This is a genomic window from Curtobacterium sp. 458 (assembly GCF_030406605.1).
Taxonomy (GTDB): domain Bacteria; phylum Actinomycetota; class Actinomycetes; order Actinomycetales; family Microbacteriaceae; genus Curtobacterium.
This window is the reverse complement of record NZ_CP129104.1, coordinates 398,185-454,035: the sequence shown is the minus strand read 5'-3', so window position 1 is coordinate 454,035 and position 55,851 is coordinate 398,185. Positions and strand designations below refer to the sequence as shown.

Sequence of the window (55,851 nt, the reverse complement as noted above, 5' to 3'; positions counted from 1 at the left end):
GCCCGACCTGCTCGTCGGCTCCTACACCGCGACGGGCGGTGGCACCGCGACCGGGATCTCCCTCGTCCACGACGGCGTCGCCCAGACCGTGGCCGTGATGGACGACCCGTCCTTCCTGGCCGTCTCCGGCGACCGGGTCTACGCCGTCTCCGAGACCGCCGACGGCAGCGTCTCGGCCTTCCGCCGGACCGCCGGTGGTCTGGAACACCTGTGGGACGCCACCGCCGGCGGCGACGCGCCCTGCCACGTCCGGGTGGACCCGTCGGGCGCCCTCGTCGTGGCGAACTACACCTCCGGCACCGTCACGGCCGTGTCCCTCGAGCGCGCCGAGTCGTACGCCGCCTCGGTGCTCGCCAGCGACGGCATGGTGGGAGCACACGGCACGGCCGACCGCATCGTCGTGCCCGAGTCCGCCGTGGCCACCGCGGTGCTCCCGGACGTCACCGGCCCGGTCGAGGACCGACAGGAGGGACCGCACGCCCACCAGTCGATCGCGACGCCGGACGGCACGGTCCTCGTGGCCGACCTCGGTGGCGACGCCCTGCACGAGTTCCGCGTGACCGCCGGACCCGCCGTCGAGTCGGTACGGGTGCACCACGTCGCGCCCGGCGTCGGCCCGCGGCACATGGCCTGGCACGACGGCGACCTCATCGTCGCGGGCGAGCTCGACGGTCGGGTGCACCGTCTCCGCCGTGACGACTCCGGTTCGTTCACGGTCGTGGCCTCCGCGCCGACCTTCGACGGTGCGGTCGGGGAGTCGCTGCTCAGTCACATCGAGGTCGACGACGACGGGCGCGTGGTCGTCGCGGTCCGCGGGCGGGACGTGATCGTGGTGCTCGACGCCTCGGGCGAGGGACTCACCCTGATCGGCACGGCCCCGGCAGGTGGCACGTGGCCGCGGCACTTCGCCCGCGTGCCGGGGTACCTACTCGTTGCGAACCAGATGTCGGACGCGATCGCGGTGCTGCCCGTCGGCGCCGACGGAGTGCCGGGTGAGGCAGTTGCGCAGATCGCGGTGGGCACGCCGGCCTGCATCGTCCCGGTCTGATCGCTCGTGCCGGGTCGCGTGCGCTGCGCGGCCGGGAGGCGCGGGTCGTGTCGGCGGGGTCGGCCAGACTGAGCGCATGGATGCGTCCTACACGATCGTCGCCGGTCCGCCACCGCTCGCCGACTACCTGCGGCTGCGCCGCGACTCCGGGCTGACGCCCAAGACGCCCGAGCAGGGGGCCGGTGCCATCGCCGGGAGCTGGACAGCCTGTCACGTCGTCGGTCCCGCGGGGGACGTCGTCGCGATGGGCCGGGCGATCGGCGACGGCGGCTGGTACTTCCACATCGCGGACATCGCCACCGACCCGGCGCACCAGCGGCACGGGATCGGCCGGGCGGTGGTGGAGTGGCTCGTCGCCGACATCCGCTCACGCGCTCCCGAGGGCGTGTACGTCACCCTCGTCGGGGACCCACCCGGGCAGCGGCTCTACCGGTCGCTCGGCTTCGAGGACGTCGCCCCGAGTCTCGGGATGGCGCTGCCCGTCGACTGAGCGGCGGTGTGCCGACGGCCGACCCCGTCAGCGTTCGATGACGTTCTCGAACGGACGGTGTTCCACGAGCGCGGCCACCTGACGGCGCACCAGCTCGATCGAGCGCGGGACGCTGAGGTCGGTGTTGCCGCCGACGTGCGGCGTGAGGACGGTGTTCGGGGTCGTCCAGAGCGGGTGCCCAGCCGGGAGCGGCTCGGGATCGGTGACGTCGAGCGCGGCCGAGAGCCGGCCGGAGCGCACCTCGGCGACCAGGGCGTCGGTGTCGACGACCCTGCCGCGTGCGACGTTCACCACGAGGGCCCCGTCCGGCAGCGCCGCGAGGAGGGCGGCGTCCACCAGCCGTTCGGTCTCGTCGGTCAGCGGGGTGATCAGCACGAGCACGTCCGTCGCCGCCGCGAGCGCCGGGAGCTCGTCGAAGCCGTGCACCTGGCGGCCGTCCTGCTCGCGCGCGGTCCGGGCCACGACGGTGACCTCCGTGCGGAAGGCCTCGAACCGTGTCGCGATGGCGGAACCGATCGCCCCGTAGCCGACGACCGTCACCCGTAGATCGGCGAGGGACCGCGTGGTGCGGGCGTCCCACACGCCGTTCGCGCGGTCGGCCTGGAACGCCCCGAGCTCCCGGAGGCTCGTCAGTGCCAGGCCGACAGCGAGCTCAGCGGTCTCGTCGTCGTGGATCCCACGCCCGTTCGCGAGCAGGGCGTGCTCGGGGACGTGCGGGACGGCGTGCTCGTAGCCAGCGCTCGGGAGCTGCAGCAGCCGGAGGTTCGGCAGGTCGTGCACGAACTGCCAGCGGTGCCGACCGCCGAAGTAGAACGGCAGCAGGGCGATCGCGACCTCGTCCGGGCGGTCGAACGGCTGCTCGACGTCCCACACGGCGAGCTCGACGCCGTCGGGCACCGGGCCGAAGCGGTCGACGAGCTCCTGGAACGGCAGGGTGACGACGGGCATCAGGCGATGCCCGTCGTCACGCCGGCCGAGGCGGTCAGGAGTCGGCCCGCGGCGAGAACGACCCGTGGTCGTCGAGCGGACCCCGGCCGACGTAGCCCTCGGTGACGTCCTCGGTGATGACGTCACCGAACCGTGCCGGGAGCGTCGCGGCGTGCGTGCCGCGGAGCTCGTCGATCGTGGCCTCGAACGCGCCCTGGACCTCGAGCGAACCGCTCGTCGCGTCGGTCACGCCGATGCGGAGCACCGGGAACCCGCGACCCTCGCAGAGGCCCTGGAAGCGCACGTCGTCCTCGCGCCGGACGGTCACGATGACGCGGCCGGTCGACTCCGAGAACAGCGCGGTCGCCGTGTCGACGCCGTCACGGTCCTCGAGCTCGTCGAGGACGATCCGGGCGCCGATGCCGAAGCGCAGGACGGACTCGGCGAGGGACTGACCGAGGCCACCGTCCGCGAGGTCGTGTGCGCTCGTCAGGAGCTGCTCGCTCGCTGCCGCGTGCAGGAGGTCCGCCAGGGCCTTCTCCTGCTGCAGGTCGACCGCCGGCGGACGCCCGCCGAGGTGCCCGTGCACGGTGCCGGCCCACGCCGAGCCGTCGAGTTCGAGCGAGGTCGTGCCGAGCAGGTACACGTTGTGGCCGTCGTCCTGCCAGCCGGACGGCACGCGGAGGGCGACGTCGTCGATGATGCCGAGCACGCCGACCACCGGCGTCGGGTGGATCGGGGTCGTGCCGGTCTGGTTGTAGAACGACACGTTGCCGCCGGTGACCGGGATGCCGAGCTCCATGCAGCCGTCCGCGAGGCCCTCGACGGCCTCGGAGAACTGCCACATGACCTCGGGGTTCTCCGGCGAACCGAAGTTGAGGCAGTCGGTGACCGCGGCCGGGACCGCACCCGTGACGGCCACGTTCCGGTAGGCCTCGGCCAGGGCGAGACGTGCGCCCTGCTTCGGGTCGAGTTGGCAGTACCGACCGTTGGCGTCGGTGGCGATCGTGACGCCGAGCCCGGTCTCCTCGTCGACGCGGATCATGCCGCCGTCGTCCGGGAAGGACAGCGCGGTGTTGCCGAGGACGTAGGTGTCGTACTGGTTCGTCACCCAGTTCTTCGACGCGAGGTTCGGCGAGCCGAGGAGCTGCAGGAACTGTGCCTTCAGCGCAGGACCGTCGGCCGGCCGGTCGAGCGAGGCAGCCGAGTCGGCCTGCAGCGCGTCGATCCAGGTCGGGTACGCGACCGGGCGGTCGTACACGGGGCCGTCGACCGCGACGGTGCGCGGGTCGACGTTGACGATCTCCTGGCCCTGCCAGTCGATGACGAGGCGGCCGGTACCGGTGACCTCGCCGAGGACGCTCGTCTCGACCTCCCACTTGCGGACGACGGCGAGGAACTCGTCGAGCTTCTCGGGGCGGACGACCGCCATCATGCGTTCCTGGCTCTCCGACATGAGGATCTCCTCTGCCGTGAGCGTGGGGTCGCGCAGCAGGACGTCGTCGAGCGAGATGTGCATGCCACCGTCGCCGTTCGACGCGAGCTCGCTGGTCGCGCACGAGATGCCCGCGGCGCCGAGGTCCTGGATGCCCTCGACGAGCTCCTCCTGGAAGAGCTCGAGGCAGCACTCGATGAGGACCTTCTCGGCGAACGGGTCGCCGACCTGCACGGCCGGACGCTTGGTCGGGCCGCCCTCGGTGAAGGTGTCGGACGCGAGGATCGAGGCACCGCCGATGCCGTCGCCACCCGTGCGGGCACCGAAGAGCACGACCTTGTTGCCCGCGCCCGAGGCGTTCGCCAGGTGGAGGTCCTCGTGCCGCAGCACACCGACCGCGAGGGCGTTGACGAGCGGGTTGCCCTGGTACACCGGGTCGAAGTAGGTCTCGCCGCCGATGTTCGGCAGGCCCAGGCAGTTGCCGTAGAACGAGATGCCGCCGACGACGCCGTGCACGACGCGCTGCGTGTCCTCGTGCTCGATCGCACCGAAGCGGAGCTGGTCCATCACGGCGACCGGACGGGCGCCCATGGAGATGATGTCACGGACGATGCCGCCCACGCCCGTCGCGGCACCCTGGTACGGCTCGACGTAGGACGGGTGGTTGTGGGACTCCACCTTGAAGGTGACGGCCCAGCCGTTGCCGATGTCGACCACGCCGGCGTTCTCACCCATGCCGACCATGAGGTTCTTCGTCATCTCCGGCGTGACCTTCTTGCCGAACTGCCGGAGGTAGTTCTTGCTCGACTTGTACGAGCAGTGCTCCGACCACATGACGGAGTACATGGCGAGCTCACCCGAGGTGGGGCGGCGGCCGAGGATCTCCTTGATGCGGGCGTACTCGTCGGCCTTGAGCCCGAGCGCCTCGTACGGCTGCTCCTTGTCGGGCGTCGCGGCGGCGTCCTGCACGGTGTCGGGCTTCGGGCGAACGGTATTCGTCACGGTGGTGTCGTTCCCTGTCACTGAGGTCGTGGGCGCTGGGGTCGTGGGCGCTGGAGTCGTGGCCGTCACTTGACGAGCGTCGACTCGATCACGGAGGTGAAGAAGGTGAGGCCGTCCGTGCCGGAGGCCATCGCCGCGGGGGTGTCCGGGCCGAAGCCGGGCTCCGTCGCGTGCTCGGGGTGCGGCATGAGGCCGACGACGTTGCCGCGCTCGTTCGAGACGCCCGCGATGTCGTCGATCGACCCGTTCGGGTTCACGCCCACGTAGCGGAACACGACCTGGCCGTTGTCCTCGATGCGCTTGATCTCGTCGGCGTCCGCAACGAAGCGTCCGTCGGCGTTCTTCAGCGGGATGGTGATCTCCTGCTGGGCGGTGAACCCGGAGGTCCACGCCGTGGCGCTGGTCTCGACGCGGAGCTTCTGGTCGCGCCGGATGAACTGCTGGTGCGCGTTGCGGGTGTGTGCTCCGGGCACCAGGCGGGCCTCGGCGAGCATCTGGAACCCGTTGCAGATGCCGAGCACGGGCACGCCCTTGCCGGCCGCGTCGATGACCTCGGCCATGATCGGGGCCTTCGCGGCGATCGCTCCGGCACGGAGGTAGTCGCCGTAGGAGAACCCGCCGGGGAGCACGATCGCGTCGACACCCTGGAGGTCGTGGTCGCCGTGCCAGAGCGCGACGGGGTCGGCTCCTGCCAGGCGGACCGCGCGCTGGGCGTCGCGGTCGTCGAGCGAGCCCGGGAACGTGATGACGCCGATGCGCATCCGCGTCACGCGTCCTGCACGGTGACGGAGACGACGTCCTCGATCACGGCGTTCGAGAAGACGTCGGCCGCGATCTCGCGGACCTCGGCGAGCTTGGCGTCGTCGACGGGGCCGTCGACGGCCACCTCGAAGCGCTTGCCGATGCGGACGTTGGTCAGGTCGGCCTTGCCGAGACGGGCGAGCGCGTTGCCCACCGCCTTGCCCTGCGGGTCGAGGATCTCGGCCTTGGGCATGACCTCGACGACGATCGTTGGCACGTGTTCACTCCAGCACTTCGGGGATGGGTGGGACGAGAACAGTCTAGGCGGCGGGCGCGGCGCGCCCGACCGGTTGTGGAGAACTCGTCCAAGGCGTATATTCCAAGTCGAATAGTCGCACTCGAACATCGGACTGGAGGCACGGATGGCGTCGCTCACGCCGCTCGCGTTCGCCGCGCTCGGGCTCCTCGCCGAGGCCCCGATGCACCCGTACGAGATGTTCCAGACGATGCTGCAGCGTCGCGAGGACCAGAACGTCAAGGTCCGGCCGAGCACGCTCTACCACCAGATCGGCCGCCTCGTGGAGCTCGGGTACGCCGAGGCACTCGGGACCGCGCGCGAGGGCAACCGTCCGGAACGGACGACCTACGCGATCACCGACCACGGCCGTGCTGCGCTCGAGGACGGCCTCCGACGGATGATCGCCGAGCCGGCCGACGAGTACCCGGAGTTCCAGCTCGCGGTGTCCCACGTCGACAACCTGAGCGCCGAGGACGCGGCGACCGCCCTCCGCGCACGCGCCGAGGCACTCCGCGCGGAACGCGAGGGGTACGACGAAGCCGCCACGGGCCTCCAGGCCAAGCGCCTGGCCGATCGCTTCTGGCTGGACGTGTCGTACGTCCGTGCCATGCTCACCGCGCAGATCGAGTGGCTCTCGGCGACCGCCGACCGCATCGAGCGCGGCGACCTCCCCTGGGACGGCCCGGCCGTCCCCACCACAGCAGACGACGAGACGAAGGAACACACTCGATGACCACCACCGGCGCGACGCCGACCACCCGGAACACGGGCACCGAGAAGAAGCCGTGGCCCGCCCTCTGGGCACTGGTCGTCGGCTTCTTCATGATCCTCGTCGACTCGACCATCGTGTCGGTCGCGACCCCGACCATCGCCGCGAAGCTCGACGCCGACATCAACTCGGTGATCTGGGTGACGAGCGCCTACCTGCTCGCGTACGCGGTGCCGCTGCTCATCACGGGGCGGCTCGGTGACCGCTTCGGCCCGAAGGTGCTGTACCAGACCGGCCTCGTGGTGTTCACGCTGTCGAGCCTGTGGTGCGGCCTCGCCGGGTCGATCGAGGTGCTCATCCTCGCCCGCGTCGTCCAGGGCCTCGGTGCCGCGATGATGACCCCGCAGACGATGGCGGTCATCACGCGCATCTTCCCGCCGCAGAACCGCGGCGCGGCGATGGGCCTCTGGGGCGCCGTCGCCGGTGTCGCGTCGCTCGTCGGCCCGATCGTCGGCGGGCTGCTCGTCGACGGCTTCGGCTGGGAGTGGATCTTCTTCGTGAACGTCCCCGTCGGCGTCGTCGCGTTCGTGCTCGCGCAGCGCTTCGTCCCGTCGTTCGAGCGGCACGGGCACCGGTTCGACTACCTCGGCATCGTCCTGAGCGCGGCCGGCATGTTCCTGCTCGTCTTCGGCATCCAGGAGGGCGAGACCTACGACTGGGGCACCATCACCGGTCCGATCTCGGTCTGGTCGCTGATCGTCGCCGGCGTCGTCGTCCTCGCCGCGTTCGTCGTGTGGCAGGGCGTGCAGAAGGGCGAGCCGCTGCTGCCGCTCGGGCTCTTCAAGGACCGCAACTTCACGCTCGCGAACATCGCCATCACCTCGGTGGGCGTCGCGATCTCGTCGTTCGCGCTGCCGATCATGCTGTGGGCCCAGGACGTGCTGACGTTCAGCCCGACCCCGGCGGCGCTCCTGCTCGTCCCGCAGGCCGTCCTGTCCGCCGGCCTCGCGCCGCTCGTCGGCAAGAACCTCAACCGGTGGAGCCTCCGCTGGGTCGCGGCGTTCGGCCTCGCGTGCTTCTCGGGCGCCCTGTTCTGGTTCGGCTCGCTGCTCGCATCGGGCGCGGCCTGGGGTTGGGTGCTCCTGCCCTCGACGTTGCTCGGCCTCGCGAACGCTTGCATGTGGGGTCCGCTGTCCGTCTCGGCGACGCGCAACCTCCCGCCGAAGCTCGCGGGCGCCGGCTCGGGCGTCTACAACACCACGCGCCAGATCGGTGCCGTCCTCGGTTCGGCCGGCATCGCCGCGCTGATCGAGGCCCGGATCACGGCGAACTTCCCGTCCGGCTCGGGCGGCTCGACGGGTGGCGGGGCCGAGCAGCAGGTCGGCACGCTGCCGGACTTCCTGCAGCAGCCGTTCGCGACGGCGATGGGGCAGTCGCTCGCCCTGCCGGCGCTGGTGCTGCTCGTCGGCATCGTCGCGGCACTGTTCCTCGCGAAGCCGAAGCAGACCGTCGCGTGGCACCAGACGGGCTCGGTCGCGACGCAGGACGCCCAGGCGACCGCCGCCGCGCCGTCGTCCGCGACCGCCGCTGCGGGCACGGAGCGCCACGGTGTGCACGCGGCCGCTGCCGCCCCGGAGACCCCCGAGGCCGAGCTCGCCGCGACCGACCACCACGGGCGGCACGCCGAGGCGTAGCCCGGGCCGGACCGAGCCTGCGCGAGCGACCGATCCCGAACGACGTCGCCGTTGTCGAACGACAGCGGCGACGTCGTTCGTCGTTCGTCGTGGTGTCGCCGAGCGAGTCGGTGACCGTGGGCAGCCGCGTCCGTCGGTGGCCGCACGCCGCGGCGGGTCGGTGGCCGCTCGCCGCGGTGCGGGAGCGACGAAGCACGCGTCGATCGACACGCGCGGCGTCGAAAGATGCCCGTGCATCGGATGCGGGCGCATCGAGCGACGAAACACGTGTCGATCGACGCGCGCGATGTCGATCAGGTCGCACGACCGCGACCGCCGCCGTGACCGCGGATCCGCGGCCGTGCCCGTGCCCGTGCCCGCGGCCTTGCCCGTGCCCGCGGCCGTGCCCGTGCCCGTGCCCGTGGCCGTGCCCGTGCCCGCGGCCTTGCCCGTGCCCGCGGCCGCGGCCACGGCACCGGCCGCCGACTACCCGCGCCGCTCGAGGTGCGCCCGGGTGAGCGCCGCCATCTCCTCGTCGGTGAGGTCGTCGACGGCGCGGGCCTCGCGGCGGTCGGTCCGCTGCCACCGGACGAAGAGCGAGATGAGGACCGGGATGTCCGCGACCTCGGCGATGAACCACAGCAGGTCGCCGGCGAGGTGTTGGTCCTGCAACGGCGACGGGTACCAGGCCTTCCCGACGAGCACCGTGGTCGCTCCGTCCAGCACGTGGTTCGTGATCCGCAGGACGATGCCCGGGATCGCGTCGAGCATGAGCTCCACGAACGCCAGCAGGAACTCCACGGTCACGAACGTCGACGACCGCAGGATCCCGGGCTCGGACAGGGGAGCGAGCAACCCGAACCCGAGCACCGGAACGAGCACGGTGATCGCCACCGCCCACACCGGCGACGTCCGGATCGCCGCCGACAGTGGGGTCAGGAGCACGCAGAACATCGCGAGGGCGACCAGCGGCGACACGATCGCGTTGCCGAGGACCCGGACCGGACGCGACCGGAGGGCGGCCGTGGCTGCCCGCGCGAGGCGATCCGGGCCTCCCGTCCGGAGCAACGAGACGGGTGCGGCCAACGCGGCGAAGGTGGGGACCGCGAAGAAGAGCACCGCCAGCCGGAGCACGAAGGCCCACCGGAGGCGCTCGGCGTAGACGCCGACGATGCCGAACTGCGCGACCCCGAACAGTGCGAGTGCGACGACGAACGCGAGGGTCCGCCACCACGGCCACCGGACTCCGCGGCGGACGGCGCCGACCAGCCACCAGCCGTAGGCGACCGCGGCGACGCAGATCATCGCGGCCGCGAGCGGATCGAACCGCCACGTGGACCAGAACTCGGGTGTCGACGGCGTGGGGTGCCTCCTGCGGATCGTGCTGCCGCAGTCATCCTCCGCCCGGCGTGCGCGACCGAGGTCCCTCCGGTGCTCCCCGGGGGTGAGAACCGGTTCAGATCCGGGTGACGCCCGCCGCCGGGGTGGTCCGTGTCAGCAGCCAGACTCCGAGCGGTACGAGGAGTGCACCCGTCAGGGCGACCGGGAACGAGAGGTGCAGCTGCATGACCGCGAAGGCCGGGCCGACGGTGCAGAGCGCCGCGACGACGAGGACCGGCCAGGCTGGACGGTCGGTCCCGGGCACGAGGCGGGGGAGTGGGCGGTCGAACCACCGGAGCGCCCGGGCGACGGCGATGGCGACCCCGAGCAGCACGACGAGCGTGACGGGGCGGGTCGCCCACCAGACGGCGCCGCCCGGCTCGGGGAAGGGCAGACCGACGAGGAGCGCCCAACCGTTGAGCGCGATGAACAGCGGCAGGTGCCAGAGGTAGATCGCCATGCCGTCCCGGCCGACGAGGAACACCGAGGCCTGCGCCGCACGCGTCCGCATCAGACGTGTGAGCGGCCCGTGGACGAGGTGCACGAGGCACGCCTGGGCGACCGCGAGGAACGCGAGCGGCAGCATCGGCGGGTTGAGGTCCTGCAGCATGTCCGGTGCCCAGAGCCCCACCGAGGTCATCGGCACGAGGGCCAGGTACGCGGCGGCCGCGACGGCGACGAGCAGCGCGCGAGACCTCCGGGCGAACCAACCGTCCGCCCAGAGGAACCCGAGCTGCTGCGCGAACAACCACACCGGGCCGAGGTTGAGCAGGCCGACCTCCGCCACGCCGGTCGCGAGACGGACGGCGTCGACCGCGGCCGCGAGCACGAGGAGGGCGGCGAGGGTCCGCCACGGAGCACGTTCGTGCAGGCGGACCATGAGCGGCAGGCAGCACTGCGTGATGCCGTAGGCGGCGAGGAACCAGAGCGGGGAGCCGATGCCGAACGCGACCTCGGCCAGGAGGTCGGCGGGCGTGCCGGCGACGGTGGCGGCGCCGAGTCCCGCGGCGAGCACGACGAACAGCGGTACCGCGGGTCGGAAGAGCCGGACGAGCCGGGTGGCCCACCAGTCCCGGGCTCCGCCCCCGCGGGTCATGGTGCTGCGCCAGCCGACGATGCTCGCGAAGCCACCGACGACGAAGAACAGCGGCATGACCTGACCGATCCAGGTCGCGGCGACGTACCAGTCGAGCTCCTGGAGCGGGCTCGTGACCGCGATGCCGCCGTCCGACGTGCCGACCCCGACCATCGTGACGTGCACGAAGACGACGAGGACGACGCACGCGGTCCTGATGAGGTCGACAACCAGGTCCCGCTGCGCGATGATCCCCCGGACGTCCTGTGCGGTGTGTGCCCGTTCCGGCACGCTCTGCTGCGAGGACATGCTCGGACGCTACCGCCGCCGAGGGCGTCCACAGCTCCGCCCCAGCTGATCGCCGCCGTTTCGTGACCCGTTGCATGCCGCCACCGGCATGCAACGGGTCACGGCTCCCGACGGTCCGTGGTCGGCCGCTCGTCGCCCGGGGCCTACGCGCGCCTCAGTACCCGGGCACCGAGCCCGGCGAGGACCGCGCCGAGGACGGGGAACACCAGGAACACCCACCACTGCGTGAGCCACTCCGGACCCGCGAACACCGCGGTGGCGAACGAGCGTGCCGGGTTGAGGGAGGCGTTCGACACCGGGATGAGCGTGAGGAGCAGCACCGTGAGCGTCGCCCCGATGACCAGGGGTGCCGGTACCGCGCTGCCCGCGCTCCCGGTCACCCGCAGGATGACGGTGACGAACAGGGCCGTCGCCAGGGTCTCCCCGACGGCGACGCCGAGCAGCGAGAACCCCGCGGGGCTCTGCGACCCGAAGCCGTTCGAGGCGAAGCCCCCGTCGAGCGTCGCTGCGAGGAAGCCCCCGCTGCCCTGACCCGCGATGAGCAGCAGCGCGCCGGCTCCGATCGTCCCGCCGACGACCTGGGCGATCGCGTACGGCACGACCTCGGCCCAGCGGTGTCGCCCCGCGACCGCGAGACCGACCGTGACCGCGGGGTTGAAGTGCCCGCCGCTGATCGGGCCGAAGGCGCTCGCCCCGATCATCACGGTGAGCCCGAGCGTCAGGGCGACGCCGAGCAGGCCGACGCCGAGGGTGTTGTGCTCGTCGGGGAAGACGGCCGTGTAGTTCGCCGCGCCGATGAGCGCGAGGACGAGGAGGAACGTGCCCGCGGCCTCCGCGGCGAGGCGCACCGGAAGGCGCGGCGAGTGCGGGACGGCGGAGGTCGCGGTGTCTGTTGTTGCGTTCATGTCCGACCGTTCGGTCCCTGGTCGGTCGGGGACTGGTGCTACGCTGGACGAGTTGTCTTGACTGCTGCAAGAGAAGGAGCGCGTGTGGAGGATGCAGAGCTGCTGCGCTCCGCGGGCCTGCGCGTCACGACTCCGCGCCTCGCGGTGTTGCGCGCGACGGAGCGGATGCCGCACGCCACCGCGGACGCCATCGTCTCCGCGCTCTCGGCCGAGCTCCCGACGACGAGTCACCAGGCGGTGTACGGCGTGCTCGCCGCACTGACCGGGGTCGGGCTCGTCCGCCGCATCGAGCCCGCCGGCAGTCCCGCACGCTACGAACGGCGGACCGGCGACAACCACCACCACATCGTCTGCACCGTGTGCGGCGCCATCGAGGACGTCGACTGCGCCGTCGGGCACGCGCCGTGCTTGACGCCGTCGGAGACGCACGGCTTCGCGGTCGCCACGGCCGAGGTCACCTACTGGGGGATCTGCGAGCGCTGCGCTGCGGCCGAGCGGGACGACGCACCGGCCGAGGGCGGCCCGGCCGAGGGCGCACCGGGCGACGACGCCCCGGCCCCCGTCGACGCAGGCACCGCGACCAACCGGCCCTGACAGGCGATCCCACCTCCCGGCTCCGAACCGGGACCACGAGCAACCCGAGCACCCTGACCGAACCAACGTTCCGAGGAGGAACCGTGTCCGACCAGAACACGACGACCGGCCAGCCGGCCGGCACCCCCACCACCACGACCAACAGCGGGGCTCCGGTCTCCAGTGACCAGCACTCGATGGGTGTCGGCGCCGACGGCCCCCTCGCGCTGCACGACCACTACCTCGTCGAGAAGCTCGCCCAGTTCAACCGCGAGCGCGTCCCGGAGCGTGTCGTCCACGCCAAGGGCGGCGGCGCGTTCGGGACGTTCACCGTCACGCACGACGTGTCGCAGTACACCCGCGCCGCGTTCCTCCAGCCGGGCAAGCAGACCGAGACGCTCGTGCGCTTCTCGAGCGTCGCCGGCGAGCAGGGCTCCCCGGACACCTGGCGCGACCCCCGCGGCTTCGCGCTGAAGTTCTACACCGAAGAGGGCAACTACGACCTCGTCGGCAACAACACCCCCGTGTTCTTCATCCGCGACGGCATCAAGTTCCCGGACTTCATCCGCTCGCAGAAGCGCCTGCCGGGTTCGCACCTCCGCGACCACGACATGCAGTGGGACTTCTGGACGCTGTCGCCCGAGTCGGCGCACCAGGTGACGTGGCTGATGGGCGACCGCGGCCTCCCCGCCTCGTGGCGTGAGATGGACGGCTTCGGCTCGCACACCTACCAGTGGATCAACGCCGACGGCGAGCGCTTCTGGGTGAAGTACCACTTCATCACGCAGCAGGGCCACAAGACCCTCACGCAGAAGGACGCCGACCGCATCGCCGGTGAGGACGCCGACTTCCACATCCGCGACCTCCACGCCGCGATCGAGCGCGAGGACTTCCCGAAGTGGACCCTCAAGGTGCAGGTCATGCCGTACGCGGACGCCGAGTCCTACCGCTTCAACCCGTTCGACCTGACGAAGGTGTGGCCGCACGCGGACTACCCGCTCATCGAGGTCGGCGAGCTCGAGCTCAACCGCAACCCGGAGAACTACTTCGCGCAGATCGAGCAGGCGACCTTCGCCCCGTCGAACTTCGTGCCCGGCATCGCGGCGAGCCCGGACAAGATGCTCCTCGCGCGCATCTTCAGCTACGCGGACGCCCACCGCTACCGCGTCGGCACGAACCACGCGCAGCTGCCGGTGAACGCCCCGAAGAACGAGGTGCACTCGTACTCGAAGGACGGCGCCATGCGCTTCGACTTCCAGAAGTCGGAGGTGCCGGTGTACGCGCCGAACTCGCTCGGTGGCGCCCACGCCGACCCCGCCGCCACCGACGAGGTTCCGGGTTGGGAGTCGGACGGTGCGCTCCAGCGCTCCGCGGCGACCCTGCACCCGGAGGACGACGACTTCGGACAGGCCGGCACCCTCTACCGCGAGGTGCTCGACGACGCCGCGCGTGAGCGCCTCGTCGGGAACATCGCCGGTCACGTCTCGAAGGTGACCCGCGACGACCTGCGCGAGCGCGTGTTCGCCTACTGGACGAACGTCGACGCCGACCTCGGGGCGCGCGTGCGCGCCGCCGTCGCTCCGAGCGCGCCGGGATCGAACGAGGACCCGGAGAAGGTCGCGGTCGAGGCGTAGCCCAGTCAGTGCAGGGGCGTAAGCCCCGCCCCACCACCTGACGGACGGGAGGCACGGTGCCAGCTGGCACCGTGCCTCCCGTCCGTCGCGGGGCCGCGTGAGGCCACGAAACGCGCGCGTTCCGACCCCGCGTGCGTCGATCGACGCGCGTCGCGTCGAAACGCGCGCGTTTCGTCGAGCCGTGGGAGACCCTCGCTAGACCTGCTGGGCGTTCAGGTGGACCGGTCCGGCGGGCCAGTCCTCGAGGGGCGCGGCCACGGGGAGGACCATCCAGCCGCCCTGTTCGGTCATCGGCATCCCCGCGCCCTCCGCGGTGAACGCGGTGTAGTCGGTCACGACGTCGTCGAACACCTGCCAGCCGACCTTCGCGTAGAACGGGACGCGGTCCTCGCCGGTGCCGAGGAAGCCGAACGGGACCGCGAGTCCCTCGAGGACACCTCGCGCGCGTTCCATCAGGTCGCGGCCCATCCCGGTGCCCTGGAGGCGCGGACTCACGGCGACGAGACCGGTGTCGCCGACGAGGACGTCGCGGCCGCCGACGGTGACGAACATCCGTCGGATCCCGACGTGCGCGAGGACCACTCCGTCGTCGTCCCGGGCGATCACCCGGCGTTCGGGCTGCATGCCGCTCCAGCTTCGGCTGCCCACGAACCAGTGCGACCAGTCCGGGAACGCCTGCGCCAGCAGTGCCGTGATCGCCTCGTGGTCGGCGAGCGTCAGTGCGCTCTCCTCGACCACCTCCCACCGGGTGTCGTCAGTCACTTGGCCAGTCTGCCCGCAGCAGCTTGCGAACGGCTCACACGATCTGTACGTTGACGTTGATACATCACACGTCATGCGAAGGGGAGATCGATGTCGATCAAGAACGTGTTGCTCGGGGTGGCCGTGCTCGGGACCGTCGTCGCCGGAGGGGTCGCGGTGGACACTGCCACAGCGCCCGAGGCGAAGGCTGCCTGCTACGGCTCCGTGACGCTCATGCAGGGGAAGAACAACAGCTGTTCCAGCGCGCGGCACTGGAACGCGATCAAGAACGCACCGTCGAAGTACGGGGAGTGGGTGGGCAAGGGGAAGATCTCCCGACAGAAGCTGTGCTGGGCCAACGTGGTCTCCTACGGCATGACGGCACGGTAGGTGGACCGCGTTCGGAGCGGTCGCGGCGCACTCGGCGTCGCGGCTGCCTGCATCGCAGTCCTCGTCGCCTCGGGTTGCGCGAGTACGGCGACCGGCGGTCCGACGCCGGGGTCGACGGCCGCACTCGAGGAGGCCGGGCCGTGGGCAGACGACTTCGGGGCGGCACTTGCCGACGACGTCTCGCCCTTCGAAGCGCGGATCCTCGCCGACGGTGCGGTGTCCAGCGAGGAAGTCGAGGCGGCGCACGATCGTGTCGGCCGGTGTCTTGCCGACTCCGGCTTCGGGATCGACTACGACCCGGACGGCGGGTTCGAGTTGCAGTCCCTCGACGATCGATATCCGGACGACTTCTTCGAACGGTCCGATCCCGTCCTCCGATCCTGTGAGCGGAAGTCCGACGAGTACGTCACCTACCTCTTCTCCGAGACGCGTCGGAATCCTGATCGGCTGGACGAAGCGACGATTACGGTGCCCTGCCTGCGTGATACGGGCCTGGTGGGAAGTGAGTACACCGAGCAACGATGGCGAGCCGACTACGAGGCCGGTTCGTTCCCGTTCGACGAGACCGCCGACGCTGCCGTGCAGTGCCGCCTCGATCCGCTCGGGCTCTGGCGGACGCCGTGAGGGGGCTCCCCTCGGCGACGGTCGTCGGACTCGTGGCGATGGTGGTCGCAGCGGGGACCGCCACGACGGTGGTCGTGGCGTTCCCCGCCGAGCCTCCGTCGTCGCTCCGCACCGCCACCCCTGCGTCGACCGTCCGGGTCACCGACCGCGAGGACGCCGACGAGCGACAGGTCCAGGTCGCGCTCGACACCGGGGCGCCACGGGCCGTCGTGACCGCGAGAGCGGGCACGGTGACGTCGTCGACGTGCTCCACGGGAGCGGTGCTCCGCAGTGGTGACGTCCTGGCGACGATCGACGGTGAGGCGGTGATCGCGCTGGCCACGGACGTCCCGCTGTGGCGTGACCTGGAGCTGGACGACCGCGGCGACGACGTGCGCGGGCTGCAGCGGGCGCTCAACGTCGGTGGTGCCGGGCTCAGTGAGGACGGCATCCTGGGACGGGGCACGCTCCGGTCGGCGGTCCGGTTCCTCGCAGAGCGCGGAGTCCGACCGGGGGAGGGGGCAGACATCCTTCCCCGCGCCCTGTTCAGCTGGGTGCCCGCGGCCGAGCAGACGGTCCGATCCTGTACGGCGACCGTCGGCGCGGCCGTCGGCGCGGACGGTGTGCTCGCGGAGCTCCCGGCCGAGCTCCGCGGCGCGCGACTCGACTCACTACCGATCGACCCCGTGCCCGGGGCGCGCGACCTGCGCATCAGCGGGACCACCGTCGAGGTCGACGACGGCGGTGTGGTCACGTCGACTGTTTCCCTCGCCGCGATCGCCGCCCTCCCGGAGTACGCGGCCACCGTCGCCTCGGCCGACGGGGTGCCGACGATCTCAGCGACCTGGGCGCTCCGCCGGCCCAGGACCGTGCAGGTCCTCCCGCCGAGTGCGCTGTACGCGATCCAGGGGGCCACGGCGTGCGTGCAGCCGACCACCGGCGCGCCGGTGACCGTCGAGGTGCTCGGGTCCGAACTCGGACAGTCCTTCGTGCGCCCGCGGGACGGTGGGGCGCTGGACCGGGTGCGGGCAGTGCCGGATCGAGGGCGTCCGTGCCGGTGATGCTCGAGGGCGTCGGGCACGTGTGGTCGAACGGTGTCCGGCTGTTCAGTGGAGTGGACCGGACGTTCGCCGAGGGCACCGTCACCGCGTTGGTCGGGCCGAGCGGCTCGGGCAAGTCGACGCTGCTGGCGATCATCGCGGGCATGCTCCAACCCACCGACGGCACCGTGCACCGTCCGTCGACGTGTCGTCCGCTCTGGGTGTTCCAGAACCCGCACGGCGTCGCACGGCGCCGTGTCCTGGACCACGTGTCGCTGCCCTTCGTCGCCCGGGGCTTCGACCGCCGGACCGCGGACCTGGTGGCCTGCGACGTGCTCGACCGGTTCGCGCTGGGCGATCGGGTCGACGCGCGGTTCGCGGAGCTCTCCGGTGGTGAGGCGCAGCGGCTGATGCTCGCCCGCGGGATCGCGACCGCCCCGGACCTCATGCTCGTCGACGAGCCGACGGCGCAACTCGACCGCGCGACCTCTGCCGAGGTGAACAGGGCGATCGGGGCGCTCGCCGGTACCGGGACCGCGGTGGTCGTCGCGACGCACGACGACGACACGAGGGCCGCCTGTGACGACGTGCTCGACCTCGGGAGTCATCGGTGAGATCGTCGCCAGGGACGGGGCGCATGCGCATCGCGGAGGTCTGCCGGGAAGCCTGGCGCGACGTGGCGTCCGGGGCGTCGTGGGCCGGCACGTGGGCGATGGTCTTCGGTGTGCTCCTGACCGGCATCGTGGGGATCCGTACCGCAGATCTCGCGGGCGACGTCCGGTCGGCGGCGGCGTACGTCGCGAGCGGGGCTGCGACCACGGTGCAGCGCGCCGAGGGGCGCATCGACGGCCGTGCGTGCGACGCGCTCGCATCATCCGAGGGTGTCGTGGCCTCCGGTGCCCTTCGACGGGTCGAGCACGGGGCAGTGGCGGCGTCGCTGCCCGGGTCGGCGGTCCCGACCTACGAGGTCACGCCCGGGATGCTCCGTGTCCTCGGCGCTGGTGCGAGCGCCGAGCGGCCGGGCGTCGTGCTCTCCCCGTCGGTGCGCGAGTCGCTCGGGACGCGCCCGGGGGAGGAACTCGTCCTGGTCGACGGCACGACCGCGCCCGTGGCGGGGTCGTTCGCCTACCCGGACGACGGACGAGACCCAGACCTCGAACATGCGCTCCTGGCGCAGGCGGTGGACGACGGGCGCGCGTACGACGCGTGCTGGGTGACGGTCTGGCCCCAGCGCGACGCGACCGTGCAGATGCTCCGCCGCACGGTGCTCGCATCGACCGGCGCCGAGGACGAAGACCCTCCGACCCTCGGTCAGCTCAACCCGCGGCCCGGCGCGGTCTTCACGCCGTCCGGGGAGGTGTACGTCACCGTCCCGCTCGGTGCTGCGGCGCTCAGTGGTGTCGCGGTCGGCGGAGCCGCGGTGCTGCGTCGGCGTCTCTCGTTGGCCGCGGACCTGCACGTCGGGGTGCCACGGAGCGCGCAGGTGCTCGGGACCGTCCTGCAACACGCGGTCTGGGCCGGGGTGGCGGTTCTCGCTCCGGTCGCGGTCAGCGCTGTGGTGACGCGGGGGCTCCCGCCGGACGACGCGCTGCCGATCGTCCTCGGAGCGTGCGAGGTCGCGGCGGTCGGGTTCATCGCGACGCTCGCGGGCGGCGCGGCGGCGGCGAGCTGCGTCCGCGAGCGCGCGCTGCACCGCTACTTCCGAACGCGGTGAGGCGGCGGGTGGAGGCGAGCGATGAGACCGCTCGGCCCGCGCCTCCCGGTTCACTACGGAGCGGTCAGTCCCGACCGGGCGCGCTGACCTCGATGCGGTTCGCCCACGGGTCCTCGAACGCGACCGTCCGTCCGTCGTCGGCCAGCTGGACACCGTGGTGGCGCATGCGCTCGGTCAGGGAGCCGAGGTCGTCCGTGCCGGGGACCTCGATGCGCACCAGGCCGAGGCCGAGGGCCAGCTGCCGACGGCCGGCGCCGCGGGAGTTCCACGTGTTCATCGCCATGTGGTGGTGGTAGCCGCCGGCCGACACGAACAGCGCTTCGCCCCACCCGGCGGTCGTCGCGAAGCCGAGCTGCTCGACGTAGAAGGCCTTGGCCGTGGCGACGTCGCCGACGGAGAGGTGCACGTGGCCGACGCGTCCGGGCCGTGCGGCGGCGTCGTCGAGGGCGTCCTGGGTGAGGTGCTCGCGGAGGAAGGCGTTCGGGTCGAGGAAGATCGTGGCCATGTCGACGGTGCCGTGCGTCCACGACCACTCGGTGCGGTCCCGGTCCCAGTAGAGCTCGACGCCGTTCCCCTCGGGGTCGGTGAAGTAGAACGCGTTGCTGACGAGGTGGTCGGCGCTGCCGGTGAACGACTGCGGGTACCGCGTGGCGACGGAGTACAGCGCAGCGGCGAGGTCGGCGCGGGTGTCGAACAGCACCGCGGTGTGGAAGAGTCCGGCCTCGTGCGCGCCGGCGTGCTGCAGTTCGGGCGCGTGCTCGAGCACGAGGATCGGCACGACTCCGCGGCCGAGGACCGTCCGCCCGTGGTCCGACGTCAGGATGCTGAGCCGGACGCCCTCGGTGTAGAAGGCCGTCATGCGGTCGAGGTCGGCCACGCGGAGCGTGACCGCGCCCATGCCGGTGTCGCCGGCGAGGAGGTCCTGGGTCTGCATGGATCAAGTGTCGACCCATTTGGTTGACGCGTCAACCAAATGGGTCCGAGACGGCGACGGATCGCATCGCACTCGGCGTCCTGTCGGCGAGGACCGGTGCGGTGAGGCCATGATGGACGGATGCCACGACGTCCGGACCCGCGAGACCTGCCGGTCGAGCACGTCCGCGATCGGATGTCGTCGTACATCTACGGCAACATCACCGTGCTCAGCGCCGCCATCGCCGTCGGTCCGGCCGAGATCGAGCACGGCGCGGCGGTGCTGACGGTGCTCGCGACGGCGGTGCTGACCTACCTGGCACACGTCCTGGCGCACCTCGTCGCACACGGGATCGGCGCGGACCGCGACACCGACGACGACGTCCGACGCGAGAGCGCGGTGGTGATCGCTCGGAACGCCAACCCGATCGCGACCTCCGGCCTCATCCCGGCCGTGCTGTACGCCGCGGCCTGGGTGGGGTGGCTCCCGGCGGAGTGGGCGCAGATCGCCGCGGTCGTCATCCTCGTCGTGCGCATGGGGCTCGTCGGCGTGTTCATGCAGCGGTTCTCGGGGGCGCGTCCGACGTTCCTCGGGCTCTGGGGCGGCATCGTGCTCGCCGCGGTCGCGTTCGTGATCGGACTCGTGAAGGTGGTGCTGACGCATTGAGTGACGCGACGAGTGGTGCGACGACCGAGGGCAACGCGAAGCAGCGGAGCGGCTGGCGCTTCCTCCGCGACCTGGCGATCATCGTCGTCGCGGCGCTGATCGCCTCGTTCCTCGTCAAGACGTTCCTGGTCCGGTCGTTCTACATCCCGTCGGAGTCGATGGAGAACACCCTCCTCGTGGGCGACCGGGTGCTCGTCAACGAACTCGTCCCCGGGCTCGTGCCGTTGCAGCGCGGTGACGTCGTCGTCTTCACGGACCCGGGCGGCTGGCTCGGGACCGGCCAGGGCGACGACCTGATCAAACGGGTGATCGGGCTCCCGGGCGACCGGGTGTCCTGCTGCGGGGCCGACGGGCGGCTCTCGGTCAACGGGAAGGCCGTGGACGAGCCGTACGTCGTCCGCGAAGCCGGATCCGACCGGGTCTCCGGGACCGACTTCGACATCACGGTGCCGAAGAACCACATCTGGGTGATGGGCGACAACCGGTACGACTCCGCCGACAGCAGGGCGCACGGCTCGGTGCCCGTCGACGACGTGGTGGGACGCGCGTTCATCACGACGTGGCCCGTGTCCCGGTGGACGGTGCTGTCCCGCTACGGCGACGAGTGGGACCGGGTCCCCGACCGGGCGACGCGCTGACCGGTACGGGCGGGATGCGCTGAAGGTGCGAGCCGCGACCTCACTGCGGCGCGTTCGGGGGTGTCGTGGTCGGAGCGCCCACCCGGTAGCGTGCTCCCCATGCCGACGGACGATGCTGCGTTCGAGTACCAGACCGGCGGCGACGACGAACTCTCGGTGCGGCGAATCCGGACGAACGGCCCACAGGCCGGCACCATCGGACCGCGCCCCGACCACGTCGTGTTCTGGCTCGCGGACGGGCACGCCGTCGTCACCGCGGACGACGGCGAACGCTGGGAGGTCCGTCCCGGGCAGCCCGTGGTGCTCTCCGCGCCGGTGGCCTACGCCTTCGAGACGGACGCCACGGCCATGACGCTCCTGCACGTCGCACCGGCGTTGCTCGGCGACGCGGACGAGTCGTTCCGGTTCGTGCAGCCGGACCTCACCGACAACCGGACCGAGCCCCTGCGGACGCTGCTGCGCGACGCCGTCGACCGGGTGCTCGACGACGAGCTCCCGGACGCCGAGCGTCGAGCGCTCAAGCGCCGTGTGGCCAGGGTCGTCCTCTCCACCTACACCCGTGCGCGGTCGGACGTCGAGCAGCGCATGCACCGCGCGATCGCCTTCGTGCACGAGCACGCGAGCGACCCGATCACGGTCGCGGACATCGCGGACGCGTGCGGGTTGAGCGAGCGGGGCCTGCAGGACCTCTTCCGCCGGCGGCTCGCGATCACGCCGATGCACTACCTGCGCGAGGCCCGGCTGGACCGGGTGCACCTGGAGCTCGCGACGGGCGGCCGCCGGATCGTCACCGTGCGTGAGGTCGCACACAGGTGGCAGTTCGCGCACCTCGGGCGCTTCGCCGCGGCGTACCGAGCCCGCTTCGGGGAGAGCCCCCGCGAGACCCTCGCCCGGACGGCCGGTCGGCGCGGCTGACCGCTCCGCAGCGTGGCCGCGGGCGGGACGATCGGCTGACAGCCGCTCAGCAACCCGTCGTCGTCAGCGTGACGGTCGCCACCGATCCGTTCGACACCGTCGCGTGCTGCGTGCAGAGGTCCGCCGCACGGACGGTGACCTCGCCGAGGGGGACCCCGGCGAACGCCGCCGTGCCGCCCGGGAACACCCGCTGGTGCTCGGCGAGCTTGCCCGTCGCGGCGAACACCTTCACCTCGTAGGGGCGCTGCGCGGCGTTCCCCGACACCGTGACCGTGATCTGCCCGGTCGAGTCGTGGGCGCCGCAGCCCGCCAGGGTCAGCGCAGCGGCAGCACCGAGCACGAGCGACGTGGCGACACGGCGGAGCGGACGGCGGACGACGGGGCGGAGCACCGACCCAGGCTACGCCGTCCCGAGGAGCCACCCGTTGTCAGCGGCGACCCGGAGCGCCTCGGTGGCGTTCCGGGCGGTGGTCTTGCCGATGGCGGCGGACAGGTGGTTCCGCACGGTGCCCTCGGACAGGTGCAGTGACGCGGCGACCCCGGCGACCGTGGGGCTCGTGCGGAAGGCGATGAGGACGTCCGTCTCGCGCGGGGTGAGCGGCGAGGGGCCGGCGGCGAGCGACTCGGCGGCGAGGACGGGGTCGACCACGCGGAACCCGCCGGCGACCCGTCGGACGGCGTCGGCGAGCTGTTCGGCTGGTGTGTCCTTCACGACGAAGCCGGCCGCCCCCGACTCGAGGGCACGGCGGAGGTACCCGGGCCGTCCGAAGGTCGTGACGATGAGGGAGCGGCAGCTCGGGAGGTCCCGGGCGAGCGCGGCAGCGGCGGTGAGGCCGTCGGCGCCGGGCATCTCGACGTCGAGCAGGGCGACCGTGGCACCCGATGCCCGAGCCGCCTCGACGACCTCGTCACCGCGGGCCACCTGGGCGACGACGTCGATGTCGGGTTCGAGGGAGAGGAGCGAGGCGAGGGCGCCGCGCACGAGCGCCTGGTCGTCGGCGAGCAGCACCCGGATCGTGTCGGTCATCGTCGGCCCTTCCGTTCGACGCGCAGCAGGAAGCCCCCGAGGTCGCTCGTGCCGGTGGTGACGGTCGCGCCCACCGCGTCGGCCCGCTCCCGCAGCCCGCGGAGCCCGTTGCCGCCGACACCGGCCACGAGCGACGCCCGCCCGGCCCCGGCGCTGCCGGCCCCGGCGCCGCCGGTCTCGGCGCCGCCGGCTCCGGCGGCCCCGGCCCCGTCGTCCTCGATCGTCAGCGCCGTCCGGGTCAGGGTCACCCGCACCCGGGTGGCCGCCGCGTGCCGCAGGACGTTCGTCACACCCTCCCGGAGCACCCAGGCGAACAGGCTCCGGACGTCCCGAGCCGCCGCCGTGCCGTCGGCCGGCAGATCGGCCTCGAGCTCGGCGGCCGTCAGCGCGGCCCGGGCGGACACCAGCTCGGCCTCGAGGTCAGCCTCCCGGTACCCGCTGACCGCCTGGCGCAGCCCCTGCAGCGCCTCGCGGGAGAGCCGTTCGACGTCCTGCATCTCCGCCTTGGCCCGCGCGGGGTCGACGTCGACGAGCCGGCCTGCGAGCTCGGACTTCATCGCGACGACGGTGAGCGAGTGGCCGAGCACGTCGTGCAGGTCGCGCGAGAACCGGGTCCGTTCCTCGACGACGGCGAGCCGGGTGAGTTCGTCCTGTGCGACGTCGAGCTTGTCCTCCGCCTCGCGCTGCCGACCGAAGAACAGCATCGACGCCCCGACCGAGACCGTCACGACCGGCGCGAACAGGAGGCCGCTGGCCACCGCGCCGTCCCACCCGAGCGACGCGGCCACGACGACCTGGGCCACGATGACGGTGAGGATCCCCACCCCGGCGACCCAGAAGCGCTCCGCGACGAAGCCGGTCAGCGCGGCGACGAGGAGCCACGTCCAGACCGCGAGCGGCCCGACGACGAGCAGCAGCAGCCCGGCGAGGGCCGCGACCCCGGCGAGCACGAGGACCCGGGTGCGCATCCCGCTCCGCCACATCAGCTCGGGTGCGAAGAGGTACGTCGCGTACAGGACGAACAGTGCGAGCGTCGACCAGACGTGCGCCTCGAACGACCGGCCGTCGTTCCAGACGGCGACGAGTTCGAGCACCTGCCACAGCAGCGCGAACACGGCGCCGCCGTACCAGCGGCGCCGGCCGGCGCGGATGACGTCCTCGGTCGCGCCCGGCGGGACGGCCCACGGGAACGAACGGGGCGACGGCCTGGAGGCACGGCGCGCCTCCGCCCCGTCGCTCACGGCGACGGGGCGGGTGCGGGAGTCGGTCATGTCGGTCAGCGTAGGGCCACCGCTCACTGGCGCGCCGCGTCGCGGCGGTAGCGCCACACGATCACGGCGGCCAGGGCGACCGCCCAGCCCGTCAGGACGAGCGCCGGCTCGACCATGCCGGTGCTGCCGGTGGCACCGGCACCCATCTGGCCGATGCGGTTGAGCCAGAACGACGGCAGCAGGTGCGCGACCGAGCCCATCCAGCTCGGCATGATCGACAGCGGGACCCAGAGACCACCGAGGATGGCGAGCCCCATGAACACGACCATGAAGAGCGGCTGTGCGAACGACGGCTTCGCGAACTGTCCGATGAGGATCGCGATGAGGGCGAACGGGACGACGCCGCACCAGATGCCGAACGCCGCCGCGAGCCAGTGCCCGGGGTCGAGGGACGCGTGCAGGGCCACCACGGACACCGTGATCGTGATGCCGATGGACAGTGCCGCGAACGCCATCGCCGCGATGACCTTGGACACCATGAAGCCCCAGCCGGACAGCGGCGTGACGCGGAGTTGGCGGTTCCAGCCGATCGAGCGCTCGTTGACGATGGCGAAGGCCTGGCTGAGCGCGGCCATCATCGCGCCGTACGACGCCATCTGCAGCGTGGTGACGGTCAGGTAGCGCAGGCCGGTGGACTGGTCGGGCTGCGACCCGTAGGCGGCGCCGAACACCAGGAGCATCACCACCGGGATCGCGAAGGTGAACACCATCGCCTTGACGTTGCGGAGCTGACGGGCGGTCTCGAGGGCGACGTAGCGGATCGGGAGGCGACCCCGGACGGTGCGGGCGAGGGGACGGAGGGCGGGAGCGGCGACGGTGGTCGCGGTCGCGCTGGTCATGCGGAGACCTCCTGCGGGTCGGCGGTGAGGGCGAGGAAGGCGTCGTCCATGGTCGAGGCGACCACCTGGACGTCGTGCGCCTCCGGGAACGAGGTGAGGAGTGCCCGCAGCGTGTCGTCGCTGCGGTCGGTGCGGAGCGTGACGGAGTCGTGCCGTGCCTCCAGGCCGGTGACGCCCGGCAGGGCGCGCAGGGCGACGTGTGCGTCGGGGCCGACGCCGGCGAACCGGACCGACCGGCTGGACGCGATGGCCTTGATCTCGGTCGGGGTGCCGTCGGCGACGACGCGACCGGACCGCATGATGACGATGCGGTCGGCGAAGGTGTCGGCCTCGTCGAGGTAGTGGGTGGCGAAGACCACCGTACGACCCGCGTCGGTGAACTCGCGCATCGACGACCAGAAGGTGTGCCGGGCCTCGACGTCCATCGCCGCGGTCGGTTCGTCGAGCACGAGGAGCTCCGGGTCCGAGACGACCGCGACGGCGAACCGCGCCCGTTGCAGCTGCCCGCCGGAGAGCTTGTTCACCCGTCGTCCGGCGATCTCGGTGCACCGGGCCCGGCGGAGGGCCTCGTCGACGGGCATCGGGGTCAGGTGCGCGGCGCCGACGAGGGCGACCACGTCGCGGACGGTCATGTCGGGCAACAGCGCACCGCCCTGCAGCATCGCCCCGACCCGCCCGTCGACCACCGCCGCACGGGGGTCCTCACCGAAGAGACGGACCTCGCCGGCGGTGGGCGTGGAGAGCCCGAGTGCCAGGTCGACCGTCGTGGTCTTGCCGGCGCCGTTCGGCCCGAGGAGCGCGACGACCTCGCCGCGACGGATCGTGAGGTCCACGCCGTCGACGGCGTGCACGGCGCCGAAGCGCTTGTGGAGACCGCGCAGTGCGATGACCGCGTCGTCCGGGAGTCCTGTGCTGTTCATGGGCACCAATCTCGCGCCGATCGGGTCGCCGCACCGCTGCCGTCCGTCACGACGTCACCGTGACAATCGTCACGGCCGGACCCCCTCGCCCACGCTCTGGGGGTGCGCGTCCTCCGTTGTGGGGACACGCGGGCGCTCGCGGGCGGCGTTACCGTGGAGGGCATGAGCCTCACCACCTCGACGTCGAACGCCACCGCCCCGGACGCCGTGCGGCGGGCGGCGCTGCTCGCGGCGCTCGACGTGGTGGAGAGCGGTCCCGAGGAGCGGTTCGAGCGGATCACCCGCATCGCACGGGAGGCCTTCGGGGTCACCGGCTCCTTCCTCAACCTCGCGGGCGACTCCGTGCTGACGATCAAGTCGCAGCAGAGCGACACCCCGTTCGACCCGACGATCCCGCTGCAGGACACCTTCTGCGGCCGGACCCTGGGCGAGGTCGGCCCGGTCGTCGTCGAGGACGCCACGGCCGACGCCCGCTACGCCGACATGCCGATGGTGGTCGACGACCCGAACGTCCGGTTCTACGCCGGTGTGCCGCTGCGGCTCGGTGACGACGACGTCAAGGTCGGGACGCTCTGCCTCGTGGACCAGGCGCCGCGGACCCTCGGCGACGACGACCTGGCGCTGCTCGAGGAACTCGGGGTGTGGGCGGAGCGTGAGCTCGCCGCCGGTGCCGACGAGGACCGCCTCCGGGCCGTCCTGGCCGGGCTCGAGCCGACCGGGGTCACCGTCCCCGGGTACCGGGTCGCCGGCATGAGCGTGCCCCACGGCGTCGTCTCCGGTGACCTGCACGAGTGGCACCGCTCGGGCGACGACCTCGTGGTCACGCTCGCCGACGTGATGGGCAAGGGCATGTCGGCGGGACTCCTCGCGGCGAACATCCGCGGGGCACTCCTCGCCCGCGGCGACGAACGACCGGACACCGCGGTCGCCGGGCTCGAGGCGCAGGTCGCCCCCGAGCTCAGCCGCGCCGAGTCCTTCGCCACGCTCTTCCACGGCCGACTCGAACCGTCGACCGGACACCTCGAGTTCACGGACGCCGGACACGGGCTCGTGCTGCACCTCCGGGCGGACGGCTCCGAGACCGTGCTCCGCTCGTTCGACCTCCCGCTCGGCCTGCACCCCGCCGGCCTCACCCGGACGACGGGGTCGCTCGACCTCGGCGTCGGGGACGTGCTCGTCCTGGTGAGCGACGGCGCGCTCGAGCTGTGGGACTCGACGCTCGCGTCGCTGTCACGGCTCGGGGAGCTCTACCGCGGCGCGGCCGACCTCGACGACTTCCTCGGTCGGGTGCGCGCCCGGTCCGTCGAGCACGACCCGGGCGACGACCTGACGGTCGTGGTCGTGGCGCGCGACGCCTGACGCGGGCTGGTCGCGCCCTGCGACGCCGGCGCCGGTCCGGCTCGTCGTCCCGCTCCGAGACGCCGACGCCGATCTGGCTCGTCGTCCTGCGCGACGTCGTCGGTCAGGCGCCGAGTCGCTCGATGAGCTCGCGGTAGCGGGCGGCTGTCCGCTCGACGATCTCGTCGGGGAGCACGGGCGGCGTGCCCTGGCGATCCCAGTTCGCGCTCAGCCAGTCGCGGACGATCTGCTTGTCGAACGACTCGGTCCGGTTCGCACCGCGGGCGTCCCAGTACCGGCTGGAGTCGCTCGTGAGGACCTCGTCCGCGATCCGCACGACCACGTCGGCGTCACGACCGAACTCGAACTTCGTGTCGGCGATGACGACCCCGTGCTCGAGCGCGATCGCCGCGGCCTCGGAGTAGACGCGGAGTGACAGGTCGCGGAGCGTCTCGGCGTCCTGCTGCCCCACGAGCTCCACCGTCTGCTCGAACGAGATGTTCTCGTCGTGCTCACCCTGCGGCGCCTTGTACGCGGGCGTGTAGATCGGCTCGGGGAGGCGGTCACCGTTCGACAGCCCGGCCGGGAGCGCCACACCGCAGACACTGCCGGACTCCTGGTACTCGGCCCAGCCGCTGCCCACGAGGTAGCCGCGCACCACGCACTCGACGGGGAACATCGTCAGCGGCACCACGTGCATCGAGCGCGACGCGACCTCGGCCGGCACCGGGGTCCCGCCGGCGGACTCGGGCAGGAGGTGGTTCGGGACGTCGGACAGCCGGTCGAACCAGAAGCGGGACAGCCGCGTCAGCAGCTCGCCCTTGCCCGGGATGGGGGGCTCGAGCGCGAAGTCGTAGGCGCTGACGCGGTCGGACGCCACGAGGAGCAGTTCGGACGCGTCCGCGACCCCGGTGGTGCCGGTCGGGACGTAGAGCTCCCGGACCTTGCCCGAGGCGACGTGCTGCCAGCCGTCGACGACGGGGGCGCTCACCGGGCGACCTTCGCGGCGATGTCCGTGCGGTACTGCGCGCCCTCCAGCGTGATGTCGTGCAGGCCGGCGTACGCCCGTTCACGGGCCTCGGCGAAGTCGGCGCCGGTGGCGACGACGCTCAGCACGCGACCGCCGGTGGCGACGAGCTCGCCGTCGAGGAGCCCGGTCGCGGCGTGGGCGACCGAGACGCCCGGACGCGCGTTCGCGGCGTCGATGCCGGTGATGCGACGACCGGTGTGCGGGTTCTCCGGGTAGCCCTCGCTCGCGAGGACCACGGTCACCGCGGACTCGGCGCGGAACTCCGGCGCCGGCACGGAGCCGAGCCGTCCGGTCGCCGCGGCGAGCATGAGGCCGCTCAGCGGGGTCGCCAGGCGGGGGAGCACGACCTGGGTCTCCGGGTCGCCGAAGCGGGCGTTGAACTCGATGACGCGGACACCCTGCTCGGTGACGATCAGCCCGCAGTACAGCAGACCGACGAACGGCGTGCCCTCGTGCTCGAGACGCCGGACCGTCGGCAGGGCGACCAGGTCGGTGACCTCGGCGACGAAGGCGTCCTCGGAGGCCCATCGGTCGGTGAGCCAGGGGAGGGGCGAGTAGGCGCCCATGCCGCCGGTGTTCGGACCGGTGTCGCCGTCGCCGAGGCGCTTGTAGTCCTGCGCGGGGCTGAGCGGCCGCACGTCGTGCCCGTCGCTCAGGAAGAACAGGGAGACCTCTTCGCCGTCGAGGAACTCCTCGACCACGACGTGCCCGTGCTGGAGCCAGTAGGTGGCGTGGTCGACCGCTGCTTGCCGGTCCTCCGTCACGAGGACGCCCTTGCCGGCCGCGAGCCCGTCGGCCTTGACCACGTACGGTGCGCCGAGCTCGTCGAGCGCGGCCACGGCTTCGTCGACCGTGCCCGCGTACACGGGACGGCCGGTGGGGACGCCCGCCTCGGCCATGATCCGCTTCGCGAACGCCTTGGACCCCTCGAGCTGCGCCGCCGCCTTGCCCGGACCGAAGACCGGGATGCCGCGGGTGCGGACGGGGTCGGCGACACCCGCGATGAGCGGTGCCTCCGGACCGACGATGACCAGCTCGACGTCGTTCTCGATCGCGTACTCGGCCACGAGCGCTCCGTTCGTCGGGTCGAGCGACACGGTCTCGACGTCCGCGGCGATGCCGGCGTTGCCCGGCGCGACCGTGATGACGTGCCCTGCCTGCTCCGCGAGGAGGGCCGTGACGATGGCGTGCTCGCGGGCACCGGAACCGAGGACGAGGATTCGCACCCGGCCAGCCTACCGAGCGCTGGTGCCGCGTTGCGATCGGCGTCGTTAGCCTGTGGACATGCCCCGCAGGACGATCGACGACGAGGACGGACGGCGCGCGCTCGCCGCGGTGGTCGGGGGCGGCACACAGCGCACCGACGTCGCGACGGCGGTCCGGTGGACGCTGCAGCGGCTCGCCGAGGACGTCCCGGGCAACAGTGTCGAGGTCCGCGTCCCGCCGTTCGCGGCCGTGCAGGCGATCCCCGGTCCGCGGCACACCCGCGGCACCCCACCGAACGTGGTGGAGACGGACGCCGCGACCTGGATCGCCCTCGCCACCGGGACGCTGCGCTGGGACGAGGCGGTCGAAGCCGCGCGGGTCAGCGCGTCCGGTTCGCGGGCGGACCTGACCGACTTCCTGCCGGTACGACTGCCGGCCTGACCTGCGGCCCGCGCTGCGACGGGAGATCGCTCGCGAGGCGAAGCGAATTAGGTAGGTCCTACCGATGCGCCCCACGCAACCGGTTGCCTATCGTGGAAGTCGCCGGGATTCGGACCCGACCCGAACGGGTCCGAACCCGGCGACACGCCACACGTTACGCGATTTCCGACCAGCTGTGTCAACCATTCGGCGCGTCGTGCTGCATCCCGCAACGCAGATTGCGGTGCGGGACCGTACCCGCTGGTCGACCGGAGGGGCGTCGAGCACCTCCGACAGCGTTCAGAGCAGCTCGGCGAGCTCGGTCCGCGCGTGCAGTTCCCACTTCTGGAACACCCGCGACAGGTGGGCGTCGATGGTCCGGACGGACAGCCCGAGCGTCTCGGCGATCCGTCGGTTGCTCAGCCCCTCCGCCGCGAGCTTCGCGACCTCGTACTCGCGGTTCGTCAGTGGCGGCTTCGTGTGCCCTGCGGTGACGGACATCCCGTGCGAGGCGAGGACGCCCTGCGCGACGATGACCCGTGGTCGGTCCCGGGCGCGGACGGCGTCCAGGTACTCGACGATCGCCGCGGCGAGGGGCCCGTCCACCCGCTGGGCGGCGCCCCGCAGCCGGTCCGCGGAGGGTCCGTCGTCCCGACCGGCCTGCAGGTCGTTCGCGTAGTGGAGCGTCTGCCCGTACATGACGTGCGTCCACGAGCCCGCGGCGCTCGACCGCTCGATGACCTCGTCCATGTGACGCTGCCCCTCGGGGTTGCCGAGGAGCCACTCCGTCCACGCGATCGACACGGCCACCTGTTCGCCCGTGATCCGCATAGCGCGCAGGGGCGTCGTCCGGGCCCGGTCGAGCGCGACCGCGGCCTCCTCGAGCCGACCGGCGTAGGCGTAGGCCATGGCGAGCCGGGCCCACGGGTACGCCGCGAAGCCGCCGTGGTCCGCGACGTCGTAGCGCTCGCACGCCGCCGAGAACGCGGCGATCGCGTCGTCCCACCGCCGCTGCCCGATCGCGAGGTTGCCGTCACCGATGAGCTCCAGCGTGAAGTCGTACATGAGGTACGGGCTCGACCGTCGGACCGGCACCTCCGTGAGCAGGTCGGCGACGTCCCCGCGCCACACCTGCACCTGGTGGAGGACGGAGACGATCTCCCCGACGCTCCACGGCGCGTCCTCGAGGTTCACCACCGCGGTCTGCAGGGCCTTGCGTGCCAGGGTCACGGCGTCGTCGAGCCGCCCTGCGGTGGCCAGGCCCATCACGGCGCACGGCGCGACGCAGAGGAAGCCCAACGGCACGGTCGGGGCGTGCACGATGCCGGTCGCGTCCACCTCGGCGCGGACGCCGGCGAACCGACCGCCCCACCCCAGGTGCGCCAGGCGCAGGAGCCGGAGCCGCTCGGCGGCCTCCGGACCGACCAGCTCGGTCGCGGCGTCGGTGAGCGCCACCGCGGCGTCGACGTCGTCGTCGTGGAACTGGCGGATGTTCGCGAGCGTCTCGCACGCCTCGATGACCGCCGCGTCGTCCACGTCGTCCGACGTGCGCGCGATCGACCACGCGGCCTCGGCGTCCGCCCGACCGGCCTCGCGACCCGCGCTGTACGAGTGCGCCAGCGATCGCAGCACGAGGGCCGCGATCCGCCCCGTGCACGACAGCGACGTCCGGAGTGCGGCCGAGGTCAGGGCGATCGCGCTCTCCAGCTCCTGCAGTCGGACCGCGACCTGCGCGGCGTCGAGCAGGGCTTCGGTCGACGGCTGCACGCCGCACTCGAGCGACCACAGCGCCGCTCGGAGCCGGGCTGCCGGGGGAGCGCCCTCCGCGCGGTCGGCGCGGAACGCGTTCGCACGGGCGAAGAGGAGCGTGCGACGGGCGACGGGCACGAGGGCGCGGACGACCTCGCCGACGAGGGGGTGCGACGGCCGCACCACCACGGTCCCGTCCTCGGTCGAGTCCATCCGCACGAGGCCGAGCGCGACGACCCGGTCGATGTCCCCGCCGGCCACGAGCGCGAGCAGCCGGGGGAGCGGGATCGGGTCGGCGAGCGCGACGATGTCGACGACGTCACGGAGGTCCTCGGGCAGCGTGCCGAGCTCCGTGCGGTACATGTCGGCGAGGCTGTTCGACGCCGTGACCCGTCCGCGCCAGTACCACCCCGACGCGGTCTGCTCGAGCGCCCCGGAGGCGAGGGCGGCGCGGACGACCTCGCGGACGTACAGCGGGTTGCCCGCGGTCGCGCGGTGCACGCGTTCCGCCGATGCGTTCTCCAACGGGGCGCCGAGCGCGGTCGCGATGAGGTCGGTGGTCGCGTGGAGGTCGAGGGGCTGGAGGTCGATGCGTTCGAGCAGGTCGTCCTGCCACAGGGCGCGGAGGGGTTCGGGCAGCGCGGTGAAGTCCCGACAGGTGAGCACGAGCCGGGCGTCCTGGTGGCGGACGAGCCACGCCACGTACCGGGCGGAGATCGCGTCGAGGTGGTCGGCATCGTCGACACGGAGGAGCACGTCGCGGTCCGCACCACCGAGCGACCGGAGCCGCTCGGCCGCCTGGCGTTCGTCGGCGAGCTCCGCGAACGTGGTCGGCAGTTCGCCGAAGTGTCCGGAAACCGCGTCGAAGGGCATCGACCGGCCAGCCGCGACCGCCGTGATCGGCACGACGAGTGTCCTTCCCGCGGCGTCGCGACCGACGACGCGGTCGGTGATCCGTTCGGCGGCGGTGGTCTTCCCGAGGCCCGGAGCGCCGACGAGCGCGACGCTCCACCGGTGCTCGGCGACGACGGCGACCGCGCGGTCCTCCTCCTCGCGGCGGGCGATCGGCCAGGCGATCCGCGCGGGCGGGCGGCGGTGGGGACCGGACCGGTGACCACGCTCGGTGCGTCCGCGCATGCGTGTCACCTCGTTCCCTCCCCACCCGTCGTCAGGGCGCGACCGGTGGGGACCATCCTGCACCGGATCGCGTTCCGCGCACAGGCCGGAGCACGTCCCACAGTGGGGGACAATGGGCTGGTGAGCACCACCGACGGACCCGAAGAACGACCGGCCCCGAACGCCGTCTCCACCTCCGACGAGGTCACCATCCGACGTGCGCCGAAGTTCGGCGTCTTCATCGTCGGCGGCGCGGTGCTCGGCTTCCTCGTCACCCTCGTCGTCGTGTCCGCGACGATGAACCTCGACCGCGGCGACCAGCAGGAGACCGCGAGCTTCGGCTCGCTGGTGGGGTACTTCTCGCTCTGGGGCGTGACCATCGGCGCGTTCGTCGGCGCGGTGGTCGCCGTCGTGCTCGACCGCGTGTTCGCGCGCCGCGCGGCGGCGTTGACCGCCGAGCGCGTGGACGTCGAACCCGCGCCGGAGACGGTCGACGGCGAGGTCGAGGACCACGGCGACGACGTCGCCGGTCGCTGACGCGACCCCTGATCGGACGGGAGGGCCGTGGCGGTGTCGCCACGGGCCTCCTGTCCGTCTGCTGGTCGCCCTGGGCGACCGGACCTAGCTGAGCTGGTTCGCCTCGACCCAGGACAGGTACTCGGGGCTGACGGTGCCCGTGACGTACTCGCCGGTGAAGCAGCTCATCTCGAGGTCGGTGACGTCCGACCCCTCGATGATCGCATCGCGCATGTCGGCGATCTCCTGGTAGATCAGGTGGTCGCTGCCGAGCACCCGGTTGATCTCCGGGATCTTCCGGTCGTGCGCGATGAGCTCCGCACGCGTCGGCATGTTGATGCCGTAGACGTGCGGGTACCGGACGGGCGGAGCGGCGCTCGTGAACGTGACCTCGTTCGCGCCTGCGGCCCGGGCCATCTCGACGATCTCCTTGCTCGTCGTGCCGCGCACGATCGAGTCGTCGACGATGAGGATGTTCTTGCCCTTGAACTCCGAGGACATGGCGTTGAGCTTCTGGCGGACGGACCGCTTGCGCTCCGCCTGCCCCGGCATGATGAACGTCCGGCCGACGTAGCGGTTCTTGTAGAAACCCTCGCGGTACTCGATGCCGAGCTTCTGCGCGACCTGCATCGCGGCCGGGCGCGAGGAGTCCGGGATCGGCATGACGACGTCGATGTTCCCCGTCGGCGCGTACTGCTCGATCGTGTCGGCCAGGCGGTTGCCGAGGCGGAGTCGGGCGTCGTACACCGAGATGCCGTTCATGACCGAGTCGGGACGCGCGAGGTAGACGTACTCGAACGAGCAGGGCACGAGCCGCGGGTTCTTCGCGCACTGCCGCGCGTGCATCTGGCCGTTCATCTCGATGAAGACGGCCTCACCCGGGGCGATGTCGCGGACGATCTCGTAGCCGCCGGACTCGAGGACGAGCGACTCCGACGCGACGACCCACTCCGGCTGGCCGGCCTCGTCGAACTTGTGTCCGAGGATGAGCGGGCGGATGCCGAACGGGTCGCGGAACGCGAGCAGGCCGTGCCCGGCGATGGTGGCGATGGCGGCGTAGGAGCCCTCGACGCGCTCGTGCACGCGCTCCACGGCGTCGAACACCTGGCCGGGGTCGAGGTCCTTGCCGCGCACTTGGCCCTGCAGCTCGTGGGCGAGGACGTTCACGAGCAGCTCGGTGTCGGAGCTCGTGTTGAGGTGCCGACGGTCGATGTCGAACAGCTCGCGGGTGAGCTCCCGCGTGTTCGTCAGGTTGCCGTTGTGCACGAGGACGATGCCGTAGGGCGCGTTCACGTAGAACGGCTGCGCCTCTTCCTCGTTGCTCGCGGCGCCCTTCGTGGCGTAGCGCACGTGGCCGAGGCCCATCGTGCCGAGCAGGGACCGCATGTCACGTGTGCGGAAGGCCTCCCGCACGTGTCCACGCGTCTTGTGCATGTGGTGGATGTGACCCTCGACCGTGGCGATGCCGGTCGAGTCCTGTCCTCGGTGCTGCAGGAGGAGCAGAGCGTCGTAGATGGATTGGTTGGCAGGACTCTGGGCGACGAGCCCGACGATGCCGCACATTCGCGGTGTGCTCCAGACCGTAGAATCGGGGGGACCGAACAAGTCTGCCATGCCCCGCGGAGGACGACGCATGACGAACCCCTACGCCGAGGCCGGCGTCGACACAGCAGCCGGAGACCTCGCGGTCGAACTCATGAAGTCGGCGGTGTCGGCCACGCACAACGCGTCGGTGCTCGGCGGCGTCGGGGGCTTCGCCGGTCTGTACGACGTCGCGTTCCTCAAGGAGTACGACCGCCCGCTGCTCGCCACCTCGACCGACGGCGTCGGCACGAAGGTCGCCATCGCGCAGGCCGTCGACAAGCACGACACGATCGGGCAGGACCTCGTCGGCATGGTCGTCGACGACATCGTCGTGGTCGGCGCGAAGCCGCTGTTCATGACGGACTACATCGCGTGCGGCCGGGTCGTGCCGAACCGGATCGCCGACATCGTCGCCGGCATCGCCCGCGGTTGCTCGGCGACGGGGACCGCGCTCGTCGGCGGCGAGACCGCGGAGCACCCGGGCCTCCTCGGTCCGGACGACTACGACGTGGCGGGTGCGGCGACCGGTGTGGTCGAGGCCGACCGGCAGCTCGGCGCGCACCTGGTCGAGGACGGCGACGTCGTCGTGGCGATCGCGTCGTCGGGGCTCCACTCGAACGGCTACTCGCTCGTCCGGCACATCCTGTCGACGCGGGGCGTCCAGTACACCGACCAGCTGCCCGAGTTCGGCGCCGGCGTGTCCGTGGGCGAGGCCCTGCTCGAGCCCACGCGCCTCTACACGAGCCCGCTGCTGTCCCTGCTGTCGTCGCACCCCGGCGCGGTGCACTCGCTCTCGCACGTCACCGGTGGGGGCATTGCCGCGAACCTCGCCCGCGTGCTGCCGGTCGGCTCGTGGGTCGAGGTCGACCGTTCGACGTGGTCCCCGCTGCCCGTGTTCCGGGTGCTGGCCTCGATGGCGGGGACGCCGCTCGAGGACACCGAGGGCACGTGGAACCTCGGCATCGGGATGTTCGCCGTGGTGTCGGCGGGTGCTGCGTCGGACGTGATCGCGTCGCTCGGCGCCGCGGGGCTGCCGTCGTGGGCGGTCGGGACGATCTCGACCGCGCCGCGCGAGGACTTCACCGGCTTCGAGCAGGGCGCGAAGGGCGTCGACGGCGGGGCCGTGCGCCTCGTGGGGGCGTACTCCGCCTGACGCGCCCGGCCGTCCGGTCGGCGGGCGGGCAGGGCGGTCGCGCGGGCGGGCCGGAGCGCCTGCCGCATGGTCGCAACACCCCGCGTGCGCACCGCCCGACGGTCACGGATGGTCGCTCTCGGCCAGCCGAGGCGACACGACGTGACCGCCGGGCGCGCGGCGTGCGGGGAGTCGTGACCGTGCCTGGGGCCGTGCGCCTCGTGGGGTCTGCTCCGCCTGCCGCGCGCGGGCCTCGACCGGCTCAGGTCGCGACATCCCGCGTGCGCACCGCCCGACGATCACGGATGGTCGCTCTCGGCGGGCCGGAGCGACACGACATGACCACCGGGCGCACGGCGTGAGGGGAGTCGTGACCGTGGCCGGACGTTCACGCGTGGTCCGCACCGCACCTGAGCCGACGGGCGCCGCACACGCGCAAACGCCGCGCACCCGAGGGTGAGCGGCGTGTCGCACGAGGGCGGCTCAGGCGGACTTGTTCTGGTCCTCGTGTTGCTCGAGCTCGAGGTCGTCCTCGTCGTCACCGTACTGGTCAGCCCAGCGGTCGACGTAGGAGTTCTCGTCCGAGTGCTGCCCGGCGGAGAGCTCGCGTTCGAGCGCACCGTAGTTCGTCTCCGGGCTGAAGTACTTCAGCTCCCGGGCGACCTTGGTGTGCTTTGCCTTCTGACGGCCGCGCCCCATGCGTGACCCCCTCGTGATCGGCTCTGGTCCGATCCTGGCGGGTGCGATTGGACACCCGGGGAATCGGACGGTTCGTGGTTTGAAATCTGCCGATCACTCTACCATGTACCCCGATCTGGACGTCGCCCCGAGCACGGCGGACACAGCAGAATCGGATGTGATGAGCGACGCCACGAACCCCGCCCCGGACCAGTACGCGCGTGTCGTCGTCATCGGCGCGGGTCAGGCCGGGCTCTCGGTCGCCCACCACCTGCGTCGCCTCGGACTCGCGCCGGGCTCGGACCTCGTGGTCCTCGACCGCGGGCCGGAAACCGGCGGCGCGTGGCAGTACCGGTGGGAGGCCCTGCGGCTGGGCGCGGCACACCGGGTCCACGACCTGCCGGGGATGCGGGCGATGGGCCTCACGTTCGACGACGCCGACCGCGCTCGACCCGCCCGGGACGTCGTCGCCGAGTACTACCGCCGCTTCGAGCAGCACTACGACCTCCGCGTCCGTCGTCCGGTCGCGGTCACGTCGGTCACCCGGGTCGAGGGCTCCGACCGACTCTGTACGACCCTGCAGACTCCGGACGGACGGACGAGCCGGATCAGCTCCGAGGTCGTCGTCAACGCCTCCGGGACGTGGGGCACCCCGTTCGTGCCGTGGTACCCGGGGCGCGACGTCTTCACCGGCCGGCAGCTCGACACGACGGAGTACCGGAGCGCCACGGAGTTCGCCGGGCAGGACGTCGTCGTCGTCGGCGGCGGGACGAGCGCGATCGGGTTCCTGCTCGAACTCGACGGTGTCGCGCGGTCCACGCGGTGGTTCACGAGGCGCCCCGTCGTCTGGTCGGACTCGGCCTCGCTCGACCTCGAGGCGGCGGTCGCCGCGGTCGACGAGCAGGACCGTGCCGCACGCGCCGGTCGAGTCCTGCCGAGCATCGTCAGCGGCACCGGCATCCCGGTCACGAGGCGCATCCGAGCGGGCATCGATCGCGGCACGCTGGTGGCCTCGCCGATGTTCGCCCGACTCGACGCGACGGGCGTCGTGACCGCCGAGGGCGAGCACGTGCACGCCGATGCCGTCCTGTGGGCGACGGGCTTCCGTGCCGACCTCCGCCACCTCGCACCGCTGCGGCTCCGCACCGCGCAGGGTGGGATCGTCGTGTCGGACGGCCGCTCGGAGGACGAGCCGCGCCTGTTCCTCGCCGGTTACGGCCCGCAGGCATCGACGATCGGCGCGAACCGTGCGGGTCGGCGCATCGCGCGGCAGGTCGTGGACGTGCTCGCCGACGCCGCCTGACGGCGGCCAGTGGCCGGACCGACGGACGGTCGAGAGAACGAACGAACGAACGGACGGACGGGAGGCGCGGCGCGGGTCGTGCGCCGCGCCTCCCGTCCGTCCGTGGTCGCGTAGGGACGACCGGGTCAGGCGGGCAGCGGCTCGTCGACGCCCCGACGTCGCCGGGTGGCGAGCAGCAGGAGTGCGTCGAGGGAGAACCGCCCGGGGCCGGTCAGGGCGACCGCCAGCGATCCGACAGCGAGGACGAGGACGTACTCGAAGCCGCCGTCCTGCGAGAAGAACCCGGCCGAGGAGTGGGCGAGCAGGCCCGCGACCACCATGTCGACCGCGAGGAGCACCCCGACGACGCGGGTCGCGACGCCGAGCACGAGGAACACCCCGCCGACGAGCTCGAGCCCCGCGACGAGCGGTGCGGCGACGTCGGCGAGCGGGACCCCCATGCCCGCGAAGCCCTGGGTAACGTTCGGGATGCCCTGCGCGAACTTCTGCGCGCCGTGGGCGATGAACACCACGCCGAGGACGACGCGGAGCACGGTGAGGCCGATCGAGGTCGATGTCGTTCGCATGCCCGAGAAGCTAGCGGGTGACACGTCATCGAGTACCCCCGGACGGGGGTCTCGGCGGACTTCGCCAGGGCTTCGCCAGGACATGCCCAGACAACAGTCCGCCGTTCGGTGGACCCGGGTTCAGGAAGCGGCGTCGGACCCGCGGCCGGTCTGCGCCTGCAGCCGCTCGATGTGCTCCGACGCCTCGGCCTTCGTGAGGTCGGCGGGGAGTTCCTCGCCGGCCTCACGCGCGAGGGTGTCGAGGTAGCTCCGCTGCGGGCCGGTCATCGGCTCGTCACCGGTGACCCAGTCCTCGGGGTCCTTGCTCGCGGTCGTCGAGGGGTCCGGGCGCGGGCCACCCAGCGTCTCGCCCGTGTGGTCGGTCTGGTCTGCATCGGTCATGGCGCGGACGCTACGCCGGGCCGCCGACTCGCACCCCAGTGCGGCGTCCCCCGGACAGCGGTGGCGGGACGGACGTCAGGCGGAGGCGGCGTACCGCACGAGGTCGGGACCGATCCCGCTCAGGGCGATCGGGACCACCGACCCACCACGCTCGATCCACATCGTCGCCGCCCGCTCGTCGATCCGGTCGACCGGGTGCAGCGCGCCGTCGAGCAGCACCGACGCGGTCACCCGCTCGGTCCCCGTCGACGGGCGCGGCGGCAGCCCGGGGACGTCGGCTGCGTACGCGGCGCACCGACCGGGTGACAGGAACGGGGACACCGGGGTCGTGACGATCTCGAGACCCTCGCCGACCGCGGTCACCGCGACGAGTCGGACGGCCTGGTCCTTCGGCAGTGGGACGTCGACCACCGGAGCGTCGTCGGGGCCGGCCAGCGCGCGGAAGGCGGGCCGACCGTCGGGGGCGAGCAGTGCCTCCCGGCCGTCGATCCGCACCCGACCGCGCCCACGCGAGTCGGCGTACAGGCCCGGGACGATGCCGGACCGGCGTGCCTCGAGGCGGGTGATCACGACGCGGTCCGGTCGGTACCAGTCGCGGAGCGTGGAGGGGTCGACCCACCCGATGGCCGGCTCGCCGCGCGAGAGCGCTGCCGAGTCGTCGGCGGCGCGTTCGTCGACCGCGCCGAGGGGGTGCTCCCCACGGACCGCGACCAGGCCCTCGAGCGGGCTGCCGGCAGGGGCCTCGTGGTCGAGCACCTCGACGCGCTTGGACACCTTGCCGCCGTGCGCGTCGAACGTGGCGAAGGCGCGGAGGTCGGTCGGGGTCATGGCGTCACATCGTACGACCGGGCACCGTTACGCGGTGTCACGACCGGTCGGTCCCGGACGGCGACGCCGGCGTGCGCGCCGCGGGCGGGGAAGCGACCAGTGTCCGGAGTTCGCCGGTGCAGCGCGCCGGGTCGACGCCCTCGGCGGGTCCGGCCGGCCGGGTCGCACGCCGTGGTCCGGCCTCGACCCGCGATCCGGCATCGCCCCGCGGACCGGATCCGCCCCGCGGGACCAGGCTGTTGCGCTGGTCGGAGCGGAGCAGCCGGTCCTCCTCGCGGCCCTCGGGGCGGAAGACCCCGTGCGGCGACCGGCGGAGCGGCGGCCGGACGGGCTCGCCGCGGCGCTCCTGGCCCGGCAGCGGACGCGAGCGCCGGCCGTAGAGCAGCTCGGACGAGTCGAGCAACCACGGGACCAGGGCGACCGTGACGCCGTGCACGAGCAGGAGCTTCTTCCGGATGCGGCGGCCGCGGTGGTTGTGGAGCAGGTTCTCCCACCAGTGCCCGACGACGAACACCGGCGTGTACACCGTGACGACCTCGGAGCCGTGCTCGGCGCGGTGGGCCTTGATGTACTTGATGAGCGGCATCGAGATGTCGCGGTACGGACTCGGGACGATCGTGAGCGGCACCTCGATGCCGTGGTCGGCCCACTGGGCACGGAGCCGCGCGGCCTCGGCGTCGTCGATCGCGACGTGCACCGCCTCGAAGCTCGCGTGCTTCGCGGCGATGGCGTAGTCGAGCGCCTTGAGCACCGGCTTCTGCAGCTTGTTGACGAGCACGATCGCGTGGTCGCCGGTCGCGCCGAACTCGGTCTCCTCGTCGGCCTCGATCTCGTGCGAGACGTCGCGGTAGTAGCGGTTCACGCCGAGCATGAGGACGAACAGCAGGGGCATGATCACGAACACGAGCCAGGCGCCGTGCGTGAACTTCGTGATGGTGACGATGACGAGCACGACGAACGTGAAGCTCGCCCCGACGGTGTTGATGAGCCGCGAGCGCACGACCTGACCGCGGTTCACCGGCTCGGCGGCCGTCCCCGCTCGGTCCTGGCGCAGCAGGCGAGTCCAGTGCACGACCATGCCGGTCTGCCCGAGCGTGAACGAGACGAAGACGCCGATGATGTAGAGCTGGATGAGGCTCGTCACGTTCGCCCGGTACACGACGAGGAGTGCCGCCGCGACGAGCGCCAGGACGATGACGCCGTTCGAGTAGATGAGGCGGTCGCCGCGCGTCGAGAGGGCCTTCGGCGCGTACGAGTCGCGCGCGAGGATCGAGCCGAGGAGCGGGAACCCGTTGAACGCCGTGTTCGCCGCGAGGAGCAGGACCGCCGCGGTGGTCGCCTGGACGACGAAGAACAGGACCGAGCCGTCCCCGAAGGTCGCGGCGGCGATCTGGGCGATGAGCGAGCGCTGCGGCGTGGTCGCGCAGTCGGCGAAGCCCTGCAGGTCGCAGGCACGCTCGGCGTAGTGCACGCGGGCCACGAGGGCGAGCGTGATGAGCCCCACGAACAGGACGATCGCGATCCCGCCCATCGCGACGAGGGTCTTCTGGGCGTTCTGGACCTTCGGGCGACGGAAGGCCTGCACGCCGTTCGCGATCGCCTCGACGCCGGTGAGGGCCGAGCAGCCGGACGCGAAGGCACGGAGGAGCAGCAGGACGAACGCGGCCTGGGTCGTGTGTTCGACGTTCTGCACGGTGTACTGCGCCGACTCCGCGACGGGGGCGTCCCCGACGGCGACCCGCACGAGACCGGTGACGACCATGACGAACACCGACGTGACGAACAGGTAGGTCGGGATTGCGAAGGCCTTGCTCGACTCGCGGACCCCGCGGAGGTTCACGGCCGCGAGCAGCACGACGAAGAGCAGCGCGAGCTCGACGCGGAACTCGTTGAGGAACGGCAGCGCCGAGATGATGTTGTCCACGCCGGAGGCCACCGACACGGCCACGGTCATGACGTAGTCGACGAGCAGCGCACTCGCGACGACGAGCCCGGCCTTCTCGCCGAGGTTGCGGTGCGCCACCTCGTAGTCGCCGCCACCGGACGGGTACGCCTTGATGAGCTGCCGGTAGGAGGCGACGACCACCACGAGGAGGAGCACGACGAGCGCAGCCACCCACGGCGCGAAGGTCAGGAACGCCATGCCGCCGAGCAGCAGGATCATGAGGAGCTCCTGTGGCGCGTACGCCACGGAGGAGAGCGGGTCGCTCGCGAAGATCGGTAGCGCCAGGTGCTTCGGGAGGAGCTGTCCCTCGAGCTTCTCGGAGGGGAGGGGATCCCCGATCAGTCGCGCCTTCAGCGACCGGATCTCGTTCGTCACGAGCGGCAAACCTACTCATTTCGGACCCGGAGTCAACACGACCCCGCCCGCCCGTATTCCGCGCCTGCGCGGATCCTCGGAACCTGTGCTGTCGAGCAGGGTTGCGGTTGACGTTGCGTCAACGCCTACGGTGTGCAGCATGAGTGATCGGACAGACAGCGCCGCGTCCGCTGCGAAAGCACCCCACGGCATCGCCGCCGTGGCGCGTTCCGCGGGGGTCTCCAGCCGGACGCTGCGCCACTACGACGCGATCGGGTTGCTCCCGGCCACGGCGGTCGGCGAGGGCGGGCTCCGCCGCTACGACGACCGGGCACTCGTCCGGCTGCAGCGCATCCTGCTCCTCCGCGGGCTCGGCCTGGGGCTGGCGGAGATCGCCGAGGTGCTCGACGGCGAGCAGGACGACGTCACGGCACTCCGGGCACACGTCGCGTGGCTCGAACGGGAGCGCGACCGGCTCGCCCGGCAGCTCGCGGCCGTGCGCACCACCATCACGAGGATCGAACGAGGAGACGACATGACCGCACAGGACACCTTCGACGGGTTCGACCAGACCCGGTTCAAGCAGGAGGTCGAGGAGCGCTGGGGCGCCGAGGCCTGGCAGCGCGGACAGGAGTGGTGGACGTCGAAGGACGCCGCCGCGAAGGATGCGTTCCAGGCGGAGCAGCGGGCGATCGCCCGGGACGCGGCGGCGCTGGCGGCCTCGGGGGACGGTCCGACGTCGGCCGCCGGGGCCGCACTCGCCCGCCGGCAGCTCACCTGGCTCGAGCAGGCGCCCGGACCGGCCGTCACCGCCGAGCGGTTCCGCACGCTCGCGGACATGTACGTGCACGACGAGCGGTTCACGCACGCCTACGAGTGGGCCGGCTCCGGCGCCGCACGCGCGCTCCGCGACGCGATGCACGCCCTGGCGGACGCCGGCGGGGTGTGACGACGCGGCGCGCGTGACGGAGGGCGACGGCGCGGGCGGGCCGGCCGGGAGGCGCGGTGTGCGCCCGCCCCGCCGGCCCGGCCCGTCGGTGCTCGCGTCCGCTCCCGTCGCTCCCGTCAGAGGGAGCGGCGCAGCGCCTCGAGGCCGTCACGCAGACGGGTCACCGTGTCCGCGGTGAGGGTGCCCCGCGTCGCCTGACGTCGGAGGTCCGCACGGACCTGCTGCCGGAACGACGACAGGACCATCTCGACCTCGCGTAGGGCACTGGCGCCCGACGTCGGGACGTCGACCGGCTCGTCGGCCGTCTGGCCGCGCGGGGCCTGGGCGCTCGCCGCGAGGTCGGCGCGGAGGGACCGCATGGCCTCGCCCACCGATGCGCGAACGCCGTCGGCGAGGGACTTCACCGAGTCGGTCACGCCGTCCTCGAGCGCGGCGACCTCGGCGGCCCGGGCGTCGAGCTCGGCACGGCCGGCGTCGGTGATCGCGTAGACGGTCTTGCGGCCGTCGGCGGTCCCCGTCACGAGGCCCTCCTCCTGGAGCTTCGCCAGACGGGGGTAGACGGTGCCGGCGCTCGGGACGTACGTGCCGCCGAAGCGGTCGCCGAGCGCGGTGATGACCTCGTACCCGTGCATCGGGTGGTCGGCCAGCAGGACGAGCAGGTAGAGGCGCAGGTGGCCGTGCGCGAAGACCGGGCTCATGCGGGCACCTCGCCGTCGGTGGTCGGGGTGGTGGCGGACCCGTCGGCGACCGGCGGGGCGTGGAGCACCGCGATGTCGCCGGAGACCGAGTTCACCTTGAGGTCGAGCCACTGGCCGGAGAGCTCTCCGCCCTGCTTGACGTACGAGCCGCGCACCCCGCGGATCTCGGAGTCGTCGAACTGCAGCTTGCCGGAGGCCGTCGAGACGGTGCACCGGTAGGGCACGCCGTCCTCGAGCCGGACGCTGACCGAGCCCGACACGGTGCTGACGCGGGCCGAGTCCGGGGTGCCGTGCAGGTCGAGCACGACGTCCGCGCTCACCCCGTCCGCCTGGAAGCGCGGGATCGACCCGGTCGCGACGACGTCGCCCGACACGGTGTGCACGGTGAGGGCGCCGTCGAGGTCCCGCACGGTGGTCGTGCCGGAGACGGCGTTGACGGTGACGTCACCCGCGACCCCGTCCACGACGACGTCGCCCGAGACGGTGTGCAGCGTGGCGCCGCGGTCCGTGCCGGAGAGGAGCGAGCCGGCCGACACGACCCCGAGGGTGACCGGGACGTCCCGCGGCACGAGGATGCTCACGTCCGCCTGGGCCTTGCCGCGGAAGGACTTGAGGAACCCGATCGGGTCGTCCCAGCGGATCTGCGGGTGGTCGACGGTCAGCGTGTCCCCGTCGACCTCGACCATGAGCGGCTTGCCGGAGACGCTGTGCACCTCCACCCGGGCGGTGGGCTCGTCGTGCGCGACGACGTCGACCTGACCGGCGACGAGCCCGACCTTCAGGCGTCGGACGACGCCGGTGTCGATGACCTTGGGCTCCTCCACGAGCCACTTCTCCTGTGCCATGGTGCCTCCTCGAACTCGCGATGTATCGCGTCTGGTGATGACACGATACATCGCGAGTTGCGCGAGTGGCAAGACGAGGTTCAGGAGGTGATCCGTGCCTCCGGGCCGGGTGTGGACGCCGCGGCGGCGAGCCGCGTGCGGTCCGGACTCCACGGGAACCGACGGAAGAGGGGCATGAGCGGCTGCACCATCGGTCCGATCGCGAACGCGGCGATCACCGTGCCCGCACCGACGTCCCCGCCGAGGAGCCAGCCGACGATGACGACGGTGACCTCGATGACGGTCCGCGCGACCCAGATCGGCCAGCCGAAGCGCTGCGAGACGCCGACCATCAGGCCGTCTCGGGCGCCCGTGCCGAAACCGGCTCCGATGTAGAACGCCGTCGCGACGGCGAGGAGCAGCAGCCCGGCGACGAAGAGCCCGATGCGGGGGAGGAGCCCGTCGGGTGCCGGCACCAGCCAGAGCACGAGGTCTGCCGACGGGCCGATCGCGAGCGCGTTGAGCAGCGTCCCGATGCCCGGCTTCTGGCGCAGCGGGATCCAGAACAGCAGGATCACGCCGCTGGAGACCACCGTGATGACACCGAACGACCACGGCACCACGTGCTCCAGTCCCTCGGTGAGCACCGTCCACGAGGCCACGCCGACGACCGCCCGGACCTGGAGCGCGGTCGACGCCCCGTAGAGGAACAGGCCGACCATGAGCTGCACGAACCGGAGGGTGAGGGCGGGGGTGCGGGGCATGCTCCGATCGTGGAGCAGATTGGCCTGCAGGTCGAGGGCCAATCGCGCTACCGTGGATCCATGACGCCCGTCCTGCTCAGCGCCCGGTCCGCAGCACTCCACCTCACCGACTGGCGCGACAGCACGGACGCCGCCGCGTACGAGGCGCTCTCCGACGCCCTCCGGGTCCTCGCCATCGACGGGCGCATCCCGCAGGGCGTCCGCTTGCCCGCGGAGCGTGGGCTGGCAGAGGCGCTCGGCGTCTCCCGCACCACGGTCGCGAACGCGTACGCCCGACTGCGCGAGGACGGGTTCCTCGTCTCGGTCCGCGGGTCCGGCAGCGTCGTCCGGTTGCCGCGGGACCTCGTCGGGCGCCCCGACCCTGAACGGCTCGGCGGCGTCGTCGGCGGAGACGTGCTCGACCTCCGCAAGGCGGCGCTGCACGCGGCACCGGGCATCGCCGAGGCCGTGGAGCGGGCGGTGCGGCACGTGCCGGCGGCGCTCGCCGGGATCGGGTACGACACCGTCGGGGACCCCGGGCTCCGCCGGGCGATCGCCGACCGCTACACCGCGCGCGGCCTGCCCACCGACCCGTCGCAGATCGTCGTCACCATCGGCGCGCAGCACGCGATCGCCCTGCTCGCCCGCGTGCTCGTCCGGCGCGGCGACGCCGTCCTCGTCGAGTCCCCGACCTACCCGCACGCGCACGAGGCCTTCCGTGAGGTCGGTGGTCGGCTCGTCGGGGTCCCCGTCGACGCACGCACCGGCTGGGACACCACGGTCCTCGAGCACACGCTCCGCCGCACGGCCCCGTCGGTGGCCTACGTCATGCCGGCGCTCCACAACCCCACGGGCGCCACGATGACCCCCGACGCCCGCGACCTCCTCGTGTCGGTCGCCGCCTCGGTCGGGACGACGGTCGTCGCCGACGAGACGATGGGGGAGCTCCGCATCGACGGACCCGCCGCGACCCCGCTGGCCGCGGCGTCCGACGACGTCGTCATGATCGGCTCGGCCGACAAGGTCTTCTGGGGCGGACTGCGCATCGGCTGGATCCGCGCTCGTCCGGAGCTGCTGCAGCGGCTCCTCCTCGCCCGCCCCACGGGCGACCTCGGCACGCCGGTCCTCGACCAGCTCGTCGCGCGCGAGCTGGTCCCACGGACCGAGACCGTCCTGGAGGAGCGGCGCGCGTACCTGGCACAGGCCCGCGACGACGTCGTGGACGCCTTGCGCACGCGGCTCCCGGAGTGGGACGTGCCGTCGCCGGCGGGCGGGTTGACGACGTGGGTGGGCCTCGGCCGGCCGGTGTCGAGCGCGCTCGTCCTCGCGGCTCGGGCCGAGGGGGTCGTGCTCGCCTCCGGCGGCGTGTTCGGTCCCGACGGCGGGTTCGAGCGCTTCCTCAGGGTGCCGTTCACGATGCCGGCCGCCGACCGCACCAGGATGGTCGACGTCCTCGAGCGGGCGTGGGCGCGGGTCGGTGGCGAGGCGGTCGGCCCGAGCGGGTCGCTGGCAGCGGTGGTCTGACGACGGGATCATCCCGACGGTGGAGGCGGCGCGTCCCTCCGACGGATGTCCCGTGCGACCGACCGCGGGATCCTGAGGGCATGGAGACGACCGTGCACCCCGCGCAGACCGAGGCCCCTGAGCGGCCGTCCGACCGACCGACGATGCCCGTGGCGGCCCGCGTGGGCACCGCGACCGGGCTCGCCCTGCTGGCCGGGATGCTCTGCTCCTACGGACAGGCCGTCCCGGGGCTCGGGGAGTTCGCGAACTCCGCCGGCCCGTGGTTCGTCGTGGCGGGGCTGCTCGTGCTCCTGTCCGGCCTCCACCGGCGACCGGCGATCCCGATGGTGCTGGGTGTGGTGTTCCTCGAGCTCATGCACGTCGGGTACTGGGCCGCGACCAACCTGCGCGGCTACGCCGACTTCCTGTCCCTCACGAACTTCTGGGTCCTCATCGGGATCCCCGCGGGACTCCTCGCGGGCCTCGTCGTGTGGGCGCTGCGGTCCGGATCGGGTCGCCTGGCCGCCGCGGCGATCGGTGTCACCGGAGCGGTGCTCGTCGGCGAGGGGGTGCGGGCACTGCTCCGGATCGCCGACACCACCGGCACGACCTTCTGGACGATCGAGATCCTCGTGGGCGCCGCGGTCGTCGTCGTCGGGGTGCTGACGGCACGGTCGCCGATCGACCGGGTCGTCGCGCTCGGCACCGGGGTGGTCGGCTCGTTGGGCGTCCTGGGCGCCTACCTGTTGCTCGGCTGAGCCTCCGACCGCGTCGGCCTGCGAGGATCGGACGGTGCACCTCCTCTCGGTCTTCAGCATCCGGAACCGGTCCCTCATCGCCCTCGTCACGATCGTCGTCGCGATCTTCGGCGGCATCTCGCTGACGAGCCTCAAGCAGGAGCTGATCCCGAGCGTCGAGTTCCCCCAGGTCGCCATCGTGAGCGCCTACCCCGGCGCCACCCCGGAGGTCGTGTCGAACGACGTCTCGACGAAGATCGAGCAGGCGATCCAGGCCGTACCGAACCTCGAGTCGACGAGTGCGACCTCGTCCACCGGGCAGAGCGTCGTGTCCGCGTCGTTCGACTACGGCTCGAACCTCGCCAGCGCCGAGGACAAGATCCAGACCGCGGTCAACGCGCTGTCGCTGCCGGACACCGTGCAGACGCAGATCGTCACGGGCTCGTTCGACGACCTGCCGGTGCTGCAGCTCGCGGTGACGGGGGAGGGCAACCAGGAGCAGCTCGTCGACCGGTTGAACGCGACGGCGATCCCCGACCTCGAGAAGCTCGACGGCGTCCGGCAGGCCGACGTCTTCGGCAACCCAGGCCGTCGGGTCGTGATCACCCCGGACGAGGACGAGCTCGCCGCGAAGGGGCTCACGTCGCAGTCGATCTCGGACGCCCTGAGCGACAACGGCACGCTCATCCCCGGTGGCACGATCACCCAGGACGGGAAGACGCTGTCCGTGCAGACCGGCGAGCGCATCGCGTCCCTGAAGGACATCGAGGCGCTCCCGCTCACCGCCTCCTCGGGCAGCAACTCGTCCGGTTCGGGTGACAGCGGGTCCGGATCGGGCGGCTCCGCATCCGGATCCGCGACCGGCGGGGCGGGCGCAGCCGGGGCCTCGGGCGCGACCAGCACGACGGGCGGAACCGGCGGGGCGGGCGGGAGCAGCGCCTCCAGTCCGACCACCGGCACCGGCACCGGGGCGTCCACCGGTACGGCTGCCCAGCCGACCACGACCACGCCGACGAAGCTCGGCGACGTCGCGAAGGTCGCGATCGAGGAGTCGCCGCGCACCTCGATCAGCCGCGTCGACGGCAAGACCGCGCTCACCATCGCGATCACGAAGACGCAGGAGGCGAACACCGTCGACGTGTCGGAGACGGTCAAGAAGGCCCTCCCGGACATCGAGTCGAAGGTCGCCGGCGACCCGCGGTTCACGGTGGTGTTCGACCAGGCGCCGTACATCCAGCAGTCGATCGACTCACTCGCCGAGGAGGGCCTGCTCGGCCTCGGGTTCGCGGTGGTCGTGATCCTGGTGTTCCTGCTGTCGGTGCGGTCGACCCTCGTCACGGCGATCTCGATCCCGACGTCGGTGCTCCTCGCAGCGATCGGCATGCGCGCCGCCGGGTACTCCCTCAACATCATCACGCTCGCGGCGCTCACGATCGCCATCGGCCGCGTCGTGGACGACTCCATCGTCGTCATCGAGAACATCAAGCGGCACATGCAGCCCGGGGTCGACCGGGCCCGGGCGGTGCTCGACGCGGTGCGGGAGGTCGCGGGTGCGGTCACGGCCTCGACCCTGACCACCGTGGCGGTGTTCCTGCCGGTGGCGTTCGTCGCGGAGCTGGTCGGCGAGCTGTTCCGGCCGTTCGCGCTCACCGTGACGATGGCCCTCATCGCCTCGCTGCTCGTGTCCCTGACGATCGTGCCCGTGCTCGCGTACTGGTTCCTCCGGCCGCCGAAGACCCACCGGCACGCCGAGGCCGGCGCTGCGACCGCCGACGGGACGCCCAAGGATGCGACCGCTGCCGGTGCCGCCACGGGCGCGCCTGCGGGCGGGGCCGCGACCGGCGCACTGGCCTCCGCCGCCGACCTGCACGACGCCGGTCGTCGTGACCGCCTCCAGCGCGGCTACCGCCCGGTCCTCGCCTGGGCGATGCGACGCCCGTGGGTCGTCATCGTCCTCGCGGTCTTCGTGCTCGGCGGCACCCTCGCGGCCGTCCCGCTCGTCAAGACGAACTACCTCGGCGACTCCGGCCAGAACACCTTCACGGTGACGCAGGACCTCGAGCCGGGCACGAGCCTCGACGACCAGTCCGACGCGGCCGCGAAGGTCGAGAAGGTGCTGCGTGGGGTGCGGGGCGTCGAGACCGTGCAGACCACCATCGGGTCGAGCGGCCAGTCGATCCAGGCGGCCTTCGGTGGCGGCGCGTCCGCGTCCGTGCAGTACAACGTCACGACCGACTCGACGGCCGACCAGCCCACGATCCAGTCGACCGCGCGCGACCGCATCGAGCGGATCGACGGCGTCGGCGAGGTGTCGCTGTCCTCGGCCGGCGGCGGCTTCGGCGGCTCGAGCGACATCGAGGTCGACGTCACGGCGCCGACTCAGGCCGAGCTCCGGACCGCGGCGGACGAGGTGCTGCGGAAGATGCGCGGCGTTGACGGCACCACGGAGGCGACGAGCAACCTCTCGGCCGCCGAGCCGTACCTCGCCGTGAAGGTCGACCGGCAGGAGGCAGCCGAGCGCGGCCTCACCGAGCAGCAGGTCGGTGGGCTGGTCGCGGCCGCGGTCTCGCCCCGCGACACCGGCAGCGTCGAGATCGACGACGCCACCCTCGACGTGTACATCGCCGACCCGAACCCGCCGGGGACGATCGCGGCGCTCAAGGAGCTGTCGATCCCGACGTCGACCGGCGAGGTGCCGCTGTCCGACCTCGCGACCGTGGAGCAGTCCGAGGGCCCGACCACGATCACGACGTCGAACGCCGTCCGGACCGCGACGATCACGGTCACCCCGGACGCGACGAACCTCGGTGCCGCCGTGCAGAACGTCACCGCGGCCGTCGATGCCCTCGACCTGCCGAAGGGGGCGTCGGCGTCGATCGGCGGCGTGGCGTCCAGCCAGTCGTCGGCGTTCAGCCAGCTCTTCCTCGCGATCCTCGTCGCGATCCTGATCGTCTACGTGATCATGGTCGCCACGTTCCGGAGCCTGCTGCAGCCGTTGTTGCTCCTCATGTCGGTGCCGTTCGCGGCGACCGGCGCGCTCCTGCTGCAGATCATCACCGGCATCCCGCTCGGCGTCGCGTCGATCATCGGCCTGCTCATGCTCGTCGGCATCGTCGTGACGAACGCGATCGTGCTCGTCGACCTCGTCAACCAGTACCGCAGGCGAGGGCTCCGCGTCGCCGAGGCCCTGGTCGAGGGCGCGACGAGACGACTCCGGCCGATCCTGATGACCGCGCTCGCGACGATCTTCGCCCTGGTGCCGATGGCGCTCGGGCTGACCGGCAAGTCGGGGTTCATCTCGCAGCCGCTCGCGCTCGTCGTGATCGGCGGCCTCGTGTCGTCGACGCTCCTGACCCTCGTGGTGCTGCCGTCGCTCTACTTCGTCGTCGAGCGGGCGCGGGAGCGTCGTGCGGACCGCATCGCCGCCGGGATCACCCGGAAGCAGGCCAAGCAGCAGCGGCGCGAGGAGCGGAAGCAACGGCGCGAGGAGCGGCGTGCGGCACGGGGTCGGAAGGCCGCGTCGGCGGACTGACCCGCCGCGAGCAGCGCGTCAGCGCTCCGAGGCCTCCGCTGCCCGGAACCAGTTGACGAGCACGACGACCAGGGTGGTGACGAACACGATCGCGGCGACCTGCGCCAGCACCTGCATGTGCCCGGTCGCCGCGGCGTATCCGCCGAACGCCACCGTCGCGCAGAACGACAGCCCGAGGAGCAGCTCCACCACGGACCGCAGGGCGGAGGCGTGCTGCCAGGTGGTCGGGGCGGTCGCGGGGCGCGTCGAGGTGTCGGTCACCCCGGAAGTCTGCGCGGACACGGCGCCGGGCAGCAGCCCCGACTCCGGGTGCCACTCGCCCAGGGGGTGCGGCACGAGCACGACGCAGGGACGGCGCAACCGGTTCGGCGCGTGGCCGATCCGGTACGTGGGGACCGGGGCCGCAGTACCCGAACGGCCGGCCCAGAGATCGACGTGCTCCGCACTGCCCGGTGGGCCGCGTCGCCGACGGCGGGTCGCGAAGGCGACCGGGTGGCGGACGGGAGGCACGGTGCACGCCCGTCCCGTGCCTCCCGTCCGGTGGTCCGGACGCGACCGAGCTGACCCGTCAGCCGAGCCGGTCGCGCAGGAACGCGACCACGCGCTTGCTCATCGCCTCGTCGAGCTGCGCGATCGAGTGCGCCGTGCCCTGCACCTGCACGAACGTCACCGGCACGTCGTGGGACCGCAGCGTCGACACGAACTCCTGCGACTCCCAAAGCGGGATGAACTCGTCCGTGGAGTGCCCGATGAAGAACGGCGGGGTGTCCGCCGTGACGTGGTACTCGGGCGATGCCTGCTCGGCCGCCGGGCACTGCGTGTACGTCCGGCACCCGAGGTAGAGCAGCTGCTTCCGCTGGAAGGATGCCGACACCCCGTCGGCCTCGGTCGAGCGGCTCGTCAGGTTCGTCGGACCGCTGAGGTCCACGACCGCCCGGATCCGGTCGCCGTCCGCGAACGCGGGGGAGTCGTGGTCCGTGACGGCGAGCAGGGCCGCGAGGTTGCCGCCGGCGCTCCCGCCGAACAGCCCGACGCGGTCGCGGTCGACGTCGTACGTCGTGAGGGTGCTTGTCCGGAAGACCCAGTCCAGCGCCCGTCGGACGTCGTCGTAGCCCGCGGGGAACGGGTCCGTCGGGGCGAGGCGGTAGTCGACGTTGAAGGTGACGAACCCCTCCGAGGCGAGGTACCGGCACACCGACCGGTAGGCGGCCGTCGCCTTGTCGCCGTGCGACCAGCTGCCGCCGTGGATCATCATCACCGCGGGTCGGGAGGCGGCCGTCCTCGCGGCGGTGTCCGGGGTGGCAGCGGCCGTCGGCGTCGGCGTGGCGGTCGCGTCCGGCTCGCTGTCGGGCGGCAGGCAGACGTCGAGGCGCTGCAGTGGGTCCGCGCCGTACGGCACATCCGCGACGACGTCGACGCCGTGGTACCGGAGCGACAGCGGGTAGATCACCGGGTCCGTCGTGACGGTGGCGTTCCGGTCGCCGGTCGGGTCCGGGCTGCACGCGGCCAGGGACACGAGCGCGACGAGCACACCGGCGACGGCGAGCAGCGAGCGGCGAGCAGTTCCCATCGCGACCACGCTAACCCGGCGGGCTGCACGCCCACGTCCACCGGGGGGCGGAGAAGCGCCGGACGGGGAAGCGCCGGACGGGGAAGCGCCGGACGGGGAAGCGACGGACGGAGAAGCGTCCGGGCGGAGTGCGCCGGCCGGTGCCAGGATGGGCGGCAGACCCCGCAGGAGGACCCGTGAGCCGTCGCAAGGCCTGGAACGCCGACCCCGAACCGCTGCTCCGCGTCGAGGAGGGCTTCCGCCTCGACCGCGTGGACCCCGACGGCACACCGGGCTTCCCCGGACGCAAGATCGACGGGCTCGAAGCGCTCGCCGCCGGGGCCGCACGGCTCTCCGCCCTGCAGGAACGCCTGCACGCCGCGGCCACGGCGGGGGACCAGCGGCGGGTGCTGCTCGTGCTCCAGGCGATGGACACGGCGGGCAAGGGCGGCATCGTGTCGCACGTGGTCGGCGCGGTCGACCCGAACGGCGTCCACTACGCGGGCTTCAAGGCCCCGACGGCCGAGGAGCGCGAGCACGACTTCCTCTGGCGCATCGAGCGGGAGCTCCCGGGCGCCGGACAGCTCGGCGTGTTCGACCGGTCGCACTACGAGGACGTCCTCATCCAGCGCGTGCGCTCGTTCGCGCCGCCGGAGGAGATCGAGCGGCGGTACGGCGCCATCGTCGAGTTCGAGGACCGCGTCGTCGCCGAGGGCACGACGATCGTCAAGGTCATGTTGCACATCTCGAAGGACGAGCAGCGCGAGCGGCTCGGCGACCGGCTCGACCGCCCCGACAAGCACTGGAAGTTCAACCCCGGCGACATCGACGAGCGCTTGCTCTGGGACGACTACCAGCAGGCGTACCAGATCGTCTTCGACCGCACCTCGACCCCGCAGGCGCCGTGGTACGTCGTGCCCGCGAACCGGAAGTGGTACGCCCGGCTGGCCGTGCAGCAGCTCCTCCTCCGGGCACTCGAGGACATGCAGCTCACGTGGCCGCCCGCGGACTTCGACGTGGCCGAGCAACGTCGGCGGCTCGCCGAGTCCTGACCCACGACCGGACCGGCCGGGAGGCACGACGCGCGTCCGCGGTCGGCGCACGTCCGCCTCGGGGCTGGTCAGTCGGCGGTGCATCGCGTAGACTCGCTTGGTCGGCCTTCGGCGCCGTGGCACTGTGACCACGGAGTTCTTCGTTTGGGTGTGTGTTGCTCGAGGGCTGGAATCACGTCGATCCGCGACGGGATGAACCCCCTCCACGATCCGCCCCCGCCGATGTCGCTGCCGGGTGTCGTGGCATGTCCGCACCCCGGAAAGAACGATGGCCCCGTACGACAAGGGCGCGCGTCAGCGTGCCGATGACCGAGTCCGCCACCCGAACGGCACCCCCGCCGCTCGCAGCAGCAAGCACCGCGGCTTCCGCGCCGCCGACCCGTCGCAGCCGCGTCAGAAGCAGCGCTGGGACGCCGAGGAGCGTCGCGGCCGCGGCGCGCAGGGCGACCGTCCCGCGCGCCCGAACTGGGAACCCCGCGAGGGCGGCCAGAGCCGCTGGAACCGCGACGCTCCCTCCTCGCACGGCCGTCACGACGCTCCGCAGGCTCCGCGTCGCGCCGGTACCGGCGAGCAGGGGCCCAGCGACCGCGCACCGCGCCGTGACCAGGGCGACCGCCCGCGTCGGTTCGACCGCGACGACCGTGACCGTGCGCCGCGTCGTGACCAGGACGACCGTGCGCCGCGTCGCTTCGACCGCGACGATCGTGCGCCCCGCCGGTTCGACCGCGACGACCGCGACCGTGCGCCGCGTCGTGACCAGGACGACCGTGCGCCGCGCCGTTTCGACCACGATGACCGTGCGCCGCGTCGCTTCGACCGGGAGGACCGTGCGCCGCGTCGCTTCGACCGGGACGACCGCGCGCCGCGTCGCTTCGACCGGGACGACCGTGCGCCCCGTCGGGACCACGATGACCGTGCGCCGCGTCGCTTCGACCGTGACGACCGCGCCCCGCGCCGGTTCGACCGTGACGACCGTGACCGTGCGCCGCGTCGTGACCGTGACGACCGCGCCCCGCGCCGGTTCGACCGTGACGACCGCGACCGCGGCCCCCGCCGCTCGTTCGACGAGGACCGTCCGCGCCGCGAGCGCTTCGACCGTGACGACCGTGACCGTGCGCCCCGTCGCTTCGACGACCGCCCGCGTCGCTCGTTCGACGAGGACCGTCCGCGCCGTGACCGCTCGGACCGCGACGAGACCCGCACCCCGTACGTGCCGGCCGACGACGTCAAGCTCGAGAAGCTCCAGGCCGAGGCCACCGTCGCGGCCGACGTCGAGGGCGTGACCTTCGGCGACCTCGGCATCGGCGGCAACATCTCCCGTGCCCTCGCCGAGCTCGGTGCGGCGACGCCGTTCCCGATCCAGGCTGCGACGATCCCCGACGTCATCGCCGGCAAGGACGTGCTCGGCCGAGGCCGCACCGGCTCCGGCAAGACCATCGCGTTCGGTGCGCCCCTCGTCGAGAAGCTCATGGAGCACGGCGGCGGCACGAAGCGGAAGATGGGCCGCGCCCCGCGTGCGCTCATCCTCGCGCCGACGCGTGAGCTCGCGCTGCAGATCGACCGCACCGTGCAGCCGATCGCCCGCTCCGTCGGGCTCTTCACGACGCAGATCTACGGCGGCGTCCCGTACGGGCGCCAGGAGGGTGCCCTCGAGCGCGGCGTCGACATCATCGTCGGCACGCCCGGTCGCGTCCAGGACCTCATGAACAAGGGGAAGCTCGACCTCAGCGAGGTCATCATCTCCGTGCTCGACGAGGCCGACCACATGTGCGACCTCGGGTTCCTCGAGCCGGTGCGCGAGATCCTGTCCGCGACCGCCCAGGTCACGCCGCAGGGCAACCGCGCGCAGAAGCTCCTGTTCAGCGCCACCCTCGACGCACAGGTCGCCTCGCTCGTGTCGGAGTTCCTGCACGAGCCGAGCGTCCACGAGGTGGCAGGGGAGGACCAGGCATCCTCGACCATCGACCACCGCGTGCTCGTGGTCGAGCAGCGCCAGAAGGACCAGCTGCTCGAGGAGCTCGTCGCCGGTGAGGGCAAGACGATCGTGTTCGCGCGCACCCGTGCCTACGCCGAGCGCCTCGCCGACCAGTTCGAGGACGCCGGCATCCGCGCCACCTCGCTCCACGGCGACCTCAACCAGTCGCGGCGGACCCGGAACCTCGGGCTCCTGTCGAGCGGCCGGGTGAACGTGCTCGTCGCGACCGACGTCGCCGCCCGCGGCATCCACGTCGACGACGTGTCG

The 55,851-nt window shown here is 72.4% G+C and carries 53 protein-coding genes (2 of these 53 cut by a window edge); 25 read left to right on the top strand and 28 right to left on the bottom strand.

Annotation, left to right across the window (positions count from 1 at the left end; translation table 11 throughout):
• Both QPJ90_RS02170 and QPJ90_RS02165 read left to right on the top strand, forming a co-directional pair.
• Window positions 1-1,048 carry the 3' portion of a beta-propeller fold lactonase family protein gene (locus QPJ90_RS02170; RefSeq protein WP_290132838.1) on the top strand. Its footprint begins 32 nt before the window's first position, so the window shows 1,048 of its 1,080 coding nt (coding positions 33-1,080); its start codon lies off the left edge, out of view; it ends in the stop codon at window positions 1,046-1,048.
• 76 nt (window positions 1,049-1,124) lie between these two features.
• The gene (locus QPJ90_RS02165; protein ID WP_290132837.1) at window positions 1,125-1,538 is read left to right on the top strand and encodes an N-acetyltransferase; all 414 of its coding nucleotides are present in this window, start codon (window positions 1,125-1,127) and stop codon (window positions 1,536-1,538) included.
• Between the two features lie 27 nt (window positions 1,539-1,565).
• Here the strand turns inward: QPJ90_RS02165 and QPJ90_RS02160 are convergent, their stop codons facing one another.
• From QPJ90_RS02160 to purS, 4 genes are all read right to left on the bottom strand, one after another.
• On the bottom strand, window positions 1,566-2,486 hold the full coding sequence (locus tag QPJ90_RS02160) for an NAD(P)-dependent oxidoreductase (RefSeq protein WP_290132836.1): 921 nt from the start codon (window positions 2,484-2,486) through the stop codon (window positions 1,566-1,568).
• Window positions 2,487-2,520: 34 nt separating this feature from the next.
• On the bottom strand, window positions 2,521-4,902 hold the full coding sequence (gene purL / locus QPJ90_RS02155; protein WP_290132835.1) for a phosphoribosylformylglycinamidine synthase subunit PurL: 2,382 nt from the start codon (window positions 4,900-4,902) through the stop codon (window positions 2,521-2,523).
• A gap of 65 nt (window positions 4,903-4,967) precedes the next feature.
• Complete coding sequence (gene purQ / locus QPJ90_RS02150) at window positions 4,968-5,663, bottom strand: phosphoribosylformylglycinamidine synthase subunit PurQ (RefSeq protein WP_290134146.1); 696 nt, start codon at window positions 5,661-5,663, stop codon at window positions 4,968-4,970.
• A 5-nt stretch (window positions 5,664-5,668) separates the two neighbouring features.
• The gene (gene purS / locus QPJ90_RS02145; protein ID WP_290132834.1) at window positions 5,669-5,920 is read right to left on the bottom strand and encodes a phosphoribosylformylglycinamidine synthase subunit PurS; all 252 of its coding nucleotides are present in this window, start codon (window positions 5,918-5,920) and stop codon (window positions 5,669-5,671) included.
• A gap of 145 nt (window positions 5,921-6,065) precedes the next feature.
• Here purS and QPJ90_RS02140 point away from each other — a divergent pair, with 145 nt between their 5' ends.
• Together QPJ90_RS02140 and QPJ90_RS02135 are read left to right on the top strand one after the other, a co-directional pair.
• Complete coding sequence (locus tag QPJ90_RS02140) at window positions 6,066-6,674, top strand: PadR family transcriptional regulator (protein WP_290132833.1); 609 nt, start codon at window positions 6,066-6,068, stop codon at window positions 6,672-6,674.
• On the top strand, window positions 6,671-8,344 hold the full coding sequence (locus QPJ90_RS02135; protein ID WP_290132832.1) for a DHA2 family efflux MFS transporter permease subunit: 1,674 nt from the start codon (window positions 6,671-6,673) through the stop codon (window positions 8,342-8,344). The genes QPJ90_RS02140 and QPJ90_RS02135 overlap by 4 nt, the downstream gene beginning before the upstream one ends.
• 465 nt (window positions 8,345-8,809) lie before the next feature.
• Here QPJ90_RS02135 and QPJ90_RS02130 read toward each other — a convergent pair whose 3' ends face one another.
• From QPJ90_RS02130 to QPJ90_RS02120, 3 genes are all read right to left on the bottom strand, one after another.
• The gene (locus tag QPJ90_RS02130) at window positions 8,810-9,628 is read right to left on the bottom strand and encodes a cytochrome c oxidase assembly protein (RefSeq protein ID WP_290132831.1); all 819 of its coding nucleotides are present in this window, start codon (window positions 9,626-9,628) and stop codon (window positions 8,810-8,812) included.
• A gap of 151 nt (window positions 9,629-9,779) precedes the next feature.
• Window positions 9,780-11,087 (bottom strand): acyltransferase, encoded by a 1,308-nt coding sequence (locus QPJ90_RS02125; RefSeq protein ID WP_290132830.1) that lies wholly within the window; start codon window positions 11,085-11,087, stop codon window positions 9,780-9,782.
• Between the two features lie 143 nt (window positions 11,088-11,230).
• The gene (locus QPJ90_RS02120) at window positions 11,231-11,992 is read right to left on the bottom strand and encodes an aquaporin (RefSeq protein ID WP_290132829.1); all 762 of its coding nucleotides are present in this window, start codon (window positions 11,990-11,992) and stop codon (window positions 11,231-11,233) included.
• A gap of 84 nt (window positions 11,993-12,076) precedes the next feature.
• Here QPJ90_RS02120 and QPJ90_RS02115 point away from each other — a divergent pair, with 84 nt between their 5' ends.
• Complete coding sequence (locus QPJ90_RS02115) at window positions 12,077-12,586, top strand: Fur family transcriptional regulator (protein WP_290132828.1); 510 nt, start codon at window positions 12,077-12,079, stop codon at window positions 12,584-12,586.
• A gap of 83 nt (window positions 12,587-12,669) precedes the next feature.
• The gene (locus QPJ90_RS02110; RefSeq protein ID WP_290132827.1) at window positions 12,670-14,199 is read left to right on the top strand and encodes a catalase; all 1,530 of its coding nucleotides are present in this window, start codon (window positions 12,670-12,672) and stop codon (window positions 14,197-14,199) included.
• Between the two features lie 195 nt (window positions 14,200-14,394).
• On the opposite strand, the gene QPJ90_RS02105 is transcribed toward QPJ90_RS02110, so the two are convergent.
• Window positions 14,395-14,961, bottom strand: a complete 567-nt coding sequence (locus tag QPJ90_RS02105; protein ID WP_290132826.1) for a GNAT family N-acetyltransferase — start codon at window positions 14,959-14,961, stop codon at window positions 14,395-14,397.
• 90 nt (window positions 14,962-15,051) lie between these two features.
• Between QPJ90_RS02105 and QPJ90_RS02100 the strand changes: the two genes are divergently transcribed.
• The 5 genes from QPJ90_RS02100 to QPJ90_RS02080 are packed head-to-tail and all read left to right on the top strand — an operon-like array spanning window position 15,052 to window position 18,687.
• The gene (locus tag QPJ90_RS02100; RefSeq protein WP_290132825.1) at window positions 15,052-15,330 is read left to right on the top strand and encodes a hypothetical protein; all 279 of its coding nucleotides are present in this window, start codon (window positions 15,052-15,054) and stop codon (window positions 15,328-15,330) included.
• Window positions 15,331-15,954 (top strand): hypothetical protein, encoded by a 624-nt coding sequence (locus QPJ90_RS02095; protein WP_290132824.1) that lies wholly within the window; start codon window positions 15,331-15,333, stop codon window positions 15,952-15,954.
• Window positions 15,951-16,994, top strand: a complete 1,044-nt coding sequence (locus QPJ90_RS02090) for a hypothetical protein (RefSeq protein WP_290132823.1) — start codon at window positions 15,951-15,953, stop codon at window positions 16,992-16,994. Before QPJ90_RS02095 ends, QPJ90_RS02090 begins: the two co-directional genes overlap by 4 nt.
• Complete coding sequence (locus QPJ90_RS02085; protein ID WP_290134144.1) at window positions 16,994-17,587, top strand: ATP-binding cassette domain-containing protein; 594 nt, start codon at window positions 16,994-16,996, stop codon at window positions 17,585-17,587. Before QPJ90_RS02090 ends, QPJ90_RS02085 begins: the two co-directional genes overlap by 1 nt.
• 23 nt (window positions 17,588-17,610) lie before the next feature.
• Window positions 17,611-18,687 (top strand): hypothetical protein, encoded by a 1,077-nt coding sequence (locus QPJ90_RS02080; RefSeq protein WP_290132822.1) that lies wholly within the window; start codon window positions 17,611-17,613, stop codon window positions 18,685-18,687.
• A 64-nt stretch (window positions 18,688-18,751) separates the two neighbouring features.
• Here the strand turns inward: QPJ90_RS02080 and QPJ90_RS02075 are convergent, their stop codons facing one another.
• Window positions 18,752-19,621 carry a VOC family protein gene (locus QPJ90_RS02075; RefSeq protein ID WP_290132821.1) on the bottom strand — a complete coding sequence of 290 codons (870 nt, stop codon included), beginning with the start codon at window positions 19,619-19,621 and terminating at the stop codon, window positions 18,752-18,754.
• A 120-nt stretch (window positions 19,622-19,741) separates the two neighbouring features.
• On the opposite strand from QPJ90_RS02075, the gene QPJ90_RS02070 reads away from it, so the two are divergent.
• From QPJ90_RS02070 to QPJ90_RS02060, 3 genes are all read left to right on the top strand, one after another.
• On the top strand, window positions 19,742-20,266 hold the full coding sequence (locus QPJ90_RS02070; protein WP_290132820.1) for a hypothetical protein: 525 nt from the start codon (window positions 19,742-19,744) through the stop codon (window positions 20,264-20,266).
• Window positions 20,263-20,904 carry a signal peptidase I gene (gene lepB / locus QPJ90_RS02065; protein WP_290132819.1) on the top strand — a complete coding sequence of 214 codons (642 nt, stop codon included), beginning with the start codon at window positions 20,263-20,265 and terminating at the stop codon, window positions 20,902-20,904. Before QPJ90_RS02070 ends, lepB begins: the two co-directional genes overlap by 4 nt.
• A gap of 99 nt (window positions 20,905-21,003) precedes the next feature.
• Window positions 21,004-21,819, top strand: coding sequence for a helix-turn-helix domain-containing protein (locus QPJ90_RS02060; RefSeq protein ID WP_290132818.1), 816 nt, complete (start codon window positions 21,004-21,006; stop codon window positions 21,817-21,819).
• Between the two features lie 46 nt (window positions 21,820-21,865).
• Here QPJ90_RS02060 and QPJ90_RS02055 read toward each other — a convergent pair whose 3' ends face one another.
• Genes QPJ90_RS02055 through QPJ90_RS02035 form a run of 5 tightly spaced genes read right to left on the bottom strand, consistent with a single transcriptional unit; the run spans window position 21,866 to window position 25,876 of the window.
• Window positions 21,866-22,210 carry a hypothetical protein gene (locus QPJ90_RS02055; protein ID WP_290132817.1) on the bottom strand — a complete coding sequence of 115 codons (345 nt, stop codon included), beginning with the start codon at window positions 22,208-22,210 and terminating at the stop codon, window positions 21,866-21,868.
• Between the two features lie 9 nt (window positions 22,211-22,219).
• The gene (locus QPJ90_RS02050; protein ID WP_290132816.1) at window positions 22,220-22,846 is read right to left on the bottom strand and encodes a response regulator transcription factor; all 627 of its coding nucleotides are present in this window, start codon (window positions 22,844-22,846) and stop codon (window positions 22,220-22,222) included.
• The gene (locus QPJ90_RS02045; protein ID WP_290132815.1) at window positions 22,843-24,117 is read right to left on the bottom strand and encodes a histidine kinase; all 1,275 of its coding nucleotides are present in this window, start codon (window positions 24,115-24,117) and stop codon (window positions 22,843-22,845) included. Before QPJ90_RS02045 ends, QPJ90_RS02050 begins: the two co-directional genes overlap by 4 nt.
• Before the next feature lie 23 nt (window positions 24,118-24,140).
• Window positions 24,141-24,956: an ABC transporter permease gene (locus tag QPJ90_RS02040; protein ID WP_290132814.1), complete on the bottom strand. Its 816-nt coding sequence runs from the start codon at window positions 24,954-24,956 to the stop codon at window positions 24,141-24,143.
• Complete coding sequence (locus tag QPJ90_RS02035) at window positions 24,953-25,876, bottom strand: ABC transporter ATP-binding protein (RefSeq protein ID WP_290132813.1); 924 nt, start codon at window positions 25,874-25,876, stop codon at window positions 24,953-24,955. Before QPJ90_RS02035 ends, QPJ90_RS02040 begins: the two co-directional genes overlap by 4 nt.
• Window positions 25,877-26,038: 162 nt before the next feature.
• Here QPJ90_RS02035 and QPJ90_RS02030 point away from each other — a divergent pair, with 162 nt between their 5' ends.
• Window positions 26,039-27,235 carry a GAF domain-containing SpoIIE family protein phosphatase gene (locus QPJ90_RS02030; RefSeq protein WP_290132812.1) on the top strand — a complete coding sequence of 399 codons (1,197 nt, stop codon included), beginning with the start codon at window positions 26,039-26,041 and terminating at the stop codon, window positions 27,233-27,235.
• A 103-nt stretch (window positions 27,236-27,338) separates the two neighbouring features.
• Here QPJ90_RS02030 and QPJ90_RS02025 read toward each other — a convergent pair whose 3' ends face one another.
• On the bottom strand, window positions 27,339-28,205 hold the full coding sequence (locus QPJ90_RS02025) for a phosphoribosylaminoimidazolesuccinocarboxamide synthase (RefSeq protein ID WP_290132811.1): 867 nt from the start codon (window positions 28,203-28,205) through the stop codon (window positions 27,339-27,341).
• On the bottom strand, window positions 28,202-29,470 hold the full coding sequence (gene purD, locus QPJ90_RS02020; RefSeq protein ID WP_290132810.1) for a phosphoribosylamine--glycine ligase: 1,269 nt from the start codon (window positions 29,468-29,470) through the stop codon (window positions 28,202-28,204). The genes QPJ90_RS02025 and purD overlap by 4 nt, the downstream gene beginning before the upstream one ends.
• 58 nt (window positions 29,471-29,528) lie before the next feature.
• Between purD and QPJ90_RS02015 the strand changes: the two genes are divergently transcribed.
• Window positions 29,529-29,891 (top strand): sterol carrier family protein, encoded by a 363-nt coding sequence (locus QPJ90_RS02015; RefSeq protein WP_290132809.1) that lies wholly within the window; start codon window positions 29,529-29,531, stop codon window positions 29,889-29,891.
• A gap of 279 nt (window positions 29,892-30,170) precedes the next feature.
• Here the strand turns inward: QPJ90_RS02015 and QPJ90_RS02010 are convergent, their stop codons facing one another.
• Window positions 30,171-32,756 (bottom strand): LuxR C-terminal-related transcriptional regulator, encoded by a 2,586-nt coding sequence (locus tag QPJ90_RS02010; protein WP_290132808.1) that lies wholly within the window; start codon window positions 32,754-32,756, stop codon window positions 30,171-30,173.
• Between the two features lie 120 nt (window positions 32,757-32,876).
• Between QPJ90_RS02010 and QPJ90_RS02005 the strand changes: the two genes are divergently transcribed.
• Window positions 32,877-33,272, top strand: coding sequence for a hypothetical protein (locus tag QPJ90_RS02005; protein WP_290132807.1), 396 nt, complete (start codon window positions 32,877-32,879; stop codon window positions 33,270-33,272).
• Between the two features lie 84 nt (window positions 33,273-33,356).
• Here QPJ90_RS02005 and purF read toward each other — a convergent pair whose 3' ends face one another.
• Complete coding sequence (purF, locus tag QPJ90_RS02000) at window positions 33,357-34,814, bottom strand: amidophosphoribosyltransferase (RefSeq protein WP_290132806.1); 1,458 nt, start codon at window positions 34,812-34,814, stop codon at window positions 33,357-33,359.
• A 70-nt stretch (window positions 34,815-34,884) separates the two neighbouring features.
• Between purF and purM the strand changes: the two genes are divergently transcribed.
• Window positions 34,885-35,988 (top strand): phosphoribosylformylglycinamidine cyclo-ligase, encoded by a 1,104-nt coding sequence (purM, locus tag QPJ90_RS01995; protein WP_290132805.1) that lies wholly within the window; start codon window positions 34,885-34,887, stop codon window positions 35,986-35,988.
• Between the two features lie 462 nt (window positions 35,989-36,450).
• Here purM and QPJ90_RS01990 read toward each other — a convergent pair whose 3' ends face one another.
• Window positions 36,451-36,666 (bottom strand): DUF3073 domain-containing protein, encoded by a 216-nt coding sequence (locus QPJ90_RS01990; RefSeq protein WP_022905133.1) that lies wholly within the window; start codon window positions 36,664-36,666, stop codon window positions 36,451-36,453.
• Between the two features lie 160 nt (window positions 36,667-36,826).
• On the opposite strand from QPJ90_RS01990, the gene QPJ90_RS01985 reads away from it, so the two are divergent.
• A complete protein-coding gene (locus tag QPJ90_RS01985) occupies window positions 36,827-37,948 on the top strand; it encodes an NAD(P)-binding domain-containing protein (protein ID WP_290132804.1) in 1,122 nt (373 codons plus the stop codon).
• Window positions 37,949-38,073: 125 nt separating this feature from the next.
• On the opposite strand, the gene QPJ90_RS01980 is transcribed toward QPJ90_RS01985, so the two are convergent.
• The 4 genes from QPJ90_RS01980 to QPJ90_RS01965 all read right to left on the bottom strand — a co-directional run bounded on the left by QPJ90_RS01980 (window position 38,074) and on the right by QPJ90_RS01965 (window position 42,052).
• Window positions 38,074-38,514, bottom strand: a complete 441-nt coding sequence (locus tag QPJ90_RS01980; RefSeq protein ID WP_290132803.1) for a DoxX family protein — start codon at window positions 38,512-38,514, stop codon at window positions 38,074-38,076.
• A 120-nt stretch (window positions 38,515-38,634) separates the two neighbouring features.
• A complete protein-coding gene (locus QPJ90_RS01975) occupies window positions 38,635-38,895 on the bottom strand; it encodes a DUF3072 domain-containing protein (RefSeq protein ID WP_290132802.1) in 261 nt (86 codons plus the stop codon).
• Between the two features lie 75 nt (window positions 38,896-38,970).
• A complete protein-coding gene (locus QPJ90_RS01970) occupies window positions 38,971-39,723 on the bottom strand; it encodes a hypothetical protein (RefSeq protein WP_290132801.1) in 753 nt (250 codons plus the stop codon).
• A 37-nt stretch (window positions 39,724-39,760) separates the two neighbouring features.
• Window positions 39,761-42,052 carry an APC family permease gene (locus QPJ90_RS01965; protein WP_290132800.1) on the bottom strand — a complete coding sequence of 764 codons (2,292 nt, stop codon included), beginning with the start codon at window positions 42,050-42,052 and terminating at the stop codon, window positions 39,761-39,763.
• Between the two features lie 130 nt (window positions 42,053-42,182).
• On the opposite strand from QPJ90_RS01965, the gene QPJ90_RS01960 reads away from it, so the two are divergent.
• Window positions 42,183-42,971, top strand: a complete 789-nt coding sequence (locus tag QPJ90_RS01960) for a MerR family transcriptional regulator (RefSeq protein WP_290132799.1) — start codon at window positions 42,183-42,185, stop codon at window positions 42,969-42,971.
• A gap of 116 nt (window positions 42,972-43,087) precedes the next feature.
• On the opposite strand, the gene QPJ90_RS01955 is transcribed toward QPJ90_RS01960, so the two are convergent.
• From QPJ90_RS01955 to QPJ90_RS01945, 3 genes are all read right to left on the bottom strand, one after another.
• Window positions 43,088-43,669: a PadR family transcriptional regulator gene (locus QPJ90_RS01955; RefSeq protein ID WP_290132798.1), complete on the bottom strand. Its 582-nt coding sequence runs from the start codon at window positions 43,667-43,669 to the stop codon at window positions 43,088-43,090.
• Entirely contained in the window at window positions 43,666-44,514 is an 849-nt protein-coding gene (locus QPJ90_RS01950; RefSeq protein WP_290132797.1) for a DUF4097 family beta strand repeat-containing protein, read from the bottom strand. The genes QPJ90_RS01955 and QPJ90_RS01950 overlap by 4 nt, the downstream gene beginning before the upstream one ends.
• A gap of 80 nt (window positions 44,515-44,594) precedes the next feature.
• On the bottom strand, window positions 44,595-45,257 hold the full coding sequence (locus QPJ90_RS01945) for a hypothetical protein (RefSeq protein WP_290132796.1): 663 nt from the start codon (window positions 45,255-45,257) through the stop codon (window positions 44,595-44,597).
• Between the two features lie 60 nt (window positions 45,258-45,317).
• On the opposite strand from QPJ90_RS01945, the gene QPJ90_RS01940 reads away from it, so the two are divergent.
• The 3 genes from QPJ90_RS01940 (at window position 45,318) to QPJ90_RS01930 (ending at window position 51,008) form a co-directional block, all read left to right on the top strand.
• Window positions 45,318-46,760, top strand: coding sequence for a PLP-dependent aminotransferase family protein (locus tag QPJ90_RS01940; protein WP_290132795.1), 1,443 nt, complete (start codon window positions 45,318-45,320; stop codon window positions 46,758-46,760).
• 80 nt (window positions 46,761-46,840) lie between these two features.
• On the top strand, window positions 46,841-47,497 hold the full coding sequence (locus tag QPJ90_RS01935; protein WP_290132794.1) for a DUF6518 family protein: 657 nt from the start codon (window positions 46,841-46,843) through the stop codon (window positions 47,495-47,497).
• Between the two features lie 34 nt (window positions 47,498-47,531).
• Window positions 47,532-51,008, top strand: a complete 3,477-nt coding sequence (locus QPJ90_RS01930) for an efflux RND transporter permease subunit (RefSeq protein ID WP_290132793.1) — start codon at window positions 47,532-47,534, stop codon at window positions 51,006-51,008.
• Between the two features lie 18 nt (window positions 51,009-51,026).
• Here the strand turns inward: QPJ90_RS01930 and QPJ90_RS01925 are convergent, their stop codons facing one another.
• Window positions 51,027-51,269, bottom strand: coding sequence for a hypothetical protein (locus QPJ90_RS01925; protein ID WP_290132792.1), 243 nt, complete (start codon window positions 51,267-51,269; stop codon window positions 51,027-51,029).
• 307 nt (window positions 51,270-51,576) lie between these two features.
• Window positions 51,577-52,578, bottom strand: a complete 1,002-nt coding sequence (locus QPJ90_RS01920) for an alpha/beta hydrolase fold domain-containing protein (RefSeq protein WP_290132791.1) — start codon at window positions 52,576-52,578, stop codon at window positions 51,577-51,579.
• 176 nt (window positions 52,579-52,754) lie between these two features.
• Between QPJ90_RS01920 and QPJ90_RS01915 the strand changes: the two genes are divergently transcribed.
• Together QPJ90_RS01915 and QPJ90_RS01910 are read left to right on the top strand one after the other, a co-directional pair.
• Window positions 52,755-53,609, top strand: a complete 855-nt coding sequence (locus tag QPJ90_RS01915; protein ID WP_290132790.1) for a PPK2 family polyphosphate kinase — start codon at window positions 52,755-52,757, stop codon at window positions 53,607-53,609.
• 268 nt (window positions 53,610-53,877) lie between these two features.
• On the top strand, window positions 53,878-55,851 hold the 5' portion of the coding sequence (locus tag QPJ90_RS01910; protein ID WP_290132789.1) for a DEAD/DEAH box helicase. 216 nt of this gene lie beyond the right edge of the window; 1,974 of the gene's 2,190 nt are visible here — the first part of the coding sequence; it begins with the start codon at window positions 53,878-53,880; its stop codon lies beyond the right edge, outside the window.

Excerpts from the sequence above, each read along its gene's own strand:
- QPJ90_RS02165 (WP_290132837.1), top strand. The coding sequence starts at position 1,125 with ATGGATGCGTCCTACACGATCGTCGCCGGTCCGCCACCGCTCGCCGAC.
- QPJ90_RS02160 (WP_290132836.1), bottom strand. The coding sequence starts at position 2,486 with ATGCCCGTCGTCACCCTGCCGTTCCAGGAGCTCGTCGACCGCTTCGGC.
- purQ (WP_290134146.1), bottom strand. The coding sequence starts at position 5,663 with ATGCGCATCGGCGTCATCACGTTCCCGGGCTCGCTCGACGACCGCGAC.
- QPJ90_RS02140 (WP_290132833.1), top strand. The coding sequence starts at position 6,066 with ATGGCGTCGCTCACGCCGCTCGCGTTCGCCGCGCTCGGGCTCCTCGCC.
- QPJ90_RS02135 (WP_290132832.1), top strand. The coding sequence starts at position 6,671 with ATGACCACCACCGGCGCGACGCCGACCACCCGGAACACGGGCACCGAG.
- QPJ90_RS02130 (WP_290132831.1), bottom strand. The coding sequence starts at position 9,628 with ATGATCTGCGTCGCCGCGGTCGCCTACGGCTGGTGGCTGGTCGGCGCC.
- QPJ90_RS02125 (WP_290132830.1), bottom strand. The coding sequence starts at position 11,087 with ATGTCCTCGCAGCAGAGCGTGCCGGAACGGGCACACACCGCACAGGAC.
- QPJ90_RS02120 (WP_290132829.1), bottom strand. The coding sequence starts at position 11,992 with ATGAACGCAACAACAGACACCGCGACCTCCGCCGTCCCGCACTCGCCG.
- QPJ90_RS02100 (WP_290132825.1), top strand. The coding sequence starts at position 15,052 with ATGTCGATCAAGAACGTGTTGCTCGGGGTGGCCGTGCTCGGGACCGTC.
- QPJ90_RS02085 (WP_290134144.1), top strand. The coding sequence starts at position 16,994 with ATGCTCGAGGGCGTCGGGCACGTGTGGTCGAACGGTGTCCGGCTGTTC.
- QPJ90_RS02080 (WP_290132822.1), top strand. The coding sequence starts at position 17,611 with ATGCGCATCGCGGAGGTCTGCCGGGAAGCCTGGCGCGACGTGGCGTCC.
- QPJ90_RS02075 (WP_290132821.1), bottom strand. The coding sequence starts at position 19,621 with ATGCAGACCCAGGACCTCCTCGCCGGCGACACCGGCATGGGCGCGGTC.
- QPJ90_RS02070 (WP_290132820.1), top strand. The coding sequence starts at position 19,742 with ATGCCACGACGTCCGGACCCGCGAGACCTGCCGGTCGAGCACGTCCGC.
- QPJ90_RS02060 (WP_290132818.1), top strand. The coding sequence starts at position 21,004 with ATGCCGACGGACGATGCTGCGTTCGAGTACCAGACCGGCGGCGACGAC.
- QPJ90_RS02050 (WP_290132816.1), bottom strand. The coding sequence starts at position 22,846 with ATGACCGACACGATCCGGGTGCTGCTCGCCGACGACCAGGCGCTCGTG.
- QPJ90_RS02045 (WP_290132815.1), bottom strand. The coding sequence starts at position 24,117 with ATGACCGACTCCCGCACCCGCCCCGTCGCCGTGAGCGACGGGGCGGAG.
- QPJ90_RS02040 (WP_290132814.1), bottom strand. The coding sequence starts at position 24,956 with ATGACCAGCGCGACCGCGACCACCGTCGCCGCTCCCGCCCTCCGTCCC.
- QPJ90_RS02035 (WP_290132813.1), bottom strand. The coding sequence starts at position 25,876 with ATGAACAGCACAGGACTCCCGGACGACGCGGTCATCGCACTGCGCGGT.
- QPJ90_RS02030 (WP_290132812.1), top strand. The coding sequence starts at position 26,039 with ATGAGCCTCACCACCTCGACGTCGAACGCCACCGCCCCGGACGCCGTG.
- QPJ90_RS02015 (WP_290132809.1), top strand. The coding sequence starts at position 29,529 with ATGCCCCGCAGGACGATCGACGACGAGGACGGACGGCGCGCGCTCGCC.
- QPJ90_RS02010 (WP_290132808.1), bottom strand. The coding sequence starts at position 32,756 with ATGCGCGGACGCACCGAGCGTGGTCACCGGTCCGGTCCCCACCGCCGC.
- purF (WP_290132806.1), bottom strand. The coding sequence starts at position 34,814 with ATGTGCGGCATCGTCGGGCTCGTCGCCCAGAGTCCTGCCAACCAATCC.
- purM (WP_290132805.1), top strand. The coding sequence starts at position 34,885 with ATGACGAACCCCTACGCCGAGGCCGGCGTCGACACAGCAGCCGGAGAC.
- QPJ90_RS01990 (WP_022905133.1), bottom strand. The coding sequence starts at position 36,666 with ATGGGGCGCGGCCGTCAGAAGGCAAAGCACACCAAGGTCGCCCGGGAG.
- QPJ90_RS01985 (WP_290132804.1), top strand. The coding sequence starts at position 36,827 with ATGAGCGACGCCACGAACCCCGCCCCGGACCAGTACGCGCGTGTCGTC.
- QPJ90_RS01980 (WP_290132803.1), bottom strand. The coding sequence starts at position 38,514 with ATGCGAACGACATCGACCTCGATCGGCCTCACCGTGCTCCGCGTCGTC.
- QPJ90_RS01975 (WP_290132802.1), bottom strand. The coding sequence starts at position 38,895 with ATGACCGATGCAGACCAGACCGACCACACGGGCGAGACGCTGGGTGGC.
- QPJ90_RS01970 (WP_290132801.1), bottom strand. The coding sequence starts at position 39,723 with ATGACCCCGACCGACCTCCGCGCCTTCGCCACGTTCGACGCGCACGGC.
- QPJ90_RS01960 (WP_290132799.1), top strand. The coding sequence starts at position 42,183 with ATGAGTGATCGGACAGACAGCGCCGCGTCCGCTGCGAAAGCACCCCAC.
- QPJ90_RS01955 (WP_290132798.1), bottom strand. The coding sequence starts at position 43,669 with ATGAGCCCGGTCTTCGCGCACGGCCACCTGCGCCTCTACCTGCTCGTC.
- QPJ90_RS01950 (WP_290132797.1), bottom strand. The coding sequence starts at position 44,514 with ATGGCACAGGAGAAGTGGCTCGTGGAGGAGCCCAAGGTCATCGACACC.
- QPJ90_RS01945 (WP_290132796.1), bottom strand. The coding sequence starts at position 45,257 with ATGCCCCGCACCCCCGCCCTCACCCTCCGGTTCGTGCAGCTCATGGTC.
- QPJ90_RS01940 (WP_290132795.1), top strand. The coding sequence starts at position 45,318 with ATGACGCCCGTCCTGCTCAGCGCCCGGTCCGCAGCACTCCACCTCACC.
- QPJ90_RS01935 (WP_290132794.1), top strand. The coding sequence starts at position 46,841 with ATGGAGACGACCGTGCACCCCGCGCAGACCGAGGCCCCTGAGCGGCCG.
- QPJ90_RS01920 (WP_290132791.1), bottom strand. The coding sequence starts at position 52,578 with ATGGGAACTGCTCGCCGCTCGCTGCTCGCCGTCGCCGGTGTGCTCGTC.